Source organism: Lysinibacillus xylanilyticus, assembly GCF_001708185.1.
GTDB classification, from domain to species: domain Bacteria; phylum Bacillota; class Bacilli; order Bacillales_A; family Planococcaceae; genus Lysinibacillus; species Lysinibacillus xylanilyticus_A.
On the sequence record NZ_MDDN01000003.1, the window covers coordinates 230,685 to 288,355 of the forward strand.

Sequence of the window (57,671 nt, forward strand, 5' to 3'; positions counted from 1 at the left end):
AAGGTAGATCAATAATGGGTCAAACCCTATGGTTCACACTATTCGTCTCTACTTTGATAGCTGTATTAGGATTGATCTTTGAAAAAGAATTGATGCTATTATTTGGTGCGAGCAGTGAGTCTCTTCCTTATGCGATAGAATACAGCCGCCTATTATGGATTTCACTGCCATTAACGATATTAGCTGTTGTACTTAGTATTCTAACTACTATCGATGAAAAACCTATATTATCCATGAACAGTTGGTTAGTGGCTGCTGTTGTTGCCGTAGTTGTAGAATGGGTAATGGTTACGAAACTTGACATGGGAATGATGGGGTCATCGTGGGGCAACACAATTGCTCAATCAATTCCCGCCCTACTAATATTATATTTTTGGTTTGGTAAAACAAAACTAAAGCCAAAAATGAAAGATATTAAGATTCAACTAAAAAAAATCGGTGAAGTGGCTTGGACGGGATTTGCCTCTTTCTCGGGTCTAGTTATGATGTTTTTTGCCATAATATTCACGAATAATTTACTTCAAGAACACGGTGGTGGGTTGCACGTAGCCGCTTTCACTATTCAAAACGGCTATATTACAAACCTGCTTGCCTTAGCGGCGCTCGGTGGAATGACAGGACTTCAACCAATCATTAGTTATAATTACGGGGCTGGTAATTTTGATCGTGTTAAAGAGGCCATCAAGTTCGGACTCATTTTTACGACAATATTCTTTGTAATTTCTACTACTATGCTTATCATTTTTGCGGATCCAATCGTGGCGTTTTTCGCCAGCGGAGATCCAGAATTACATCAACTAGGTGTTTGGACAACTATCGTCTTTAATTTATTGTTTACATTTAATGCGATTAATACGCTTATTTCTGGCTATTACGAAGCACAGGAGCGAAACTGGACGGCAACATTTATTGTAGCAAGTAAAATGCTAGTGTTTATGATCCCGTTAATGTTTATACTTCCGAAATTCTGGGGTGTTGAAGGTGTTTGGTACTCAGCTCCTGTTGCAGAAATACCTGGTGTACTCATCGCCCTTTATTTTATTAGAAAAGAATTTAAATATTTAAATGGCATGAGTGCGAATAAAGAATTCAAATATTTAAATGAAATGAATACGAATAAGCTAAGTTTATAGAACCCTGCTAATCTATCAAACGAAAGAGGGATGTTAAAAATGTTTTTTGCGAAAGAAGTAACAGAGGAAGAAGCTAAACAACTACGTGTTGATACGTGGGAACCATGGGTAGGTGAAACGGATAAAGGAATGTGGCACCTAGAAGAACAAGAGGTTTTCTATGTAACAGATGGAGAAGTGTTCATTACCGTTGACGAAAAAAAATATCATCTTACGAAGGGATGGGTAGTTTCTTTAGCTAAAGATCTTGTCTGTGAATGGGATTGTCCTGTCCTTGTAAAAAAGAATTTTATATTAAACCAAGAAATTGATTTGAAATAAATATTGGAGGTGTACTATGGGTGAAACAAAAGTGGAAGCTGAAGTTGTATTTATTAATGGAGAAGTAATCACAGTAGATCAAAAGAATACAGTAACAGAGGCTGTAGCTGTTAAAGATAATCGCATTATCTTTGTAGGTTTAAATAGTGAGGTTAATCGTTTTATAGGAGACAAAACGAGTGTCATCGATTTGCAAGGAAAAACACTTCTTCCTGGATTTATAGATTCTCATATTCACTTAACATATTATGGATTGAATCAGTTGGCGATAAATTGCAAAGCTGAGCATATCGATTCCATTGAGGTTTTATTAGATGATTTGAAAAAGAAATCCTTAGAGACGCCTAAAGGTGAATGGATACGGGCTTTTGGATTCAATGAAACCGCTGTAAAGGAAATGAGGTATCCAACAATCGATGAACTGAATGCAATTTCAGTAGAACATCCCATTATGATATCGCGTACTTGTAACCATATCAGTGTTTTAAATAGTAAAGCACTTGAACTAGCGCAAATAAACGAAAATACACCAGATCCTGACGGGGGAGTTATTGAAAGAGATCTTGAAGGGAAATTGACAGGAAAATTAATTGAAGCAGCAAATATGGAAATGAACGATGTTGCAAGACATACAGAAGATGAACAAAGACAGGCTGTAAAAATTGCTTCAGATCATTTCATTGCTTCGGGCTTAACAAGTGTACATGATGCAGGAGGACAAGGACCTGATAGTTTCCGCATACTGCAACAGGCTGTGAAAAGCAGGGATATTCGTGTCAGAGTATACGCAATGATATGTCAGATAAATAACTCCCAAGAATTTGTCGATAAAATGATGGAATCTGGTGTAGTAACTGGTACGGGAGATGAAAGATTTAAAGTAGGGCCGGCAAAAATGTTTACAGATGGAAGTAGCACTGGGCCTACCATTGCGACCCGTAAGCCATACGACAGTGACCCAAACAATTATGGCATTCTATATCAAAGTGAGGAAGAAATTTACGAAGTTTTAGGAGAAGCACATAAAAAAGGATATCAACTCACTGTACATGCACAAGGTGATAAAGCCATTGAAATGTATTTAAATTGTGTGGAAAAGGCGATTGAGGAATCACCAAGAACAAACCATCGCCATCGAATTGAGCATGCAGGAATCTCATCGCCAGATTTACAAGAAAGAATGAAAAAACTTGGAATTATACCGATACCAAATCCTCCATTTCCGTATGAATTCGGAGAGATTTATGTAAGGCATTACGGTGATCGCGTTCAACATATGTACGCTGCCCGTGATTATATTGATCAGGGGATCATAGCAGCAGGTGGATCAGATGCGCCAGTTACTGATATTAACCCTTTATTAGGAATTCATGTTGCTGTTAATAGAAAAAGCCAGTCGGGTATGGATATTGGTTCCAGTCAATGCATAAGTGTTATGGAGGCTATAAAATTATATACATGGAATGGTGCTTATGCGAGTTTTGAAGAAGATATAAAAGGGAGCATCGAGGTTGGTAAGTTAGCCGATTTAGTAGTTCTTAATGAAAGCATTTTAAATGTCAGCCCAGACCAAATTAAAGATTTAAAAGTAGAAAAAACTATGATCGATGGTGAAATTATCTATTCCAAAGAAAATTTTGTGGAACTAAATCGAGTATAGATTATTAAATGATAGTATGCTGAATACGCCTATACGCCAGTTTGTAAGTATAAAAATCACGTGATTTATACCTATTAAATTATCAAGGTGAACCTTACTTTGAACGGAACCCCGAATAGTGGATCTATTCGGGGATTTTTGTGTTATTAAAAGGCAAAATCCTTTAGGTTCTTGCAACAAAACTGTGTATCCATGACTTTGTAATCATCAGAGTGAAAGTCGAACAATTGATTGCTGTCACTGTTTGTCAAACTAGTCTTCGGCTAAATCTACATACATTTAATGTAAAAAAAACATCAAAAACCTCATCAACCAAAGTTTGGAAGAAAAATGGTATCTTTTCAGATTGTTGGCGAAAAAGAACGGACGTTTCAGCAGGGAGTGTCGTAAATAAACATTGGGTGATGTGCTATTCCTCGTGTTTTTTTGGGCAGGGCTGTTCGGTATGTGTTACTATTTAGTTGTTCCATTAATAATTACTAAAATACGGTAAAATGTTTAGAAATGTAGGGACTAGCGATAAGCTTAGTATCAGAAAAAACTAATTTTACTGGTCAATGAAGGGGATCTGTATTCGATATGTTAAAAGATGATATTATTTCGGATAAGCTGCAGCAATTTGTTTCTGGGGACTCTATTCAACGTCAAAGTATGAAGACTAGCCTTGCTGATTTTATTCTGTCATCTGGTGAAACTTCGAAAGCTGCAAAATGGATAGTTAGCTATATCGAGAGCTTATGTCATTACAAGTATGATAAGGGTGTTTACACTCAAATGAACAACCCGGAATTAATTGCTGATTTATTAGAAGTGGCTTATGAAAGTCTGAGTAGGGACGCTGATTTGCAACCATACTTTACGCCAATCGCTAGATTATTGTATATTGACAAAGAGGAACGAGACACATTAGATTCTGAACAATATGTTCAGTACAGAACAGCTGCGATGTTGGATGAATTATTTTCCTTAAACGTTTCGTTGCCACCGGAGGTAGTAGAGCTGATGTTATCGGATTATTATAGAAAGGATATACCGACAAAAGAGTTCATTTGCAGTATATGGTGGAGATTGGCTGAAAGAGGCATTAATATATCTAATCATATAAGTTCACTTGTCATCAATGTTGATAACCACGAATCTTCTACTCTCACTAATAATAGTATACTAGCTTTATGGGCTTGCATTCGCAGGGGATTCTTTAATACACCTATCCCTGATAGTAATCTAACTTACCACGTTTGGCTTTGGCATATGACTACAAGCTGTGTTGGTAAACTGAAGAAAAGATACGAGGAACCTACCCGCTCAGTGGCGGTCGGCTGTCTTCTTGAAACTGCAAGGATATACCCGGAGGCTCAAGCTCTGATTCTAGAGTGCATGGATAAATGGGGAATTGCAGAACCAAAGCGTCCACGTAGTGATTTTCAACGAGATTTAAAAGAGCTTTTTTCACGTTGCGAAAATCATCCAGGCATAAATTGCTTACCAGAGAATTATGTTATTACTAAAAAAGGAATCATGTCGAGATCTAAATCGTAATTCAAATAATGTAAGGATCGTACAAATCAAGTTTGGTTATTTTGAAAAAGTAATTGATAATAAAATAATGATAAAAAGATGTGATTTTTTTGCTTAATAAATGTATCATACTTTAATTAATTCTTTAGGTTTTTATATATTAATATATATAGTTAGAGACGATTTTTTAAAAATCCAGATAAAAGATAATTAACGAACTATTTTATTTGAAATCTTTTATAACATTCGTGTTTAATTTGTGAAAGTGCTATTCGTTCACCGGCTGAACACTTAACCTTTTGATAAAACAGGAATAATAGATTTAAAAGTTATTTAAACGTTAATAATAAAGACGGTTTCACGAATGGAATTTTTATGACCTGTCCATAACCTCAATGAAACGGAGGGAATAGTAGTTTATGTCACCATTTTTTATAATTACACATTACTAACTGTGTTTCTCCCCGACGAATATAGACACTATTCTCTTTTGGTAGTCATTATATTTTGGTTGGTTTTCAAAATTGGAATTTCTACTCAAAAATTAATATCAATGCAAAAAAGGAGAAATCATCTAAAAAATAGGAACGTTCGAGTGCTTTTTTTATATTATTCAAACTGACCTGAGAGTAATTCATGTAAACAAGTACCCGTCTAAATGATTCTCGAATTATCTGAGCGTTGTTCTGTATTTAACTGGAAGGTCAGGAGACATGAGACAATAAACAATAGCTTATAATAACAATCAATGAGAAAATATCCATTTTTAATTGACAAATAATCCATATATGTTATGATTACAAAAATCTAATATAAACAAGGGAAACCCCCAAGATGTACAAATTAACGTTATTTCTAAATGTTAATTTGTATTTAACTTGGGGGTTTTTCGTGTAATTTTAAGGGAAGAGGGATTTATTATGAATAACACGATTACTGAAAAAAGCACATTAGAAGAAGCATATCTAGATCAAAAACTGGATAGTGTATGGTCACAAAATTCTAAGAATGTCTATCGAAGAAATATTAAAAAGATTTCGGAACATATGAAGGGCCTTGGATTATAACCTACAATCGAGAATGTAACAAGTCGATACTGTAACAAATGGTTAAAAGATCATTATGGAAACTACCAGCCAAGTACACTTAACCAACAAAAAGTACAATGACTTCTCTTTTTAGACATTTAAATAATGAGGGAATTGTAAATAATAATCCGTTTTTAAACGTAAGCATTGAAGTTTTTTCAGGGGATACGCATTTATCAGACTTAGATATTATGGAACTGTACTAAGTGTACAAAGCAGCGCATGAATTACAAGCAGTTGGAGTAAATATTCTCGCGCCAATGCTGCTGAATATTTATACTGGATTACGTTCAACTAATTTAATTAAATTAAAGGTCAATTCGCTAGAAAAGGAAGAATGTTCAATTAATATTATCCTTGATAAAGAAGATATCAAAGATAATCAAGAGGATAGAGAAACACCCATTATTAATTCAAAGAATAGGGAAGGCGTACTTCCATTACCACCAAAAGCATGACTATACTTTGTGAATATGCTAAAGATAAGTCACCAGAAGATTCATTGCTTTATGGGTTAAAAGGAAAAGCCTTTGCCAACAAACAGATGAATTACATTGTTAAAAAGATCTGCGAGCATCTAGGATGGATTGTAGAAATGCCGGTCTCTGATGGAAGTGACAAGAAAAAGAAAATTAAGACCAAAAAGTATTTCACACCACATGGATTACGTTATTCAATAGCAGGCATATTCCACGATATGGGCGTCGAAGATAATTCTATTCCGATGCTACTATTGCATTCAAAGAAACAGTCTTTAGATCCTTTGAGTCGCTATATTTTTAGATATTCTCGAGAATATAAACAACTTCGTGCAGCACAGATTTTACTGGAAACAGTTCTAGAGACTGCGTTAGAAATGGAAGATAGATTTGGTGTACCAATGGATTTAGAATCTATCTACGAACAACTACCAACTGCATATGAAAACCTATTAAAAAATTCATCCTATATTATTGTATTTAAAGATCAGCTAATTCGCCTTACTTTTTCGAAAATGGAACACGCAATGTTATCGAATCCAAGTACTTACTCTACTAATTATTTTACTAGTTCAAACGAAGGTAATATTGAAAAATCACCATTTCAGTTTGCTGAAGTAAACCCTAATTCTTATCATCAACAAGTCGGGTTTCAATCAGAAGGATTTTCAATACCCTCAACAAATATGAATTATCCATATCAACCGCAGTCGATGACTAATCATTATCAACCTAATTATCCAACGCATTTAAACGGTTACGAAATATTTAATAAAAGATAACTACCCAATTACGGGTGTTTTCTTTCCTAGCAAGGGATCAAAAAATTCGAAAAGAATCAATTGCTTTCTTCTTCTGCTCATATTCAACATGTGTATAGACTTGAGTTGATGTAATACTTTCATGGCCAAGTAATTCTTGCAGTGTTCGTAAATCAACGTTTTCTTTATTTTGCTGTAACATCAATGTTGCAAAAGTATGCCGTAAGTGATGTAGCGAGAAGCGGGTAGGCGGGAGGCCTGCCTTTTTCAATACATCTTTAAAGATGACATGTAAACCCCGCGGATCTAATGCTTTACGATTTTTATTTAGAAAAACAGGTTCTGTTGGATAAATTTGATATGATCTTAAAGAAGCTTTATAAGATGCCAGAAGCGGTATTAAGTGTGGATGAAGGGGCAATATCCGTTCTTTTTTTCCTTTTCCATCAATTCGAATCGTTTCATTTACCAGATCAACTTGTTCCCATGTTAATGAAACAAGTTCAGAACGTCTTATACCTGTTGTTGCTAATAATTTAAACATTAGCTCATTTCGCTTCGAAAAACGTGATTGGGCGCGTTCTAAATAGTCAAATAGCTGCTTTAGATCCGTTAATGTCATATACACAGGAAGTTTATCATCGGTCTTTGGCGATTCAATCCCGTGCGTAAAATCATTAGCAAGGTATCGTTCTATTAAACAATATTTGGCGAACGATTTTAAGGAAGAAATTTTTCGGTTCACCGAACGAGGTTTTTGTTTTAAAGATCCTAATAGATATTGGATAAAGCGACGTACTTGGGTCTTGGTAATCTCATTTAAACAAGTTGAACAGCCATGGTCCGTTAAAAAGGTTAAGAAGAGCTGTAAATCGTATTCATAACTCGTAACCGTATTTTCCGAGTAATTTTTTTCAATCTCAATATACAATACAAATTCGTCAATGGCAGCGTGTAGTTGCAAGTATAAAACCTCCAGATATCGTATTAAACAATAATTATTATCCGTACAAAATCATCCCATTATCGTAAAAAAGGAGAGTTATCGTTCACATGAAAATTATAAGGAACTTAAGAATTACAAGTCGAAAAGTACAGATATTATGGGTAGTTGAATCCAGGCCCTCCTCCACGCCAAATAATTTTAGTTTACATAATATAAATTATAGGAAGTTGTGTTTCAATGAAAAGTATACTAATAATATTGAGACAGAATGATAAAAATTGGTGGAATTTTAACAGTTTTGGATCTCGGATTTTAACAGCATGTCAATCGATGAATCGACTCCATTAAATATACTATATATATTGGTCCATCGATAAGTCCTCATTCGACTGCATATTTTCATGGCAATTCGTTGAAATATCAATGTTCATCTCAAGTTGAACTTTCGCTTTTTATTTTATTTAATCTCTGACTTATATAGATTGTTTCAAATCCATTAGCACACACCAAGTTTATCTTCCATGTCTAATGCAGTCTCAAGAACTGTTTCAGTAAAATCTTGGTGTCATACCAAGCTGTTTCAATTCTCTAGAAGATCTTAACATTTAGTGATTTAAAGCAGTTTTTATAATAAATTGTGTTTCATTATTCAGGCGTTACTTCCTTAATCAGTAAAGAAATTACTTTTATATATAATGTTCGTGTTTTATTCAATCAGTGAAGTCTCCAGCTGGTGGACAATTCGCATTTTCACGAACAAAATACGAATATTATTAATTATTTATCGCTAAATAATTCGTTAATTATCTTTTCAGGATTGATTACGAAGACTCGTCTCTAACAATTCATAGCTTCAATCTCCTTCTTTTCAATTGCCGCTTCCAGAATTTCCACATAGCTTCCATTACTGAAAGACGAGCATACGTTGATTATCCGTGGTTCCACCGAATCCTCTCATACAAATACATCAGTAGCTCATTTGAATGCAGATAACGCCTGTACACGTTGTTAATTTCCAAGCGCAGCTCATATGAAATGAAATGATTCGTGTTCGCTTCTTCGTTTTTAATATTTATTTCAAATACTTCATCTCTAACGTTCTGGCACCAAAAAAGCATCGGTTTTTACACCGATGCTTTATCCATTTAACAAATGTTTATAGTTTTTGTTGCAACTGTTTGTTGAAATGCCTGATCATGCTCAACAATAACCATTGTCGGATTAAATCTTTGAATAAGCTCTTCAATCTGCATGCGAGAATAAATATCAACGAAATTTAATGGTTCATCCCAAATATATAAATGAGCTTTTTCACATAAACTTTTGGCTATAAGCAGCTTTTTCTTTTGTCCACCAGAATAATGAGCTATATCTTTCTCAAATTGAATTCGGTCAAAATCCATCTTACGTAGGATGGATTTAAACAACGTTTCATCAATCTCATGTTCTTCAATAAAGTCCGATAACAGTCCCTTCAAATGAGAAGTATCTTGTTGGACATAGGAAATAATGAGGCCTGAACCTAAATGTATTGAGCCTGAATGCTGTATCGGATTTCCTAGAATTAGTTTGAGGATACTACTTTTACCGCTTCCATTCTTTCCATCCAGTACAATTCGATCACCTTGTTCAACTTTAAAGCTAATTGGCTTATTTACGATTTGATCATCGTACTTAACAGACACATCCGCCAAAACAATCAATTCATTTGAATGTAATTCCAATGGTTCTATTTTTAATGACTCCGATTTTTCCACATTTTTTAGCAATTGTGACTTTTCCTCAATAGCTTTTTGTTGCCTTGATTGAAGATTCTTTGCTCTTTTCATCATCTTTGCCGCTTTATGTCCTACAAAACCCTTATCCAACTTAGAACCCGAATTCGTCGTCCCATTCTTGGAAGCTTCCACTTGATTAGACCATCCTGCTGAACGCTTCGAAGACTGTGTTAATCTCCCAATGTCTTTTTGTAGACGCTGATTTGTTGCCGCTTCGTGTTCCTGCTGTCTATCAAAATTTAACTTCCAAGAAGAATAGTTACCACTTTGCACTTCAATATTTGCCCTATTGATAGATAAAATATGGTCAACGCATCCATCTAAAAAGATTCTGTCATGTGAAATTAAAATAAACCCTTTTTTCTTCCTTAGATAATCAGAGACCGTCTTTCGTGCATCCGTGTCTAGATGATTGGTTGGCTCATCAATTAATAGAAATTGACCCTCAGTCAAAAAAAGTGCAGCAAGTAACACCTTTGTTTGCTCTCCATTTGATAATGTTTTAAATGGTCTGTACATGATCTCAGCATCAACATTTAGATAGGATATTTCACGAAGATATTCCCAATCTTCTGCTTGAGGACAAATTTCTTCAAAGATTTCATAAGTATATTTGTTTTTATCCGAAACTGGATAAGGAAAATAATTAAATTCTACAGAAGAAATGATTTTCCCGCTATACTCATAATTCCCTAATAATAAATGAAAGAATGTTGTTTTACCTCGTCCGTTTCTACCAATAAATCCGAGTTTCCAATCCGTATCTATTTGAAAGTTTACTCCTTCAAAAATATTATCAAAGCTACCTGGATAAGAAAAAGTTAAATCTTGAACTTTAATCATTGACATGATAATTCCTCCTTTGTATATCAACACTTTTTACTCTTTATACAAAGTCGGCACATCCATCTATTCTAAATTTCTCCGTATAAGTTTGATGGATATTAACGACTTATACGGAGTATTACATGCGTAACAATCGTGTCTGATTCGCTCATTTCTCTAGCTCCTTTATTTATTAGATTTTAGTGACTATGAGAGAATAAAAAATCCCCCCAATTTGTCATTGGAAGGATTAGACTTTCACTTATATTAAATAAGTTTTTTTTGCCATTGGAATCATGACAAAAAAGTATAAACTGATTTATAAAAATGGATAGACTAATCCTATATTTTGTAGTTTGAAGTTATTCATTTCAATTAAAATATAGATTAGTTAATCATTGTCCATCCATCAGTCCTCTCATAAATTGTATTTTTATCTTACCAAATTTTTTTATGGAATACAATTGACCAAAAGCCTATCCATTCCAAATTGACTTAATTGTCACATTAGTATCTGATGTTTATGCCTCATTATCTAATTTTGCAAGTAAGTTGATTGCGGTGCATAAGCGTCCATAAAGATGTAGTCACCTTTATCAACACCGTTATATATACCTCGCCCTCTTAAAACGCAAGACCATGTTCTTGAACGTGTGTTTCAATGTAACCATGTGAGTACCTGGTTTGAATGAAAGAATACGAATGTTCATGTCACAATAAGTCTTGGATTAATACTTCTTTGATGTCTTTTTCATTACCTGTAACAACTACTGGTGTATGCCCTTAAATTAGAAAAGACACTTTAAGCAACTTTATTTATCTACATTCATTAATTTGCTCCTGATGGCCTTTGACTGTGTTATGTATGGTAGTAATAGAATGTTCAATTTTTGTTTTATCAATTACAGCAAAAAAAATAACTCAGAGGCCCTTCAAACCTCTGAGTTATCACTTTTTACTTAGTTAACGCCTTCATATCTGCCACAATCGTCTCAACTGGTACTTCTGTGTTACCGCTATAATCCTTCACAACAATCCCATCAGCATTGACTAAGTAATAACTTCCCATATGTATAACTTGGTCAGAATTCGGATCATTTTTTACGTGTGAATTAAACGATTTCATTGCAAACTGTTCAATGAACTTTTGATCATAGCCAGTTAAGAGCTGCCATTTACTTGCATCAGGCACTGAATATGATTTTAAGTAATTTGTTAACACATCTGGTTTATCAACCTCAGGATCCACACTAAAAGCTACGATTTGATAGTCTTCTACGCCTTCATCCTGAAGTGCCTTTTGTACCTCTGTCATGTTAAACGTCATTGGTGGACAAATCGTATTACAATTAGTAAAAATAAACATGGCTAACCATGGCTTACCTTTAAAAGTATCAAGACTAACCTGTTCATTTTTTTGATTTGTTACCGAAAAGTCTTGTACTTCTATATTCATTTCTGGTTCAAATTTATAACTACCACAAGCAGTTAACACGCTACTTAATGCTAGTATCAAAACAAGCATGACACTTTTCTTTTTCATTAATTTACTCACTTCCCTTCAATTTACCATCGTTGTTAATTGTATAAATTATAGTAATCAAATACAAGATTATGACCATATCCTTTCATTTATTTATGTCAAAACTTTGTTCATTGTATGATTTTGGCATAAGAATTTATGTTTTTTTAAAAATTTTTTCGAAGCTTTTTTTACTATTTCAATTATTTCCCGAGACATCACACCCTTTGTTATATAACAAAGTTTTTTACAATTTACTATCTTCCGTTATTTAATGACACAATAACAATTTCCACAAAATTCTCTTTTATGTACATTTTTTCTCCACCATTCGAAATTATCATTATTAAACTATTTTAATAATATTATTCTTATAGATAATTACGTTCTCTTTCATACGGATTATTTCTATTAAATCCTTAATATTTCTATATTATTTCCACATTCCAAAAGAGATTAAAAATTATAAAAACTCAAAATTTAGTATTGCATTATAAGAAACTACCCCATAAAATAAGTGAATATAACGACGACTTAAAAAGAAATATGTCGTTTAAAACAGAAATATAACACTTTAGGGGGAATAATAATGGCTAACGTTTCTGGGAACAAACATATAGAATCAGTTGATTATCATGCAATTGAAGCTATGGAATCGTTCAACAAGTTCGTGAAAAAGAAGAATACCTTCCTTTTCTCGATTACAGCAGGGTTTTTAATACTTTATATTTTGCTACCAATCCTTGCTTTCCAACCTGTACTACAACAAAAAGTCTTCGGAAATATTACGGGGGTTTGGATTTATTCAGCAGGATTATTCATTATGACAATTGTTCTTTGTACAGTCTATGTGAAAAAAGCTTCTTCATTCGATAAAGCTGCAGCGGCGGTGCTTGCAGAGTATCACGCGAAAGGTGGAAAATAAATGAACTTAGTATCCGTTGGTTTCTTTTTAGCAATCGTTAGTTTAACACTTGTTGTTACATATATCGCAGCAAAGCGTACGTCTTCTGCCGCTGATTTCTATACTGCTGGCGGAGGCCTTAAAGGTTGGCAAAACGGCTTTGCGATCGCTGGTGATTATTTATCCGCTGCCGCATTCCTTGGGGTGTCTGGCGCGATTGCTTTAACTGGTTTTGATGGTTTCTTCTTCTCTGTAGGCTATGTAGTAGCTAACTTAGTGCTTCTTTATGTAATTGCAGAGCCAATGCGTAATTTAGGCCGTTATACTTTAGCTGATATGCTTACATCACGATTCAACGAAAAACGTATTCGTGGTGTTGCTGCGTCAGGAACAATTATCATCGTTATCCTTTATATGATTGCGCAATTAGTAGGTGCAGGTGCCCTTATTAAACTATTATTTGGTATTGAATACTGGATTGCGGTTTTAATCGTAGGTGTTATGATGACTACTTATGTATTATTTGGTGGGATGACAGCTACTTCTTGGGTGCAAATTATTAAAGCTAGTCTTCTATTATTCGGAACAGGTTTATTAGCTGCATTAGTATTAGCTAAATTCGATTTCTCTCTTATGAAAATGTTTGATACGGTTGCTGTGGAACATGGTGAAGAATTCCTTGTACCCGGTATTAAATATACAAGTACAATTGACTCTGTTTCGATGATGATGGCGCTTGTTTTAGGAACATCTGGTTTACCACATATTTTAATGCGCTTCTTTACAGTGAAAGATGCCAAAACTGCTCGTTCTTCTATTTCATGGACAACTTGGATTACAGCTATTTTCTTCTCATTAACTATCTTCTTAGGTTTTGGAGCATTAAACTTTGTAGGATTAGATAAAATTCTTGCTGAAAGTAAGGCAGGTAACACGGCTGCCCCACTTCTTGCCCACTATTTGGGTGGTGATGTGCTAATGGCATTTATCGGTGCAGTAGCGTTCGCAACTATTCTAGCTGTTGTTTCAGGCTTAGTTTTAACAGGTGCTTCTGCCATTTCTCATGATATTTATGGTGAAATTATTAAAGGTGGTAAATTAACGGAAAAGCAACAGGTTGTAGCAGCACGTACTGGCTCTATCTCTATTGCCATTGTTTCTATTATCTTAGCGTTATTTGCGCAAAACTTGAATGTATCGTTTTTAGTATCCTTTGCATTTTGTATTGGCGCTTCTGCAAATTTACCAGTTATTCTTTACACAATTTATTGGAAGAAATTCAATTCAACTGGTGCTATTACAGCAATGGTAACTGGTTTAGTATCATGCTTAGTTTTAGGTGCTATGGGACCGAACGTATGGAGTCCTGTTGAAGGTGCAGCAATCTTTGTTGGTAACCCGATCGTGCCTTTAGCAGTACCAGCAGTCATTACGATTCCACTTGGCTTTATCGCGGGTTACTTAGGCTCTGTTCTATCTTCAAACAAAATACCACAGGAAGAAGCAGATCGCATTTATAAAGAAATTCGCGTTAAAGCAAATACAGGTGTATCTGTTTCTGACGTTTCTCACTAAAAACCATATTATTACAATTATAACTATCGTTTTTCTTATCCATTTAATAAAAATATCATATTAAAAAACTCGATTTTCGGTCGAGTTTTTTATTTTTTTATTACAAAAAATTTACCAATTAACTTATTGAACAATACTATTCACTTTTAAAAAAAACGAAGAAAAAACAATTCTCACAAAGTAAATAGTGTTTATTTTTTAAGAAAAAATCATTCTTTTTTTCAAAATGCAACCCTATTTTTTGCTTTAAAATCTAGAATTGACCTAACTTGTTTAGTTATCTGAATTTTCTATAACCCTTTAATTTCTAGGCTTTGTTGTATATTTTCTCTTTCAAGACTTTTTTTCTGAAAATTATTTTTTCATAATTTTTCTGAAATGTATTGCAATTTTGTGAACTCTCTCATAAAATGAAGATGTGAATTCACTAAACTAGCATATTTTAGTATTTAAGCAGTAAAAATAAACACAAAATGGGGAATGTTAATGGCGAACAATCAAACAAACAAGGCCGTCGTGATTGACTATGATGCAATTGCACATCAAGAATCATTTAAATCACTTGTACGAAAAAAGAATTCATTTCTTTGGTCAATAACTGTAATTTTTTTAGCAGCTTACATGTTACTTCCAATTCTTACTTCGTACACGACGATCCTACACCAAAAGGCATTTGGGGAAATTACTTGGGTGTGGGTATATTCAGCAGGATTATTCATCATGACTTGGAGTTTATGTCACTTATATGTAGCAAAAGCGAATAACTTTGATAAAGAGGCAAAGGCGATTATCGAAGAATATGAAAACGGAGGTGGCCGCCGATGACTAACGGAATGAGCTTTACAGCGATCTTCTTCTTCGTAGCTATTGTTGGTTTAACATTAGTTATTACATGGTGGGCATCTAAACGCACTTCTTCTGCAAGTGATTTCTACACTGCAGGTGGTGGATTAACAGGCTGGCAAAATGGACTAGCCATTGCTGGTGACTACTTATCAGCAGCTTCTTTCTTAGGGATTGCCGGAGCAGTTGCATTATTTGGATTTGATGGATTCTTCTTCTCTATTGGTTATTTAGTAGCTTACTTAGTGGTATTATACATCGTTGCTGAGCCATTACGTAACCTTGGTAAATTCACATTAGCTGACATGATCACTGCGCGTTTCGACAGCTCTAAAGTTCGTGGTACAGCAGCTTTAAGCACTATTACAATTGTTTTATTCTACATGATTGCACAACTAGTTGGTGCAGGAGCACTTATTCAATTACTTTTAGGAATCGACTATTGGATCGCAGTTTTAATCGTAGGTGTGATGATGACAACTTATGTATTATTCGGCGGTATGACGGCAACATCTTGGGTACAAATTATTAAAGCTTGTCTTTTAATGTTGGGTACTGTCATTATTTCATTCTTAGTATTAAAAGAGTTCGGCTTTAGTATTACGTCAATGTTCAAAGAAATGGGAACTGCTACTGATAGCGGTGCAGCTTATTTGAATCCTGGTCTTAAATACACAAATGGTATTGATACTATTTCAATGTTAGTCGCTTTAGTATTAGGTACAGCTGGTCTTCCACATATCCTAATGCGCTTCTTTACAGTAAAAGATGCGAAAACAGCTCGTTCATCAGTTATCTGGGCTACTTGGATTGTAGGTATCTTCTACATTCTTACAATCTTCTTAGGCTTCGGTGCAGCTTATTTCGTTGGTAAAGAAGATATCATTGCTGCAAACGCTGCTGGTAACATGGCGGCTCCACTTCTTGCGGAAGCACTTGGTGGCGACATTCTATTCTCATTCGTATGTGCGGTAGCATTCGCAACAATCTTAGCGGTAGTAGCTGGTCTTGTACTTTCTGGCGCATCTGCCCTATCGCATGATATTTATGGTCAAATCATTAAAAAAGGCAAAGTTACAGAAAAAGAGCAAGTACTTGCAGCACGTATTGGTTCTATTACAATCGCTATTGTTTCTATCTTATTAGCGCTTGGTGCACAAACATTAAACGTAGCGTTCTTAGTATCACTTGCATTCTGTATTGCTGGTTCAGCTAACCTACCTGTAATCATCTATACAATTTACTGGAAACGCTTTAATACAGCTGGTGCTGTAACGGCAATGTTAACAGGTTTAATCTCTGCATTAGTACTTGTGGCAGTTTCACCAAACATCTGGAATCCAGTTGAAGGAAAAGCCATTTTCGTAGGTGAACCGTTAATTATGTTAACGAACCCAGCTTTAATCTCTGTACCACTTGGTTTCCTTGGAGGTTTCATCGGAACATTACTTTCTAAAGAAACAGATGCCAAAAAATATCGTGAAGTGGAAGTTAAAGCAAACACAGGTATTTCTGTACAGGACGTATCTCACTAATCATATGACAACTGCCTCGTAAGTTATATACTTACGAGGTTTTACTTTTTCTTCCGTATTAGGTACTATATTTACAAAACCAGTTGGAGGTAACGATCATGACACAATCAAAAGCAAAAAAGAAACGCATGCATGTAAAACGGACGAAAGGTAAGGACGTTGAAAAAAATCGTCAGTTCTCTCCTTTCAGCACACATGAACGACTAACAAAAACGAAAAAAGAAAGCATCGACCAAAATTATACAAAGCATAGAAAACCCAACCACTCTGAAGATTATTAGTGGTTGGGTTTTGCTTTAAAAGAGCTATCCTGATGTGGCTGATCATAATGATAAAGTCATCCCTAAATAAATTAATAGCTGAAGAAGGTTCTAGAATTTTAATATGAAATTACTTTTTGCATCTGATCATTAGTTGAGTTAATAAATAGATCCCTTTTTAAACTTTCGCTTAATAGTGAACGTTCCTTTAAACACCTTCGTTACCGTATACAGACTATCGTGAATCTAATATTTTTATCAGCGATGTTTGATGCTTTATCATCGATTCTGGCACTTTTATCAGCGATGTTAGAGATTTATCAGCGATTCTAGCACTTTTATCAGCGATGTTTGAGATTTATCAGCGATGCTGGCACTTTTATCAGCGATTCTATTACTTTTAAAAAAACACAGCTACTCTTTAAAAGAGAACAGCTGTGTTTTTTGCTATAAATTATAAAATATTGTCGTATTATTTGTTACGATGTGTGCCGCTTCCCGCGTTGTAATCCCTTTGATAGAAGCAATAACCTCAATAGAATGATCCATCATCCAAGGAGACGTTCGTTTATTGTTAAAAGGGCCTTCAAACGGCCATGGTCCATCGGTTTCTACCATCATCAGCTCAATTGGGTATTTTTTGATAAGCTGTTGAATCTCCGCTTCATACGTACAATCAGGCGTGACAGAAATAAAATACCCATTAGAAATCATCCGTTCAATCACTTTGTCATCGCCTTTAAACCAATGAAAATGTGCTTTCGTTACATGATGCTTTTCCAGCAAATCACAAGCAATAGCCTCATGCTCATAAACAGCATGTAAAACAACTGGTTTATGTAAGTCCTTTGCCAGCATAATAAAACGTTCTAACAATGCCACATAAGGACGATCATCAATAGCCTTCTCTTGTTTCAAATAATAAGGTAACCCGACCTCACCAATCGCAACCATATCTTTAGCATGCTGGCGTATCCAAGTAAATAATGCCTCTTCCTCCTCAGCACTTGGTAACGCTTGTTCAGGATGAAAACCAAATGCAGCCTTGATCTTCGCATAGGTTTTCGACAACTTCAACGTTCTTTCACACGATGGAAGGTTCATACTCACGGCAATCACATAGTCAGCTTCCTCTAGCAAAGCCAGTATAGCACTTTCCTTATACTGCTCTAAATGAATATGCGCATCAATCAACATTTACGTCATCCTTTTCTTCTTTTAAATACATAAATAACTGTTGCTTTAAAGCAGTAAACGTCGCTGAATGGCGAATTTCCTCTGTTCGCGGTCTAGCAAAAGGAACGAGTATCTCATTTTTAACCGTAGCTGGTCGTTTCGTTAAGACAATGATGCGATCGGCTAAAAAAAGCGCTTCCTCGATACTATGCGTCACAAATAGAATTGATTTTCGGTATTCCTCCCATATCGATAAAAGCCACGCCTGCATTTCAAGCCTTGTAAATTCATCAAGTGCAGAGAACGGCTCATCTAGGCATAATATGGGCTTATCACTGATGATGGCACGAATAAATGATACCCGTTGTTGCATACCGCCAGATAGCTCATTTGGATACGCATTTTCAAACGATGCAAGTCCCACTTTCTCTAACCATTCCTTGGCACGTTCAATATTCGGTTTTTGCTGGAGCTCCTCAACAATCGTGACATTTTCTACTATCGTACGCCACGGCAGTAAGCATGGTTGCTGAGGCATATAGCCAATCGTTCCTCTTTTTTGCTGGATATCTGTACCGTTTAATAAGATAGCTCCTTTATCAATAGAAGACACACCACCAATTAGTTGAAAGAGTGTGCTTTTTCCACTCCCTGACGGACCAATAATCGCAACAAATTCCCCATCCTTCACTTCAAAAGATAAATTACGAATAACTTGAAGAGAATCAAATGATTTATCAATGTTTTGAATACTGAGCATGTAATCCTCTCCCCTTCACAACAAGCTTTTCTATTAATCGAATAACACTAAATAATAGTAAACTTAAAAAAACAATGGCAAAAATCGCAACAAATACGCGGTCTGTTCGAAATGAAGACTGTGCCAATGTCATATAGACACCAATCCCCTTTTTCGCCCCTAGCCATTCGGCAATAACAGCTCCCATAACGCTATAGGTTGCCGCAATCTTAATGCCTGAAAAAATCGCTGGATACGCGTACGGCCATTCAAGCTTCCAAAAGGTTTGTGCTTTCGTCGCACCAATCATCTCAAAATAATACTTCAGCTCTGGCGAGGTTTGACGGAAGCCATCCATTGCCGAGATCACAATGGGGAAAAAGCACACGAGACAAATAATAATAAGCTTTGGCAATAAACCAAACCCAAACCAAATGATTAATAACGGTGCTAGGACGAGCACAGGAACATTCTGCGACATAATGAGAATAGGATAAAATAGCTCCCGAATAAACGTAAAACGATGTAATATCACAGCAACCGTTAGCCCGCACAATATCCCGATGGCAAGACCTAGAATTGCTAATTGAACAGTTGCTAATACATGCGGCAAGAACGTATCATACGATTGAAAGCCTTCTTTCAAAATGGCACTCGGTGCTGGCAATAACCAATGCGGAACGTCTGCAAAACGGACAATTAGTTCCCATATAGATAAGAGGAAGGCGATAAAAATTATCGTCCTTCCTTGTTTTATTGCCGACTTCATCAATGGTATTTCTCCGTTAACTTCTCCATTGTAATACCTGATGGCTGATATAAAATTTTCACTTGTGTAATAACATTGATCGCACCAAGTTCAATCATTTTAACATTCATTTTTTCAATGATTTGTAGCAACGACGATAGCTCACCCTCCATCGTCGTTTCGAGCGGGTGTACTTCATATTTCACTCCTGATGCGTCAATAATAGCAATTGCCGCATCGACATAAGGAATCACATCTTCATATTTTTCAGTTTTCGGGATAATTTGTACGCTTACTAATGAATTCGCCATACTATTTTGTCTCCTTTTTCGGTAAAAAGTCGTTTGTAAATGCTTGTTCTGCGTTAAATTCGCCCTCTAAAACTTTGTTGCTAGCCATCCATTTTGCGTAGTTTTCCCAAACAGTCAGCTTTTGCTCACCCCATTGAGTGGCATCGTCTTGATATTTATCTGCTAGCCATTCCTGACTTTTATGCACAAGCTCTTTATCTAAGTCAGGTACCGCTTCTAATAAAATATCAGCTGCCTCACTTGGATGACTTATCGCATATTCATAGCCCTTTGTAGTAGCAGCGACAAAGGCTTTTACCGTATCTGGATCATCCTTAATCATTTTTTCATTCGTAGCAAGTACAGGCGTATAATAATCAAGCTGATCGCTATAATCTGTTAAATAAAGCATGTTCAGCTTTTCACCACGAAGTTCTGCTTCAATGCCTGTCCATGCATAATAAATCCACGCAAAATCAATATCCTTTTGCATCATTGTGAAGAAATCTAAATCGCCTGCATTAACAATATCTAGCTTATTAATATCCGCATTTTCTGTTTGCATAAGTGATTGTAGGACAGCCTGTTCAACCGGTGCACCCCAACCACCATATGTTTTCCCTTCAAAATCTTTAGGTGACTTAATCCCTTTAGATGCAATTGACGCAAAGCCAGAAGTATTATGTTGAATAATCGCTGCAATTGATACTAAAGGTACATCCTGCACACGTGCCTGTGTAATTCCTTCCTGATAGCTTACACCAAACTGTGCCTTACCAGACGCCACTAGCTGATCAGCACCCGTTTCGCCAGGTAATAAAATCTCAACATCTAAGCCCTGTTCCTTAAAGTAACCAAGTTTCTCTGCTACATATAACCCCGTGTGATTTGTGTTCGGTGTCCAATCTAGCACGACCGATACTTTTTTTAATGCATTCGCATCGTTTTTATCCTTAGTATCTTTTGTCTCCTCTTTTTCGCTACAGCCCACAAGTGTTAAAAGCGCAGCCATTAGGATCAATAACCATTTTTTCATGCTGAATCCTCCTAGAAAGTAATTTGAAAGTGTTCATGAACGAATGTTTTAACCAGAAGAAAGCGTATCCACAGTCAGTATGCACCCAAGGTTATCGCGTATAACAAAAACATAAAAAAAACGCCTAGGATTCCCCCAGACGTTTTACAATCAGTATCAAAAACTTTCTTTTTTTGAATAGATGTTCCCTACGCTGGTACGAGCCAAATCAGGTTCAAAGGGTCAGCATCTATCGGACACAATCTCAGCTGGCAACTACCAGCCCCCCTACATTCTTTCCATATGAACTTTTCGTGATTATTATAACCATACCTATCTTTAAAAGACAAGGCTCTATTTCATATTTAATGTAAGGTCATTTCAGAAGGCAATGTGAAACACAGCATTTATTCTATAATAACTTTATATGTAAGTGTATACATTTGTGAGTACTCATTCGTTGTATAAGTGTAAGGAGGACCAACAATGAGAAAAGAAAACGAACTGACCTCCTATCTAATCCATTTAGGAGAGGAAGTGTTCAAACTATTACGAATGAAAGGAGCTAACAAAGAAGATGCAGAAGATATCATTCAAAACACCTTTTACAAAGTTTACACACTATTGGATGACCTAACTGAGACTAATCTGCGTCCATGGTTTTTTAGAGTAGCACTCAATCAGTATATTGACTTGAAAAGGAAAAAGGAGCATAAGAACATTTACATCACCAAGGAAATATATTCAAAGCTCCAACACATCGATGATCACTTTGATACGTTGCTAAATAAGGATGAAATTTTCTATTTATTAAAAGACATAAAAAAAGAATATAAAGAAATATTCTTTTTAAAGTATTACTATGATTTTTCATATGAAGAAATTGCTAATTTGTTAGATATTCAAGTAGATAGCGTCAAGCAAAAATTATATCGCGCACGTAAATGCATTCACTCAAAAATAGGAGGTACCTATTAATGAAAACTTCGTTAAATGTCGCTTTAAAAAAAGCTAAGCGAAAACAATTATTAAAAATTATCATCACTTCAATTATTGTAGTACTACTTCTCTGCCCTATCTTTTATAAAACCGGTAACTACTTTGCAGCAAAAAGTTCTAACACACTGCACGAACAGCTTTTTTTACATAATGCTATTGCTGAACCTAATATACAAATCGACTCTCAAGTAACTAGTAATTCTTCCATGTTTGGTGGAAACATTATCACAAACCGTTCGAAGAATATTAATGGTTATGTCGTTCCATGGAGCACGCTTACAAGTTCATACGGTTGGCTTCGCCTCAATATTGATACGAACGAGTTAGTACCAGGGTTTTATTGGTCTGATACAGAATACTATGAGTACGATAAACAGACAAAAACTAAATCAGCGACATTTTATCATCCATCCATTCAAAAATACTTTAACGATGTACCAAACGAACTAGGCGAAATTTCGCAACTGGAGAATCACGTTGCAGAAGTTGCCGTTTCTTTCAACAAACCTTATACATTACAAGAAATACAAGAGAAAATTCCTAGCAATTTAAACATCGTATGGTTATATATGACTTCCCGAATTACGGATGAAAGTAATGGACCTGCTGGTTTAGAGGTTTATGGCTTTGATCCAGCCGATTCACCGAAAGAGGCCTACGATGACTTTATTGATACACTTCAAGAATATGATGCGAATAAAAATGACGAAACCATCCAAGAGTTTTTAAATTCAAATAAAGATAAACGGTTTGAGGAAGTGAAAATTTTAGGGGTCATGCTCACTGGCAAAACAAATAATTTTAAAGCCTTAGAGAATCAAGATTTTATCCGTGGTGCTTCAGTAGGCGCCACTGCACCAATCGTTCCTTATATTAAGCCAGAAAAATAAAGTAAAAAGACCAGATATCAAAGGTCTGATCGATCCCTAGATTATTCTAAAATAAATCTAGAGTGAAAATTTTACTGTTATAGTATGATAACGTTAAAGTTTATTCAGCATTTAGAAGATGATATTGAACTACGGAAAGAGGAAAGTATCTTTTTCTTTTATCTGGCGTCTTATAATGCTAACGTATATGTTATTTCTGTAGGAATGTGATGAAACACTTCCCTTCATTTCTTAAAAATATTTTGTACAACATCATCAAACTGACATAGTAGATTTTTTGAAAACAACTATAAAATAGAGACCTTTCTGATTTTGGGAAAGGTCTCTATTGTTCTCCAAAAGTGTCGCAACTTACTATTAACAGGTTCGATACAGGGAGAAAACTTATATTACTTAGCATATTAATCAGTATTTGTTCACCTGTTGATTACTTGGTAGAGTAGCTTCTTTTAGAATATTTACTTTCCAAGAAATTATGGTAGTACTATCTCTGACATTATTTTCTTGGATGTTTGTCAACATTGATTTAATGCTTTCTTCATCTTTAGAATGAAAGAAAGCATGATCAATTGTTGTTGGGTTTGAATATGGTTCATTAGGGCATTCAATTAGGCCATCTGTGGTCAGAAATAAGCGGTTTTCCCCTTGTCTCAATTCTTTTATTCCCACACTGTAACAAGGTACCTCTTGTTCAAAAGTATTAACTTGTCCTATCCATTCATAGAATTGTCTTTGATTGATTTGATATTGACCTAGTGCAGATAGTTCTGGGTGAAATACATAAAGGACACAATCCCCAACAGAAAACCACCAAATATATTTATCTTTTCTAACAACAATCAAACAAGCGGTTTCTCCTTTAACATTTCGACAAGTAGATAAGAATTCCTTAGATTGAAACATACTTAATACCTTTTCTTCTACCATCTTAAAAGTTTTTTGAGTTGTCGACATAGACAATAAATGCCTTATTTGAGGTTTTTCATTTTCGAACAATGCTACTACTCTTTCGGCACTCTCGGCTGTGTTATGTGCATCTAAAACAATAACGAATTCCCAATCTTCTCTTTCGTTAAACCATACTAGGCATCCATCTTCGTTCTTATATTGTCCTGCATTCGAATTGCCGCCATATCGACCCACAATTATATGTTCTATATGCTGAATGTTTACTTGATCTACAAAGTTTTCTTGACTTCCAACCCAACTAAAATCTTTGAAGTGATCATTCATATTGATTGTTCTCTAAATATGTTTTAATTCGATTACAAAGTTCAATAACATCATTGTTGTCACCCATAGGTGCATCTTCCCAATCGTAAACTTCTATCGGTCCCCAATGTTCTTTTGGTGTATTAGGATAACGAGCAACTAGGTGCATATGAAGATGCGGAACAGAATTTCCTGAAACAAGTGAGTAAATATGCTCTGCGTTTTCGGCTTCCTTTAGAGCTTTGCTGACTCTAGCCATTATGACACCGAATGCTTTTGCTTCTTCTACTGTCATTTCAGCAAGTGTCGGTACGTGTCTTTTTAGGTCAATCATAATATGACCTAAATAGTTAGGTTTTCCATTTCGATCAATGTGTCCTACATATACATATTCGTCTTCATAAATCATAACTCCAGAAGTTTCAATATTTCCAACGTGTTTATTGCAAATAAAACAGTCATTCATATGAATAATCCCCCTTTTTTTGGTAGTTATAGAATTATAATATAAAAAACGTTGCATTTGCACAATTTTCTAAATATTTTTCCCTCCATGAAAAAACACCACCAAGTATGGTGATGTTATCTCAAATTAAAATCAATTGGTATTATTTCTCTTCTTTTTTTACTGTTAACACATGTGAAATGGCACCGTCTGTAGCAATATCTACTTTAAAGGAGCCGTTTGAATGACGATCTGCTCGAGTCAATGCTTGAACATCGAGAATCTCTTGCACACCTTTTTCTGTTTCAATTATTACTTGTTCCTCTTCAGTCGCCTTTACAACAGAGACGATACGGTGAGGATTCGCTTTTAATTCTGTTAACACTTTTAAGCCGCGTTTCGCACGACTTGTCATCTCTACTTCAGCTACATTCATTTTCTTCACAGCACCACGTTGCGTCACAATGACAACATATTCAGTGTTATTTGGCTGCAAGATATTGACCCCGATTAAAGCTTCTCCCTCTTTTAGCGTAATCCCTTTTACACCGCCTGTTTTGACGCCTGTTACTGGTAACTCCTCAATTGGGAAGCGAATCGCATAAGCTGTATCTGTCGTTAATAATAATTCCGCTTCATCTGTGACGAAATCCGCAAAAATCATTTCATCTCCTGCTTTGACATTCATCGTTTTAATCGGCTTCGAATAACGAGTTACAGCATAATCTGCTAGAGGTGAGCGTTTAATTTGTCCATCTTTCGTAGCTGTTAAAATATACGTATTGGCTTGTTCGAATGTCTCAAAACCGTATACAGCAAGAATAGATTCGTCTTCGCCAGTCGGCACAATACTTGAAATATGCTGACCAAGATCCTTCCAACGAATATCTGGTAGCTCATGGACAGGCTGATAAATGTAATTCCCTCGATTTGTGAACAGCAGTAAATGATGCTGCGTATTTAAGTTTTCCTCATATAATAAATAATCGGAATCTTTCATCGCAAAATCCTGGCCATTCGATGCTGCGTGTGAGCGTGTAGATGTACGTTTAATATAGCCATCCTTTGTAACTGTAACAACGACTTCCTCACTTGGTACAAGAACATCTAATGTAATTTTGATTTCTTCAATTTCTCGTTCAATTTTCGAACGACGTGGCTCTGTAAAACGTTTTTTAATATCAAGCAATTCTTGTTTAATGACACGTACAAGTTTTGCTTCGCTATTCAGAATGCCTTCAAGCTTGGCAATGAGTTTATTTAACTCATCTTGTTCATGGCGAAGCTCTGTAATATCCGTATTCGTTAAACGGTATAGTTGTAAGCTTACAATTGCCTCTGATTGCACTTCTGTAAAGTCAAACTTCACCTGTAAATTCGTTTTCGCATCTCGTTTATCGTTGGAAGAACGAATCGTTGCAATGACTTCATCTAAAATAGATAGCGCCTTAATTAATCCATCAACAATATGTGAGCGATCTTTAGCTCTTTGCAAATCATAAATGGAGCGGTTTGTCACGACTTCCTTTTGATGGGCAATATACGCGTCCAGTAACAATGGCAATGTCATCATTGTCGGACGACGATTATGGATAGCAATCATATTAAAATTATAAGCTACTTGTAAGTCAGTTGTTTTGAATAAGTAATTTAAAATACCTTGTCCAGGTACATCTTTTTTCAGCTCAATCACAACGCGTAAGCCTGTACGATCTGATTCATCACGAATTTCCGCAATTCCTTCAAGTCGCTTATCCACACGCTGTTCATCAATTTTCTTCACAAGGTTTGCTTTATTAACATCATACGGCAATTCTGTAATAACGATTTGCTCTTTGCCACCCTTGATTGGTTCAACAGCTGCTTGAGCACGCACAATAATTTTGCCGCGGCCTGTCTCATACGCTTTCTTAATGCCATCGACACCTTGGATGATACCACCTGTTGGGAAATCAGGCCCTTTGATGACGGTCATTAATTCATCAATCGTAGCATTCGGGTTATCCAAGCGCATTAGAACGCCGTCTAGCACTTCATCTAACGCGTGAGGCGGGATATCTGTCGCATAGCCGGCAGAAATACCTGTCGAGCCGTTAACCAGTAAATTAGGGAAACGCGCTGGTAAAACAGTTGGCTCCATATCTTGATCATCAAAGTTCGGCACAAATTCAACGGTTTTCTTGCCAATATCACGTAGCATCTCGGCTGCAATGGCAGAAAGTCTTGCCTCTGTATAACGCATCGCTGCAGGTGGGTCACCATCAACAGAACCATTATTACCATGCATTTCAATGAGCATATGACGTGCCTTCCAATCCTGACTCATACGTACCATCGCTTCGTATACGGAGCTATCACCGTGTGGATGGTAGTTACCAATAACATTACCGACTGTTTTGGCTGATTTACGGAATGGTTTATCATTCGTATTCCCCTCTGTAAACATCGCATATAAAATACGACGTTGTACAGGCTTAAGACCGTCACGTGCATCAGGCAACGCGCGGTCTTGAATAATATATTTACTATAGCGACCAAAGCGGTCACCCATTACTTCTTCTAAAGGTAAATCTTGAAACTTTTCCGTACTACTCATGCTTGGCCCTCCTCTTGTTGGATGAATTCATTGTCTAAAATATTAGAATCATCCTCCATACCGAAGTTGACATTGGCTTCGATCCATTTTCGGCGTGGTTCAACTTTGTCGCCCATTAATGTTGTGACACGTCTTTCAGCACGTGCACCATCTTCAATTGTTACGCGAATTAATGTCCGCGTTTCAGGGTTCATCGTCGTATCCCATAGCTGGTCAGCATTCATCTCTCCAAGACCTTTATAACGCTGTAATATGTAACCCTTTCCAACTTTTTTAATGGCTGTTTGTAAATCACTTTCGGTCCAAGCATATTCAATCACTTCTTTTTTACCAGTACCTTTTGACACTTTATAAAGCGGCGGTAATGCGATAAATACCTTTCCTGCTTCAATTAATGGTCGCATATAACGATAGAAGAACGTAAGTAGCAGCACTTGAATATGCGCTCCATCAGTATCCGCATCGGTCATAATCACGACTTTATCATAGGATGAGTCCTCAACTGAGAAATCTGTTCCAACGCCTGCACCAATGGCATGAATGATCGTTGAAATTTCTTCATTTTTCATAATGTCCTGAAGCTTCGCCTTTTCCGTATTAATAACTTTACCACGCAATGGTAAAATCGCTTGGAACGTACGATCTCGCCCTTGTTTAGCAGAACCTCCTGCAGAATCACCTTCGACTAAATACAGCTCGTTTTTTGCAGCATTTCGAGATTGTGCAGGTGTTAGTTTTCCAGAAAGAATCGTACTGCCTTTTTTGCTTTTCTTGCCATTTCGTGCATCTTCACGCGCTTTACGAGCCGCTTCACGTACTTGTTGCGCACGAATAGCTTTTCGTACAAGCGATGCAGACAATTCAGCGTTTTCTTCAAGTACATATAAAATTTGCTCTGAGACAACACTATCTACCGCCGAACGGGCCTCACTCGTCCCAAGCTTACCCTTTGTTTGGCCCTCGAATTGTAGTAAGTGCTCGGGAATGCGAACAGAAACAATCGCTGCTAAGCCCTCTCGAATGTCTGTCCCTTCAAGATTCTTATCCTTATCTTTTAACAGACCAATTTTTCGTGCATATTCATTAAAAACACGCGTCAACGCTGCTTTGGCACCCGTTTCATGTGTCCCGCCATCTCGCGTACGAACATTGTTAACGAATGAAAGAATTGTTTCTGAATAGCCGTCGTTGTACTGGAAGGCGAACTCTACTTCAATTTCATCTTGAATCCCTTCCACATACTTTACAGGATGAAGTACATCTTTCTCCTCATTCAAATACGCAACGAAAGCTTCAATGCCGTTCTCATAAAAGAAAACATCACCTTTGCCTTCCTCGCGTTCATCGATTAACTCAATTTTTAAGCCTTTTAATAAAAATGCTGACTCGCGTAAACGTTCTGCAAGCGTATCATAATTATATTTTGTCACCGAGAAAATCGTGTCATCCGGTAGAAAATGGACCTGTGTTCCTGTCTGTTTTGTTTGTCCGATTTCTTCAAGTGTCGTCACAGGATGTCCACCGTTTTCAAAACGTTGTCGATACTTTTTACCGTCGCGGTGAATCGTCACTACTAAAAAGGAAGATAAAGCATTAACAACTGAAGAACCTACACCATGTAAGCCACCGCTCGTTTTATAGCCGCCTTGTCCGAATTTACCACCAGCGTGTAGGACGGTAAAGATAATTTCAGGAGTTGGTTTACCCATCTTATGCATCCCAGTGGGCATTCCACGGCCGAAGTCTCGAACGCTAATACTTTGGTCTTTATGAATAGTGACGATGATATGAGAACCAAAGCCAGCCAGTGCTTCATCCACCGCATTATCTACGATTTCATATACAAGGTGATGAAGTCCACGGCCATCTGTAGAACCGATATACATGCCAGGTCGCTTTCGTACCGCTTCTAATCCTTCTAATACTTGAATGGCGTCATCATTATAGACGCTTGGTGACTGTTTATTCGCCAAATATTTCCCCTCCAAAAAACAAACGCATGTTCTATTTATGTTCTCTTCCTAATAATAATAGCATTTCTTGTCAATAGCTAGTGGCAGGTCCAAAAAATTTTTAAAAATCCTTCACAACTTTTACTTTTTTATAGAATCATTTGCCATTATTGCTTCAGCTGTCCAATTTCCTTGACGCAGGCAATAAGTTTTAGTTGCATAAATACTGATGACTAATTGCTAACTGTCAACCGCATAATGGTTTTAATATCTTCATACAGAAGCTTTTCAATACCCACTGTAAAATATTCAGGTATGTTAATAACAATGTACTTCTTCCATTCCGCGAAATTAAAGATAGACTTCTATTCTACCAAAGGAACGGGTGAATGACAAAATTGCCATTTTACCTATATTTTAGACGCTCGGCCTACTGGAAATACTCATGTCAAAAAACCTAACTTATGTTCGAATAAACAGATAGAAATCTTTAAAATACATTTATCTTTTGTATTGAATTCAAGATACACTAGGAAATCTCCTTCATTGCATTGTAGATTAGAGAGAAAAAGTGTAAAATACTTGTTACATATTATTAGTACCAAGTTATAAATGAAAGGAGTCCAGCTATGCTTAATGGACTTATTATTTTATGTGCTTATCTAATCGGCTCTATACCTTCGGGATTATGGATAGGCAAAATTTTTTATAAAACAGATATTCGTGAACATGGTAGTGGGAATTTAGGGGCGACGAATACATTCCGTATTTTAGGAAAAAAAGCAGGAATAGTTGTCACAATTATGGATGTTTTAAAAGGAACAGCTGCAGTATTACTCGTATCTCTTCCTGTTTTTTCTGAAGTATCCATTCACGCATTAATTCTTGGACTTATAGCGGTTGTTGGTCATATGTTCCCTGTCTTTGCGAGTTTCCGCGGAGGGAAAGCTGTGGCAACATCAGCAGGAGTTCTCTTAGGCTATTCATGGCCTCTATTTGTTTTACTATTTATTACTTTTTTCGTTACATTAAAACTAACGAAAATTGTCAGCTTAACTTCTATGATTGCCGCTTTAGTAGCACTAATTTATTCAATCGTTTATTATTTTGTTACAGGTGATATTGCTTTAGGTTTTTTAGTAGCATGTTTATTTAGCTTTATCATTTATCGTCACCGAGCAAATATTGTCCGCATTAAAAATGGGACAGAGCCAAAGGTGAAATGGCTGTAACGAAGAAAGGAGCATTCTATTGAATATTGCACTAACAGATGAAGCCCTACAATGGTTTAAACGAGAGATGGAAGTAGAATCCGGAGATACGATTCGTTTTTATGCAAGATATGGTGGTTCCAGTCCCTTTCACGAAGGCTTTTCACTTGGAATGACTCGTGAAGAACCAATCGAAATTGGTGTTAAGACAGTTTTTGACGATGTCACCTACTACATCGATGAAAAAGATTTATGGTTTTTCAATGATCACAATTTACATGTAGATGTAGATGCTACAATAGATGAATTAAAGTATGATTATCGCAAATAAAGCAGTGTTTCCTTCGTTTATACGAGGGAAATACTGCTTTTCTTTTTCCTATGATTTATGTTTATTCCATCCCATACTTAGTTTATCTCTTCTGAAAGTTGTACATTCTATAGGTAGTGAACGCAAACTTGAGGAGGCAAGAAAAATGTCCATTTCTAAAGTTACGAATACCTCCCAATCAAATTCAAACAATGACCTACTGTATAGCTCATTATCTCAAAATATGAAGGTGATTAAACATACACTTGGGAATAGTAATGATATTATCATACGAGAAATTTCGATTGGTAAAGCTGAAAAAAATACAGTAACAAGTGAAATTACAATTGGTAAAGCTGAAAAACATGCGATGGTGATGATCAGTATTGATGGTTTATCCGATAAAACAACCATTTCTGATTCTGTGATTGATAAACTGATACAAGAAGTTGAAGAAGCTCAAAACCCAGACGTAGAGACTATAAAACAATATGTAAAAGAAACTTGTTTAACAGTCGGCGATGTCAATGAAATTTCGAATTTCTCAACACTTTACAATTCTATTTTGAATGGAGATACAGTCATCTTATTAGATGGTGTTTCGGCAGGCATCGTGACAAGTACAAAAAGCGCAAAAGATAGAGCTATTACTGATCCATCAACTGAATCGGTTATTAGAGGTCCGCGCGAGTCCTTTACAGAAACATTACGTACCAACACCGCCCTCATCCGTCGAAAAATTAAAAGTCCAAATCTTTGGATAAAGTCTCGTGTTATCGGTGAGGTTACTAAAACGGATGTTGCGGTTATGTATTTAAACGGCATTGCCAATGACAAAATAGTAGCAGAGGTTCTTGCGCGATTAGATCGTATTAATATTGACGGAATTTTGGAAGGTGGCTATATCGAAGATTTTATTCAAGATTCTAAATTCACTATATTCCCAACTGTCTATAATTCTGAACGACCTGATGTCATTGCGGGAGAACTATTAGATGGTAAAATTGCTATTTTAGTGGACGGTACACCCTTTGTGTTAATTGTACCTGCTCTTTTTACGTCCTTTTTACACTCTGCTGAAGATTACTATCAGCATTGGATCATTAGTTCTTTAGTACGCATATTAAGATTTTTTGGTATTAGTCTTGCATTAGTGGCACCTTCACTCTATGTGGCCATCACAACTTTCCATCAAGAAATGCTACCAACACCGATGCTCATCAGTATCGCATCTCAACGAGAAGGAGTCCCCTTCCCTGCAGTTGTCGAAGCACTCATGATGGAGCTTGCCTTTGAAATACTACGAGAAGCGGGTCTTCGAATGCCAAGAACTATTGGTCCAGCGGTATCTATTGTAGGAACTTTAGTCATCGGTCAAGCCGCTGTAGAAGCAGGGATTGTCTCAGCTGTAATGGTCATTATTGTTGCATTAACAGCGATTTGTAGTTTCTTGTTCCCTGCTTATGGCTTATCGAATACCATTCGTCTTTTACGTTTCCCATTAATGATATTAGCAGCGATGTTAGGTTTATTCGGCGTGATGTTTGGGATGATGATGATCATTATTCACTTATGTAGCATTCGAACTTTTGGTGTTCCTTATTTAAGTCCATTTGGGCCATTAATCTTAAAGGATCAAAAAGATGCTTTAGTATTGTTTCCTCGTAGAGCCCTATTAACTCGACCTAGTTTAATCAGTCAAAAAAACAATGTTAGAGGGCATAAATTTTTTAGTGTTAAAAAAAGGAATTAACAATGATATACAAGCGAGGAATGGACCATGTCAAAATATAAAACGATATGCTTACTTTTGATGGTTACCTTATTTTTAAGTGGTTGCTGGAGTAAACGTGAACTCAATGAATTAGCAATTGTCTCTGCACTAGGAATAGATAAAGTAGACGATGAATTTGAAGTCACTGTTCAAATTGTGGTTCCTGGTGAAATTTCATCAAAAGCCCCTACTAGCGGTCGATCACCTGTTATTACCAATTACGCAAAGGGCAAAACGATCTTCGAAGCTATTCGAAAAATGACAACATTATCGACTAGGAAGATTTATTTCGCCCATACACAAGTAGTTATTCTTGGAGAAGAATTAGCGAAAGAAGGCATTAGTGAGGCATTAGATTTAATCTCTAGAGATCATGAATTCAGAAATGATTTCAATGTTATTATCGCTCACGAGACAACTGCAAAAGAAGTCTTAAATATATTAACACCTATTGAAAAAGTGCCTGCCAATAAATTGATCAATTCACTTAATACATCTGAAAAAGCTTGGGGTTCAACGATTGCCATTAATATTGATGAATTAGTAAGTACTTTAAGTAGTTCTGAAACAAGTCCAATCCTTTCTGCCATTGAAATAAAAGGAGATGCGACATTAGGAATGGGTGCAACCAATGTTGATAAAGTAAAAACGCCAGTGGTATTAAAGTATGCCGGATTAGCAGTATTCAAAAAAGATAAATACATTGGGCTTTTAACAGAAGAAGAAAGTAAAAGCGTAAGTTTTTTAAGTGACAAAATAAAAAGTACGATTGAAATTATTGCTTGTCCTAAGGGAGGTACATTAGCAACAGAAATTACAAAATCCAAGACAAAAATAAAGGGAAAGTTTGAAAAAGGTACGCCAAAAATTAATGTTCATATAGATGTTGAGCAAAATGTCGGAGAAGTTGAATGTACTATTAACCTTACTTCCCAAAAATCGATTGATTACGTAAATAAAAAAACTGAAGAACTTATCAAAAAACAAATCGAAAAATCCATCAGTACAATTCAGCAAACTTATCGATCCGATATTTTGGGATTTGGTGAGGAACTACATCGCGCAGACCCTAAAAAATGGAAAAAAATCAAAAATGATTGGCCAACCATGTTCCAAGATCTAGCGGTTAACGTTGAAGTACATGTCAAAACAAAAGGACTAGGAACAATGCAAAATTCAATATTGAACAAAAAAAAGAAGGAATAAGCTATGTTAATAACAATTTTCATACTCATTATTTCAATTGTTATTGCCTTTGCTTTTATTCCTAAACTTCAAAAAAATAACGAAACGAAAACGCTTGTTATTTTTTCGATTTTTTTATTCATCGGTACTGCATTAAATATTGGCATTGCTTTAAATCTCAAAATTCCAAGCCCAACAGACTTGATTACCTTTATCTTTACTCCAATTAGAGAGTTCATCGTTTCACTGTCAAAATAAATGAAGTAACTTTAAAAAGAAGGGGTAGTTCATGATGGAAAAAGAAATCATTAATTCAAGACAATTTACAATCATTACCCTTCTTTTTACAGTTGGTACAGCCATATTAATTATCCCTTCAAGTGTAACAAGTGCAGCAAAGCAAGATGCATGGATCGCAACAATCATCGGTGTCGGTTTAAGTTTCCTCTTAGTGAAGCTACTCGTTACTTTAGGAAATCAGACTCCCACACTTACATTTACAGAGGCGAATGAAAAAATACTAGGTCGTTTTTTTGGAAAACTGACCGCAATTGGCTTTATCCTTCTTAGTTTTTTTGCTGCAGGCGAATTATTATATTTTATTGGGACTTTTATGTCTACAGAAGTGATGCCAGAGACGCCTTCTATGGCTTTTTCATTGCTATTTGGCATTATCATCATTTATGCTGCATACCAAGGAATCGAAGTCTTTGCGCGTTTAGCAGAAATACTTTTTCCGGTGTTTATCTTGGTTTTTATAATTTTTGTAGTTTGTATATCACCATTAATCAATTTTGAAAATGTACAGCCCATTTTGGAAACTTCAAAAAAATCATTATTTATAAGTGTTATTCGATTTATGAGTATTTGTTCATTCCCCCTTGTCGTGCTATTAATACTGTTCCCTTCCGCTGTCAATGTTCATAAATCAGCACAAAAAGGATTTTATATTGGCACAGCTATTGGAGGCATTGTTTTAATTATCATCGTCACACTATGTATCCTTGTCCTAGGTCCAGAACTTACCTCTAATCGGACATTTCCTAGCTATGCATTAGCGCAAAGAGTTTCAATTGGGAATTTTTTACAGCGTGTTGAAGTGATTATGGCAGCCATGTGGATCTTATCTATTTTTATTAAAACGTTTATGTATTTTTATGCCTCCGTTATCGGCATAGCGCAAATATGTGAAATCAAAGATCATCGTCCGCTCATTGTGCCAATCGGAATGACTATTATTGGCCTTTCGCAAATTATTCATCCTAATATCGTTCATTCAAATATTTATAATAAAGAAATTTTTCCTTTGTTTTCTGGTACTATTGCAATTTTGTTACCGATTATTCTACTAATCGCCGCGAAAATTCGCAATATTAATGGTAGTCAAGGGAATGAAAATGTTACAAACTGTAATTGTTGTCCACAGAATGCAAGTGGTAGTAATAACGGTAATACTTCTAATAACGCTAGTAATAACAACTGCCAAAATGCTGTACAGAATGGAAGTAATTGCAATTGCGGTAATGCTTCTAATAATGCTAGTAATAGCAACAGCCAAAATGCTACACAGAATGAAACTAATAGCAATAGTGGAAGTGCTACTAATAATCCAAACGATAGCAACGGTCAAAACGCTGTACAGAGTGGAAGTAATTGCAATAGCGGTAATGCTACTAATAATGCAAATGATAACAACAGCCAAAATGCTCCTGATAATGCTAGCAATAGCAACAGCCAAAACGCTGCTACTAATACAAACAAGAGCAACAGCCAAAACGCTACTACTAATGCAAACAATAACAACAGCCAAAATGCGGCTACAAATACAAGCAATAACAACAGTCAAAATGCGGCTACTAATTCAAGCAATAGCAACAGCCAAAATGCGGCTACTAATGCAAACAATAACAACAATCAAAACGCTGCTACTAATGCAAACAATAACAACAGCCAAAATGCTGCTACTAATACAAACAATAACAACAGCCAAAATGCTTCTAATAATGCAAGTAATAGCAACAGCCAAAATACTTCTACTAATGCAAGTAATAGCAACAGCCAAGATACTTCTACTAATGCAAGCAATAGCAACAGCCAAAATGCTGTACAGAATGGAAGTAATTGCAATTGCGGTAATGTTTCTAATAACGCTAGCAATAGCAGCATCCAAAATGCTTCTACTAATGCTAGCAATAGCAACAGCCATAATGCTTCTACTAATGCAAACAATAACAACAGCCAAAATGCTTCTAATAACGAAAGCAATAGCAACAGCCATAATGCTTCTAATAACGAAAGCAATAGCAACAGCCAAAATGCTGTACAGAATGGAAGTAATTGCAATTGCGGTAATGTTTCTAATAACGCTAGCAATAGCAGCATCCAAAATGCTTCTAATAACGCAAGTAATAGCAACAGCCAAAATGCTTCTAATAACGCTAGCAATAGCAACAGCCAAAATGCTTCTAATAACGCTAGCAATAGCAACAGCCAAAATGCTTCTAATAACGCTAGCAATAGCAACAGCCAAAATGCTTCTACTAATGCTAGTAATAGTAACAGCCAAAATACTGCAAAGAACAAAAGTAATACAAACAGTCTAAATGATTCAATCAATGAAAATCCGTCAGAAAATTAACAACATATTAGGATAAAAAAAGATGACCATGAAATGATCAAGGTCATCTTTTTACTTTACTTGCCATCGAGAGTTTACAGAACCCATGAACTAAATATGATATTCAAGTTCATCAACGAAATCCCATTCATATGGTGTTTCTTGGTAAACGTAATAGTTCAACCAGTTTGAAAATAATAAATGAGTATGAGCACGCCACGTATTAATCGGTTCATTTAATGGATCATCACTTGGGAAGTAATTCACTGGAACCTCAATATCCAATCCTTTTGCGACATCACGACTATATTCATCTGCTAATGTAGTCGCATCATATTCAAGATGTCCTGTAATCATAATGTTTTTATTATCCTTTGATTGCACAATAAAGACACCAGCATCTTCTGAGTAAGATAGTAATCGTAAATCAGGATGGTTGCGTACTTCGTCAATAGAAACAGAAGTATATCGTGAATGTGGAGCCGTAAATAAATCACTGAAGCCACGTACTAAGTCCACTGTTAAATCCGTAATGACATGGGAATAAACTCCTGAACATTTAGCGGGAAGCTCAATTTTGCCGATACCGTAATGATGGTATAACGCTGCTTGTGCACCCCAACATATATGAAGGACCGATGTCACGTTTTCCTTGGACCAATCCATAATTTCTGCAATTTCCTGCCAATAGTTCACGTCCTCAAAAGCCATTTTTTCAACTGGCGCACCCGTAATAATCATGCCATCATAGCGACGATGGCGAATTTGATGAAAGGTCGTGTAAAATAGCTGTAAATGTGATTTGCTCACATTTTTCGATTCATGTGTGGCTGTGTTTAAAAATGTAATATTAACTTGTAGCGGTGTATTACCGAGTAATCGCAGTAATTGTAGCTCCGTTTTTTCTTTTTCTGGCATCAAATTTAAAATTAATATATTTAACGGACGGATTTGTTGAGTTTTCGCTCTATCCTCTTCCATGACGAAGATTTTTTCCTCACGTAAATGTTCTCCAGCTGGTAAATTTTTTGGAATATTAATTGGCATCTTGCATTCCCCTCTCTTGAATTTCTCTACATATAAAAAATTTTAGTAGTCGATCTAAATTAAAAAAATCCCCCTCATTCCATTTGAGATAGAATGAGAGGGATTTTAACCACGTTCACTCTTATCTCTCAAAGGACAAATCCTTTGCTGGAATTAGCACCTTTCTAACATTTGTTAGAGGTTGCTGAAGCGTCATCGGGCCAAATCCCTCAGCTTCTCTTGATAAGATTATTTAATTAAAAAGAATTGTAACATGAACAATTAAGAATATCAATAATACATAGAATATTTTGTTATTAGCATGCATGTTCTTCTCTAAATTGATGAACACTAATCTTGATGTAAATCATGTTGACGCTATGAAATATTATGGTAAACAAGCCGTAATTATGTTACCATATATCTTTAGTAATAGAGAGGAACGTGAAAAGTTTGATTAAAATTGAATTTCCAAAACCAGATTTAGTGATTCGCCAACGCGAACAAGATTTAAAGCCAGGTGATGTACCAATCACACCGTACCATGGTTTTATTGATTTCCATAAAATCACACGTGAAAAAGGTGGCATTTTCTTATTCTACAACGAAGAAAACGAGCTATTATTTGTAGGTAAAGCACGTAAAATTCGTCAACGAATTAAAAAGCATTTTGAGGACAATGTGTCACCGATGAAAAATCATCGTAATGAAATTTTCAAAATTGAAGTGTACGAAGTGGAAGATCCAATGGAACGTGAAATTTACGAGACATACGCGATTAATTCATTCCGTGCTAAATACAATGTCGATAAAGTATTTTATTAATCTTTAGCAAAAAAACCGAAATCTCCTTTAAGGGGTTTCGGTTTTTCTTTAGGTGTATTCTTCCTATAAACCTGTTATTACATGATTAAAATGTGTGGACTTACCGTTTATGTACACCTCGATAATTTCCTGTTCAGGGTCTTTTATAATTTTATAAACATATTGTTCAGCAACATCATCGGATGGATTCGTTTCTTCTATTTTTATTTTTAATGTGTCTCCCTGTACCTCCAAATCAGCATGTGCCATTCCTTTCAAATAAAAATCAATGTAAAAAGTATCTTTTCCATCACTGATTAATTGGAGCTTATCATCGGAAATTATTTTCTTTCGCACTTCATCTGGAACAACAGCAATTTCACTAATACTTAATGTGGAAGTATTACATGCCCCTAAAATAGTTAAGGTAAACATGAATAAAATGATGATTTTTTTCACTATGTATCCCCGCCTTCTTATAACATCCATAATTATACTTATTTATTATATTTCAGGCTCATACCATAACGTATGGTTGATTGCTGTTCCGACTTATATACAAAACATACGTCTTTACAAATGAGGTAGTTTTATAAAAAAGATTGATCATTTGAGTTGTATCTATATAGTAAAATTTAAGCGGGTTATGAAGAAATTCAAAAAAATATATTGACAAAATAATTTTTTTCTGTAAAATGAAAAACAATTCAAAAATATTTGTATAGAACAAAGGCTATGAAAAGAAATAGTATCAATTATTTTTACGAACAGAAAGTTACCGGTTGATGAGAGGTGCATGTAAAACGATTGAGAATTCATCTTGGAGCTGTGTACCGAAAGGATCATTCTAAGTAGGCTACGCCGGCAAGCACCCGTAATCATGTGCGAGAGTATCGTCAAATGACCGTACTTCTTAAGGTAAGTAATGTGAATTGCTTATAAATTAAAGGTGGTAACACGAGTTGAATCGTCCTTTTGGTAAATCCAAAAGGGCGTTTTTTTTATTCCTTTTTTGAGCAAAGTATTTGAAAATCTAAACGTATGAGGAGTAAGACATTATGAAAGACAATCATCAAGATTCACAGCTAAAGCGCGGATTAAGTACTCGTCACATGCAATTAATTGCACTTGGCGGATCCATTGGGGTCGGTTTATTTTATGGTTCTAGTTCAACGATTCAAATGGCTGGGCCATCTATTTTACTTGCTTATTTAATTGGCGGATTAGTTATTTTCACAATTATGCGTGCATTAGGCGAAATGGCAGTAGAGGAACCTGTATCAGGCTCGTTCAGTACGTACGCGAATAAATATTTAGGACGCTTTGCTGGGTTCTTATCTGGTTGGACGTATTGGTTCATGTGGATTGTCGTTGGCATGGCAGAATTAACAGTAGTCGGTGTATACATTAACTACTGGTTCCCTGATATTCCACAATGGGTATCTGCCCTTGTAGTACTTATTATTATGACGCTTGTAAACTTAGCAAATGTAAAAGCTTACGGAGAATTCGAATTCTGGTTTGCGATGATTAAAGTTGTTGCGATTATCGGTATGATCGTTCTAGGATTAGCCATTATTTTCTTCGGTGTGGGCAACCACGGTGAAGCAATTGGCTTCGATAATTTATGGGCACACGGTGGCTTCATGCCAAACGGTTTCCATGGTATTTTAATGTCACTAGTATTAGTTATGTTCTCGTTCGGTGGGGTTGAATTAGTTGGTATTTCTGCAGGAGAAGCAAAAAACCCTAGCAAGTCAATTCCTTCAGCTATTAACAACATCGTTTGGCGTATTTTAATTTTCTACATTGGTGCATTAGGCGTTATGATGGTTATTTATCCTTGGAACGAAGTTGGTTCAGAAGGTAGCCCGTTCGTTCAAATTTTCGATTACGTCGGCATCCCTGCTGCGGCTCACATTATTAACTTTGTTGTAATTACAGCAGCAATGTCTGCGTTTAATAGTGGTTTATACGGTTCAGGACGTATGCTACACAACTTATCGGTACAAAAAAATGCTCCAAAATATTTTAAAACAGTAAGCAAAAATGGTAGTCCGCGCAGAGGGATTTTATTTTCTTCAGCGGTGTTATTAATTGCGGTTGTCTTAAACTATGTAGTACCTGAAAAAGTGTTCATCTATATTTCTGCTGTTGCGACTGTTGCAGTCATTACAAGCTGGATGATTATTTTATTAGCACAATTAAAATTTAGAAAGTCAAAAACGAAAGAGGAAGTAGCCGAACTGAAATTCAAAATTCCGCTTTATCCACTTTCTACGTATATTGCCATTGCATTCTTATTAATGGTTATTGTGTTAATGGCGTTTATTCCAGATATGCGTGTTGCTCTAACCGTCGCACCTGTTTGGTTTTTAATCTTATTTGTAGGATACAAAGTAATGAATGTTAAAAAGTAGTTTAATCATTTCATTTAACTGATACTTCTTTAACGAAGACATATATTAAAAAATCCTTTTGGTTAACTCGATTGGTTACATCTATCTCAAGATTAATAATTTTTATACACTAGTAAACGTTAATACGTTCCCAAATGAAAGTTTGGACATACACCAAAATGCCACGAATGTTGTGATATCAACGTTTCGTGGCTTTTCCTATGAACATTATTTATACAGCTTTTTATGCAAGAAGAGCAAACACTGGATACATCAATATTTACACGTTTAGGGCTTACACGTTATTTCTAAACATTGTAAGTCTGTATTTTTCTGGCGCTACCCTTTTTGTAGTATTTTTTTGAAGACTTCTAATGTGGAAATGAATTTCCACGAGGAGAATGTAAAGTGCTTGTTAAGCAATCGGGCGCGATTGTTGAGCAACACCATGACGAAATGATCAAACTTTTAAAAAAACGAAACTAATATTTGCTGATAAGGAATCCATTTTGATCAAACTTTATTTCAAAGCAACAAATGTCATCCACAACTTTTGGTGATTAGCCATTTTTCACATAAAAATAAAAGAATCTGCGCACCATCTAAATAAATATCTCAGATGTCTTACAGATTCTTTTTTAATACCATTTTATTTACTCTACGAAAAAGGCTTTACGTTCTTTTGTAATCCATTCCTCAAGCCCCTTATCATCACGCTTTAACAAACGATTGACAAGGACGTCATGCCATATATAATCCTCTAATAAATAAATATGAACTGGATCATTTGTAATAAATGCCATTTCTTGATTGGACGGTGAATGGCCGTAAATCATTTCCTGACCATCTACAGATAAAATAAACCAATGGGGCGTGGAAGCTTTCCTCGTATATTGCGTAATACGGTGCTGGTCAATGGAAGCTTCATTATCCTCCACATATAAGGTAATCCCATGAACAGGAATATGCTTTGCCACCTGATGAATGTCTTCCCGTAACGCATCGTACATATCTTCCCACATCGATAAAATAACCTTTTTTTTCGCTTTTTTGATTAATGATTGACAGTAATTGACGATTGCCTGTTTCCCTTTTAGCATGACAACCTTATGTTCCACTTCTTGCTCTTTCGTTTCTAATTTTTCTAATTGAGTACTAATCGACGTAAAACTCGATTGCCAACGTTGCTGAATTTGCTGTAAAAACACAGCGACAGGAATGGAAGAGTAAGTCGTTTGATCTGTCGTTTCTTCTTTCAGTACTAGCCCTTTTTCAACAAGTACACCAAGTATGTCATATATTCTAGCCCGTGGAATACCTGAGTTTTTGCTCACTTGATAGGCACTTACATGACTATTTTGTACGAGTGCTGTATAGGCCTTTGCTTCATATTCTGTAAATCCCAGTTCTTTTAATTGGGCGATTAATGCATCCATCCAATTCCTCCATAACTATATTTCGGGCTCCTCACCATAAGTGTGGTTGATTTCCATTCCCACTGGGCGCTTTCATAGGGGCGTCCGATGAGCCACTTGGGCCTACACAATGTAGGTCAAGAAAGCATTATCACGGGATGTGATGCTCTTAACCTTCGTTCCTCTATCGATGATCCCTAAGAAGTCACCCAGTCTCCACACCAATCAACCTATATCAATTTCGCTTTGGCGTAATTGCGTCCAGATTATGAAAAAAACGCTTATTTTCGGGTGTACAAATAGTTCCTGTAATAAGCTCTATAATAATTACCAGACAGGTCTTATTTTCGTTGGTAATTCACCTTCATTTATTTCATAAACTAATTTACTTAAATCTTCTTTGAGCATTTGTAGTCGTTCCACACCTATTTTTTTAATCCACTGTTGCTCAATCTCATCCAGTATCTTCTTTTTTGCATTAACTACTAACCAACCTCGTTCGGTCAAAACAATAATTTTCCCTCTCTTATCAGTGGGATGAGCTTTGCGCATTACATAATCACGTTGCTCAAGATAATCCACCATTTTGCTCACAGCTTGCTTAGTAATGCCTAAATATTCGGCTATTTCTATACCTGTAGCTCCATTGGGAATGATGCTTTTAAACATAAAGCCATGTACAGGTCTAATATCCTCAAATCCCAATACACTCAATCTGTCATGCAGTTCATTAATTGATGTGCTAAAGGATAATGATAAAAGTGATGTAAGATCCAACTCATTAAATCCTTCATGATTCATACTTAAACCCTCCTCAAACAAAGTCAATTAGGTTGACTTTATTTGAAACACATTGTACTATACACAATGTAGTCAATCAAGTTGACTATAATTCGATTACAAAAGAAATAGGATACACCCAAACAAATTTAGCAAATTAATCAAATAAATTATGGAGGTTTCCATGAATACTATCGTTAAAGTTAGAGCAAGTGTATTTATACCAATGTCTTGGACTGAACCTAAGAAGGATACTCAAACAGGAAACGTGATTCAATTTGAAGGTGACTCACGTGAATTTACACCATATGCTGTAAACGCAATGCGTTCCAGAATTGAACAAGAAGTGGTTGTAGATTTTTATAAAAAAGACATATTCACATATGCAAATACAGGCATAACAACGGAAAGAATTATAACTCCCGATGGATCCGTTATTAAAAAAACTGGAAAAGCTAGTACTGACGGTATTTTGTGTACTGATATTAAATGGGGATCAGATGACGTCAAATTTCAAATGAGTGCTAGTGCCAGCAACCCATTAAATGTATATGCACCTCCCGTTGATTATCTATTAACTGTACATGTCAAAAAAGATGGTACTGTCGATATTCACGGTGAACATGACGGATTCCCTTGTTTTGAATTTTATAAGCAAGTAAATTTTGGTCCGTTTGAGAAAATTCATACACATGACTTCAGAGAAACTGGTGATACTGCTGAAGCTCTAGGTGGAGACATGGAGTATAGTTTCACAAAGAAATTGTAAAGATATATGGTTCCCTATTTAAAACAACATAAGAGTAGCACCAGGAGGAAAAGAAAATGACAACAGTTTTATTTGTAAAAGCGAACAATCGTCCCGCAGACCAAGCGGTGAGTGTGAAATTATATGAAACATTTTTAGCAAGCTATAAAGAATCACATCCAAATGATACAGTGGTAGAACTTGATTTATACAATGAAGAATTGCCATATGTAGGAGTAGATATGATTAATGGTACATTCAAGGCTAGTAGAGGATTAGATTTAACAGTACTAGAAGCAAAAGCTGTTGCTGTCGCTGATAAATATTTAGATCAATTCCTTGCAGCTGATAAAGTTGTGTTTGGTTTCCCATTATGGAACTTAACAATTCCAGCTGTATTACACACTTATATTGATTATTTAAACCGCGCGGGCAAAACATTTAAATATACACCAGACGGTCCAGTAGGTCTAATTGGAGATACGAAAATTGTATTATTAAACGCGAGTGGCGGTGTCTATTCTGAAGGACCAAAAGCAGAGTTAGAAATGGCTGTTAAATATGTAGCAAGCATGATGAACTTTTTCGGTGTAAAAAATCTAGAGAAAATAGTGATTGAAGGTCACAATCAATTCCCTGATAAAGCGGAAGAAATTATTGCAACAGGACTTGAAAAGGCTGTTAAAGTTGCAAGTATTTTTTAATTAGTCAAAACTATCACTCTTTATGGCAGTATCAACACTATTATTTTTATATAAAGTATGGAGCGAAATCTAATTTCACTCCATATTTTTTATTCTTCCTTTTATTCAAAGGCTACTTCACAATATATGCCTTTTTAACCCTATCCTCTTTTCCCTTTACTTCAAGTGATGGGAATCTCTTTAATTCAACTTAGATACAAATACAGTCTAGACTTAATTTAATAGTATCGTTTTTAAAATAATAATACCCTCAATCTGTTTACATGAATCTAAATTTTGTAGATCATTTACTTACGAAAAAGTCTTTACAGCGACTTGAAATTTAGTTACTATTTCAGTAGTAACTAAATATAGAGGTGCAAACATGGCATTTGAATTAGATTTAAATTTAGTAATCTTATTAATATCTTTCGGATTTCTAGCTGCATTTGTAGACGCAGTTGTTGGAGGGGGTGGCTTAATTGCCTTGCCTGCCCTCATGTTTGCTGGTTTAAATCCGGCTGCAGCAGTTGCGACCAATAAACTTGCCGGTACAATGGGCGCTTTAACATCAACTATTTCCTTTTATCGTTCTGGACAGCTAGAAATCCGTCCCGTACTCAAATACTTTCCACTAGCTTTTGTCGGATCGCTACTTGGGGCATGGACAGTTCATTTAATCAATCCTGAATTATTAAAACCACTCATGCTCATCATGCTTGCTGCTGTTGCAATCTATACAATCTTTAAAAAAGATTGGGGCTCTGTATCTGCAGTTAAACATTTATCACATACTCATTTATTTTTATTTATGATTTTGTTATTTAGCATTGGATTTTATGATGGGTTTCTTGGTCCTGGAACTGGCTCTTTTTTAATCTTTAGCTTTTTACTCATCGGGTTTGATTTTTTAAAAGCGGCGGGAAATGCAAAGTTTTTAAATTTAGCAAGTAATGTTGCAGGTCTTTTGATGTTCGCCTACTTAGGGCACATTCATTATGTTTATGGATTATTGATGGGCGTAGCTCAAATTGGTGGTGCAATGGTAGGCTCGCGCGTAGCGATAAAAAAAGGGAGCGGCTTTGTACGTGTGCTGTTTATTATCGTAACGATTACATTGCTAACTAAAAATGCTTATGATTACATAATAGTTCATTAAAAAAACGCTGTAGATATGTTATCTACGGCGTTTTTGCATGTCAACAAACTTTCGGGGCGTTCTCCCCTTCATTTCGAAGGTTCTTTCCGTCGCTCCAGTGGTTCTTTCCGTCAGTTCGGAGATTCTTTCCGTCGCTCCAGGGGCTATCCGTCATTTCAGAGGTTCTATCCATCATTTCAAAGGTTCTATCCACAACTTTGGACGGTCTATCCATCATTTCGAAGGTTCTATCCGTCACTTCAATGATTCTTTCCGTCAGTTCGGAGATTCTTTCCCTCGCTTCAGGGGCTATCCGTCATTTCAGAGGTTCTATCCATCATTTCAAAGGTTCTATCCACAACTTTGGACGGTCTATCCATCATTTCGAAGGTTCTATCCGTCACTTCAATGATTCTTTCCGTCACTTCAATGGTTCTTTCCGTCACTTGAAAGGTTTCATCCGTCGCTCCAGTGGTTCTTTCCGTCATTCCGGAGATTCTTTCCGTCGCTCCAGGGGCTATCCATCATTTCAAAGGTTCTATCCACAACTTTGGACGGTCTATCCATCATTTCGAAGGTTCTATCCACGACTTTGAACGTTCTATTCATCTCCAATAGAAAACGCCGTAGATATTCTATCTCTACGACGTTTTCTTAGTTAAATAAATAGCTTTTCATCTTTAAATTTATGACTAGTTAATAAGCTAACTAAAACAAATATGAATAAAGAAGCGACAATTGGAATTGTTACGGTATGCATACCAAAGACGGATGGGTAAAAACGATCAATAATAATATATAAGGTCATACCCGAAATCATCGACGCAATTGCACCATATTTATTGGCCTTTTTCCAGTATAGTCCTAATACAACGGACCAAATAAAGACAGCCTCAAGTCCACCGAAAGCAAATAAATTCAGCCATACTAATAAATCTGGTGGATTTAGTGCAAAAACGACAACGGCTAAACCAATAACTGTTGTGACAATAAAACTTGCACGCTTAATTTCCGTATCGTTTGCTGTCGGCTTAATATAATTTAAGTAAATATCTTTTACTACAGTGGAGCTTACAAGCATCAGTAGCGCGTTGACGGTAGACATTGTAGCTGCCATCGGTGCTGCTAAGACAATGCCCGCTAAAAACGGCGGTAAAACCTCCAATGTCAGCAGTGGCATAACTTTATCACCAATTTCTATGCCCGGTAAAACTGGTCGCGCAAATACACCAATTAAATGCATCCCAAACATAATTGTCCCTATGGCAATAGTGCCAATGATAATGGCTAAATGCATACTTTTTGAATCTTTATAGCTCATGGCACGAACTGCAATTTGTGGAAGGCCTACAACGCCAACCCCTATTAAAATCCAAAATGTAGAAACGTATAATGGCGTTAATTCACCTTCTGCTCCAAAAGGAGACACAAGATTTGGATTTTCCGCAACAAGGGAGGCCATAATATTATCGATTCCCCCACCAGCAATGATTGTCCCAATTAATAAAATAATTGTTCCAATGACCATAATCGAGCCTTGTACTGTATCCGTTAATGCAACAGCACGGAAGCCCCCAATGATAACATAAACTAATACGGAAATGGCAAAAATAAAGAGTGCAGTTGTGTAGTTTAAGCCAGTTAATGATTCGATTAGACGAGCACCACCTACCCATTGTGCCATCATCGCTGAAAATAAAAAGATGATAATACTAATGGCTGATAGAATAACAATGACATGACTCTTATAACGTTCTCGTAAAAAATCAATTAATGTGATGGCTTGATAACGTCTTGCGATAATAGCAAATTTCTTCCCTAAAATCATTAAAACAAAATAACCTGCAGGAAGCTGCGCCATCGCCAACAATACCCAGCCAAGCCCTTTCGTGTAAGCAACACCTGGACCACCAATAAAGCTACTTGCACTACCGTACGTGGCAATCATGGTCATGGCCAAAATGAAGCCACCCATTTCACGACCACCTAGAAAGTACTCCTGTAAAAATGAATTGGAAGCGCGTATATGCTTATTTGACCAGATACCAATACCAAAGATGATGACTAAAAATAATAACAGTGGAAAAATAACTTGCCAATGCATTATTGATCCACCTCCTCATCGTCAAATGGTACCTCTTTGAAAAAGAGTTTCATGACAACCCAGATTAAAATAATCATGAAGCCTGTCCCTGCGATACAGCTATAGAAAAACCATGCAGGGAAACCGAATACATACGTATAGTTTGTCGGATCACCAGAGCCTAGTCCGTAAGCAAAGCCAAACCAAATGGCAAAGTTGACAATGACAAGTCCGATGCCGATAAGCGCCTCTCGATGCGCAATTTTAAAGCGTTGATCTTTCAAAATAAAATCCCCCTAACCTACACTATTTTACTTGTATGTTCGTATTATGGGAACCTTTATGAAAAAAATAAATGACAGTTAGCAAATAAATATCTCTCCTTATCCTACTACGCATCTTAAATATAAAAAACGCCTGGAAATCCAAGCGTTTTTTAGACATTTTTAATATTGGAATTTTTTTAGTAAGCCTTGAAGCTCGTGTGCTTGTTGTGCCATCTCTTTGGCTGAAGACGCCATATTATCTATGAAAGCTAATTGCTCCTTCGCTGTTAACGTAACATGCTCCGTATTTTCAGTTGCCTTGCTTGCAATGCGTGCCATTGCTTCTGTTGAGGCAGTTACTTCTTCAACACCCGCGGACATTTGCTCTGTTACAGTAGAGACGTCATGTAACTGTGTACTAACTCTCTTAATCGACTGCATGATTTTGTGGAAGACCTGCTTTGTCTCATCAACAATATTCCTACCTGCTGCTGTTTCTTTCGAGTTACTCGAAATGGCCGTAATAACATTCGCCGTATTATGTTGAATAGAATGAATAAGTGATGCTATTTGATCTGCAGATTCCTTTGATTGTTCTGCTAATTTACGAACCTCATTTGCAACGACAGCAAAGCCTTTTCCTTGTTCACCAGCACGAGCCGCTTCTATAGCAGCGTTTAAAGCAAGTAAATTCGTTTGATCGGCGATACTTGTAAACTACCTGATATAGCAATAATAGCTCCTATGAATAACACTATGAGCAACTTGCCAATAAATGCAAAAATAATAGCATTCATCTCGTCTATAGGTTCACCGACAAACCACATCCCAATAATGTCTCCATTTGCATCTTTAATTGGTGCATAGAGTGTTAAGTATTTTGTTCCTACTACATCGGCTTCACCTATGAAAGTTTCCCCTTTATTCATCACATTTTCAACGACATTTGAATCTGCCTCTTTACCAACTAAACGTTCCCCATTTAGCTGTAAATTGGTAATAAGCCCTTTCGACCTTGGAAAATAGTTACACCACCTTCGATGCTTTCTCCTACCTCATCAACAAAGGCCTTCTGGTCAACTATTTTCGTATTCCCTTTGTATAGTTCCCCGTCTTTTATCGCCCAATCTCCCTTAAATCGTTCCTCTAGTAACATATAACCAACCTTCGAAACATAGGTTATACTCTGCTCGAAATTGTTATGCATAATTTGTTTCACTTGCATATAAGAGACAATTCCAATCATCATGCTTAAAAATATGATGACTCCCACTAAAAGCAAATTAAATTTTGTACTAATTTTAAAAGTGCGCAAAAAACCCCTCTCTCCTTTTTCATATTTTCCAGGAATATTATGTATAAAATGTAAACCAATTTTATTAAACATGATTCTGACTATAGTTTCAACACTTTATCAATAAATTACTATTATTAATCGATATGGACTGTTAGTGGTAAAAATGCAGCAATAAGGGAGAGGGTTTTTTCAATATTTGAAGCAATGAGGAAAATGACTCTTGGTCAGGAAATAGCTAAAATAACCGGTTTAAAACTTTTCCGTAGCCTTCGACGATATATTTAGTTCTTCATTTGTATGTTCTTCAACTTTAAAAGAAGTAATATGTTTTCTTATGAAAGCTCCCGATACTCTATTTAGTTAGATAAATAACGTTCATCAATCGCTTGAACAGCTAGTTTCAACGCTTTCATTCTTCTTTCTAAAAGCGTTTTTTGGGGACTACCAACCTTTGACTTACTATATATGTTCTCAATTGATGGAAATAAACCAGTAAGAACTTGGCGAGCTTCTACTAAATCTTCCTGGGTATAATGATGGGGGCTTTGATTCCAAACGTATTCTAACATTGCTAAGCCAATGCAAACAGCTTTAAGTCGCTTCTTTACCAAGGTAGTATTTGCACCTTTCTGAGTCATTTGGGACAAAGCGTTTTCGAGTTTTCTAATTGTCGATTGTAAAGATTTTATTGATTCCAATTTTTCTACATTTGATACGTTTTCCATAGTAGCACTACCTTTTCTTCGTTTCCGAATTTTATTCCTTGATACTAGATAAAAACATTAAGAACCTGATTTCACTCGCAATATTTTAACATAAATACAAAAAGGATTCTCAAAGGATGAATCTAGGAAGAAGTTGCCTTGAGCATTAAGGAAGCATTTCATTTATAAAAGCGAAAAACGCCTGGAGACCCAAGCGTTTTTACTCAAGAAGATGCTTTCGCATACATTTGTAATGCTTTTTTATCAATTTTCCCGACACTTGTTTTTGGCAATTCGTCGATGAAAATAATCTTTTTTGGAATTTTGTAGCGACCTAGATGCTTACCACAGATTTCTTTAATTTCCTCTATTATCGAATCTCCCTGATCCTTGCAAGCAATAATTGCCGTCACGATTTCTCCCCAATAATCATCAGCCACTCCAATCACTGCAACTTCTTGCACTTGCTGATGGCGCAAAATACATTGTTCTACTTCTTGAGGATAAACGTTCTCACCACCAGAAATAATCATCTCCTTACTGCGACCGACAATATAAAAATCGCCATCCTCATCCATCATGGCTAAATCACCCGTTTTTAACCAACCATCATGCATGATTTTTTCAGTTTCCTGCTGATTATTCCAGTAAAAGCGAAACATATGCTTTCCTCTGACCAATAGCTCTCCCACTTCATTTGGCGCACAGCTTTCTCCTGCACTATTGATAATTTTAGCTTCATTGAATTGCATGCTCTTCCCCACAGCACCTTTTTTCAAATAAGCATCTTCCCGAGAAATATAAAAATTATTTGGACCTGCTTCCGTTAAGCCGTAGCCCTCTTTAAAAAATAGCCCTTTTTTATAAAATTCATCATAAATCGGATACGGACATGGTGCCCCTCCTGATAAAAATACTTTCACGGAAGGAAAATTACTCTCCTTAAAGTAATCCGTCGCAATCATCGCTTGGTACATCGTTGGCACAAAAAGCGAAATCGTCGCCTTATACTGATTAGTTGCTTTAAGTGCGGTTTCTGCGTCGAACTTATCACCAATAACAACCGTACCTCCAGCCATTAGCAGCGGAATACATAGGGCATTCAAACCTCCAGTATGAAACAACGGCATATAATTTAACGTGCAATCAGTATCATTTAAGCCCCAGCTAATAATTGTATTGATGGCATTCCAATTAATAGAATTAAAGGAAAGGACAACTCCCTTTGCCTTGCCAGTTGTGCCCCCTGTATAAATCATAAACCAAGGATCATTAAGGTCTACTTCTTTAATGTTGAGCGCACCTACTTCATTAGCTAAACGAAGGGGATGCATGTTTTCTAAAAATAAAGGGCAATTCATTTCATCATCGTAAAGCAGTAAGGAAGGCGTAGCATCCGTTAAAATATCATTTAATTCCTTCGTACTCATACGCCAATTTAATGGTACGTAGATAAGACCTCGTAATCCGCAGGCGAATACGATCGCTAAAAGCTGGATGTGATTTTTCGAAAATACAGTTACACGACTCCCTGCCTGTAAATTTTGACGCTCAAAAAAACAACTCCATTTTGTAATTTCCTCTGTTAATTGCTGATAAGTCCACTGTTCCTGTGTTTCTAAATTCACCAATGCTATACGCTTAGGTGTTAACGATGCTCGTTTTAAAATCCAGGCTTGCTCTACAAACATCTTGAAAGCCTCCTTATCACATCATAATTGCTCCATCCACATGAAGCGTGTGACCGTGGACATAGGATGCCTCATCAGATGCTAAAAATAAATAAGCGTTGGCAATATCTCTAGGTGTGCCTAATCTTTGCAGTGGCACGATAGAGCGCATTTGTGCCAGCACATTTTCTGGCATTTTTTTCACCATGTCTGTTTCTGTAAAGCCAGGTGCCACTGCATTAACGTTGATGCCCTTACGCCCTAATTCCTTCGCCCATGTTTTGGTCATGCCGACGATAGCAGCCTTTGTGGCAGCGTAATTCGTTTGACCAACATTTCCATAGACACCACTGACAGAAGAAGTATTAATAATTTTGCCCCCGCCGGCAGCCACCATATGTGGAATTACCTCTTGTGTACAATGAAACACGCCAGTCAAATTAACATCAAGCACTTGTTGAAACTGATCTTCTGTCATTTTTGTTAGCATCGCGTCACGTGTAATACCTGCATTGTTTATTAAAATATCGATTCGGCCTTCTCGCTCTATAACCGTTGCCACTAGCTTCTTGACGCTCTCTCTATCCGCAACGTTTACTTGCACAAATAATGCCTGATCCCCTAATTGCTGTGTCGCTGAAACGCCAGCTTCTTCATTAAAATCTGCAATGACAACGAATGCCCCCTCTTCTATAAATCGTTCAGCAGCAGCATAACCAATCCCATTCGCAGCTCCTGTAATAATGGCAACCTTATTGTTTAAACGCATAATTCTTTCCTCCAATTTCTAAAAAAGCTTCGATTTCAGATGTAAGCTGTGGTAAATCATCTATTAATGGGGAGTGACCGCAGCCTTTTAAGCTGACAAACTGTACATTAGTACCTAAATCGAGCATTGTTTCATCATTCATTTCTTCCGTTATGACATAATCGCGATCCCCTCTTAACACTAAGACCGGAATGGTAATCTGTTGTACCTCTTGAGTTCCTTTTGCGACCTCATTATCAACTGCACTAATATTAAAGCCGTTTAATGCATGATAAACTTCAGCTAAATTTCTTTGCGTCAGCATATCCTCCACATATTCCTGATAGTGTTCCGCGCTAGGTTGCTGATGTGTGTAAATAAGTGCGTTCCAAATCGACTGTAAGCCTTGCACATTTTTCGAATCATAGAAACCTTGTACTAATTTTGTTTTAGATGTATCAACGAGCACCTCTTCATAGGTAAATGCTCTCTTCAATGATGTTTGATGGCCAGTACCTGAATCTGTGTAAAATGGATAGCCTCTCGTAGATGCAGTTGCTAGTAAAATAAGCTGCTGACAATAGCCTGGATAATTTGCGACAAACTGCATACATACTGCTCCGCCCGTTGACCAGCCAATCATGTCAAAGTGTTGCAATTCAATGGCATCCACAAATAGCTTTACATCATCGCTAAAATCTTTTATCGCAGAAATTGGTTTATGATAAGATGAACTACCAAATCCTCGTAAATCCATCGCGTAAATTGTATATTTCTCATCCAATGAATCTATTAAAACATCCCAATGCTTAGAGGATGTCATATTGCCATGAATAAGTAATAAAACATGTTCGCCCCCTTGACGTTTACGATATGCAATCGTTTCTCCATTTGATAGTTGAACCGTTTTTAACATCGCATTGCCCCCTTATCCCCATCGAATTGTCATAGCTCCCCATACATAACCAATACCAGCACTCACAAGTGTGATGATGTCCCCAGCGTGAATACGACCTTCTTCTAGCGCCAGCTGCAATGATAATATTTGATCAATCTGTCCGATATGACCATACTCCTGTAAATAGATGGACTGCTCCTGCTTTAGACCAAGTTCAGATAAAATATAATCATGAGCAGATCTTTTCATATGAAGCATCGCTAAATAGCTTATATTTCCCTCGTTCAATCCACTTTTCGCTAAAGATGTTCGAATGACCTTCAAAAAATTGCTTAAAGATTTTTGTTCTAAACGTTCCTTCATCCCTATTGGGTCAATGACATCAAGTTGATATAAATTATTCTCTAAATCAAAAGACGTCAACGGTTTCTTAGTACCACCAACGGGCACGACAACATCTTCCGAGAACGAGCCATCCGTCATAATAGCTGCCTCTAATAAATGATTTTTGTCATAGTTCTTTTGTAAAAGGATGGCGCCTCCACCAGCCGCTAAATTATACATAAACCGTGTTCTCGGATTGCTATAGTCGATAAAATCAACATTTCGATAGCCACCTGCTAATAGAATGGTTTGAATAGAATCGTCTGATGCCATTAAACTTTTTGCTAGTTTAAGAGCCATAATCGTCGTGCCACATCTTAATTGCACATCAAATGCCCAAGCATTGACGGCCCCAAGCTCCTCCTGCATCTTGATAGAGGCCGTCCACAGAGGATACTCCTTATGCTCCTCTCCCATATAAATAACAACATCAATGTCCTTCGGCTCGATATTAGCCTTGCGTATTGCCTCCTGAGCTGCCCACACACCCATTTGCACTGTATGATCATGCTCACCCGGAATAGGCTTTTCATGGATGCCCATTTTTTGTCGAATAATATCTTCTGGAATAGTAGAACGGGCTGCTATTTCTTTAGATGTCATTTTTGTTTGTGGAATATAAATTCCGGTACTTACAATACCTACAGTCATTCAAATCGCTCCTTTTCCTGCGGCTGGGCAACTGATGTTTTGTCTTTTTCCTTTAGCTTTAATCGCCATTTCCAATACATCATGCGCAGTGACCCAATAATTCCTTTCGGGAAAAAGATAACAGCTAAAATATATAGAATCCCAAAGAAAATAATCCAACGCTCAAATATTGGATAATCACGGGCTAACCCTGAGAGTGTATGTTGTGCATATTCAATTACAGCCGCTCCGAGCAATGGTCCAACCAATGTGCCAACACCACCAATAATTGTCATTAGCAATGCATCTAATGTGATATCCATTGTCATCACACTCGTATTAACGAAGCGAAGTGATATAGCATATAAGGCGCCCGCTAAGCTGGCAACGGTACCTGCAACAACGGATGCAATCACTTTATAATGCAAGGTGTTGTAGCCTAATGATTTTGTGCGTTGTTCGTTTTCTCGAACAGCGATTAAAATCCGCCCTGTTGGTGAGTTAACGAAGCGATATAGTGCGATAAAAATAAAGACTAAGCATGCTAATACAAAGAAATAAAACGTTATTCTGTCTCTAAATATGTCTGGTGCTCTAAATGTAAAGCCATCATTTCCGTATGTGATAGAGCGCCATTTTTCCGCCACTACTAAAAATAGTCCCGAAAAGGCTAGCGTCAACATTGCAAAGAAATGACTTTTTAACCGAAGTGTTAGTAACCCCACTAAGAAGCTAATGAACCCTGCGATCAATATGCCGACAACGATTGACAATAGAAAGATCGACAGCGTGTTATCCATTTGTTTCAGCATGACAGATGTTGTGTACGCTCCTATACCAAAAAACATGGCGTGACCAAATGACACAATGCCTGTGTAGCCTAATAGAATGTCATAACTCATCGCTAAAATGCCGAAAATAAAAATCTGTGTTAATAAAATCATGAGTGTTCTTGAATCATTGACGAAAGGAAGGAGCACTAAAATGGCCAGCATGAGGAAAAAGCCTACATACTTTAATGACAGCTTATTTTTCATGTGGATCGCTCCTTTCGCATTGCAAATAAGCCTTGTGGTCGGAAAATTAAGACGATAGCCATTAAAATCATATTGACCGCAAGCGATAATACGGGAACATAATAAGCCATAAAGCTACCTGCTAAACCGACTAATATTGCCGCAAGTAGAGAGCCCGAAAAGCTACCCATTCCTCCAATAACGACAACGATAAAGCCCAAAATCGCATATTCCATGCCCATTTCTGCATAGATAACACCAGAATACGGAGCCATTAACATGCCGCTAAGTGCCGCTAATGATGCACCAACCATGAAGACATATAAAAATACTCTTTTTATATGAATCCCGAGTGCCTGTGCCATTTCTTTATCCTGTACACCGGCCCGAACGATTAGCCCAATCTTTGTGCGCTTCAACATGTACTGGAAAATACCGAAAATCACAAAACCTACAACAATAATAAATAATCGATATTTAATGATAATAACGTCTCCAATTTCCCAACTACCTGCTAAATAACTTGGCGTTTTCACTGCCACACCATTAGGTCCAAAGACAACTTTAATCATCTCCTGTAACACAAGCATGAGCCCTAAAGTAATTAAAATTTGTTGAATATGATTGCCATAAACAGGGGTAATAATTAATTTCTCTGTAATAAGTCCTAAAAGTGCACCTGTGACAACGGCCCCTATAATGCCGATTAAAAAGCTCTCTGTGAACATATACGTAAATATTCCAGCATAAGCCCCCCAGACAAATAATCCACCATGTGCAAAGTTCAAAACATCCATTAATCCAAAAATTAACGTAAGACCGGCTGCCAATAAAAAAATTAACATGCCCGTCGCTAGGCCATTAACGACTAAATTTACGAATAGCTCCAATGAAGTACACCACCCTTATCCTATTCCTAGGTATTTTCTTTTTAGTTCTTCATTATGGATAAGATCCTGCATTTTACCTGAGTGAACCGTTCTCCCATCATCAATCAATGTGTACGTATCGCCAATTCGACTCGCCATAATAAAGTTTTGCTCAACAAGGACAATGGACGTTTGTTTCTTCATTTCAACAATAGCCTCCATTACTTTCTCCACCACTATTGGCGCCAGTCCTTTTGAAGGCTCATCAATCAAAATTAACTTACTATCATTTATAAATGCTCTTGCCATGGACAGCATTTGCTTTTGACCACCTGAAAGATGTCCACCAGCCTTTTTCCAAAATTTCTTTAAATCTGGAAACAGCTCTAGCACATAATTTTGTCGCTCTAAGGTAACCGCATCCTCTTTACGCATCGCCACTTTCATATTTTCCTCAACGGTTAAATCTGCAAAGATTCCTTGGTTTTCAGGCACATAACCTATACCTAATTTTGCCACTTTATAAGTCGGGCTTTTTTTAATAGAGTGTGAGTGGAAGTTTACCTCTCCCTTTGAGGCAGGCGTTAATCCCATAATCGTTTTTAAAGTAGTCGTTTTCCCTGCGCCATTCCTTCCAAGAAGTACGCTTACCTGCCCCTCCTTTGCCTCAAAATTGACTCCCTGCAAAATATGGTATTGGCCGATATATGTGTGGACATCATTTAATTTCAGTAAGGTGTTCATCGTAAAGACCCCCTAAATATGCATTTTGTACGGTTTCGTTTTTCATGATGTCCTCCAGGGTTCCATCCGCAAGAAGCTGGCCATTAAACAACACCATAATCGAATCCGACAAATCTAGAATCATATCCATCTTGTGTTCAATAAGGAGAATGGTTTTATCCCCCTGTTTTTTTATCGTGCGAATGATCTCTAAAATCGTTGGTACTTCCTCTAAGGACATGCCGGCCGTTGGTTCATCAAGCAATAGGATTTCTGTATCCAGTGCTAATAACATCGCAATTTCAAGCTTTCTCTTTTCTCCATGAGACAGCATGGTTGTTAGGGCATCTCTTTTATTGTCGAGTAATACAAGCGTTAATAGCTCCTCTGCTTTTTCTGTAATCGCCTTATAGCTTTTATAATGGCGAAATAATTGGTAACGCACTTTCTCCTTAGATTGCACAGCCAAACGGACATTTTCTAAAACCGTCAAGTTCGGAAAAACATTGGTGATTTGAAACGATCGCCCTAGCCCCATACGAGTTCTTTCTATAGCCGATTTTTGCGCAAGTGATTGTCCTTTAAAATAGACATCCCCAGCAGACGGCATTAATTCCCCACTGATTAAATTAAAAAAGGTTGTTTTACCAGCACCATTCGGTCCGATAATTGATTTCAAATGCTTTTCTGGCATATTAAAATTCACATGGTCGACAGCTGTGTGTCCGCCAAAACGAATCGTTAAATTTTCTGTTCGTAAAATAGGCTCCATCATATTCTCCTTTCTAGCACTTCTATCACTCTTCATCCATTCTCATTGAGATTAGATGAAGAGAGACAGAATTTTCTCTGTCTCCACCTTCACTAATTCATAACTGGAGGTGCCGTTTCTTCAGGACTCAGCTCGCGAATTAGAACTGGTACCGGATAATCTACCCCCTCTTGCTTTTCAAGACGGATCGAATACATCGACTGTAATGCTTGGTGGTCTTCTTCTCGGAAAGTCATCTTGCCTTTTGGCGTTTCAAATGACATTCCTTCCATAATGCCAATCAGTTTTTTCGCATCTGCATCCCCCTCTGA

56 protein-coding genes, 2 pseudogenes, 2 riboswitches and 1 other annotated feature (2 of these 61 cut by a window edge) are annotated in these 57,671 nt (G+C 36.6%); of the genes and pseudogenes, 25 read left to right on the plus strand and 33 right to left on the minus strand.

Features of this window, described 5'->3' with window-relative positions:
* The 7 genes from BFJ97_RS08915 to BFJ97_RS08940 form a co-directional block, all read left to right on the plus strand.
* A protein-coding gene (locus BFJ97_RS08915; protein ID WP_083226969.1) for an MATE family efflux transporter crosses the window boundary here: on the plus strand, nt 1-1,133 show its 3' portion. The gene continues 322 nt to the left of window position 1, outside the view; the window shows 1,133 of its 1,455 coding nt (coding positions 323-1,455); the start codon falls outside the window, past its left edge; its stop codon occupies nt 1,131-1,133.
* Between the two features lie 39 nt (nt 1,134-1,172).
* The gene (locus BFJ97_RS08920) at nt 1,173-1,454 is read left to right on the plus strand and encodes a cupin domain-containing protein (RefSeq protein WP_068984293.1); all 282 of its coding nucleotides are present in this window, start codon (nt 1,173-1,175) and stop codon (nt 1,452-1,454) included.
* 31 nt (nt 1,455-1,485) lie between these two features.
* The gene (locus BFJ97_RS08925) at nt 1,486-3,114 is read left to right on the plus strand and encodes an amidohydrolase (protein WP_068984482.1); all 1,629 of its coding nucleotides are present in this window, start codon (nt 1,486-1,488) and stop codon (nt 3,112-3,114) included.
* A gap of 579 nt (nt 3,115-3,693) precedes the next feature.
* Nucleotides 3,694-4,653: a hypothetical protein gene (locus tag BFJ97_RS08930; protein ID WP_068984294.1), complete on the plus strand. Its 960-nt coding sequence runs from the start codon at nt 3,694-3,696 to the stop codon at nt 4,651-4,653.
* Nucleotides 4,654-5,552: 899 nt separating this feature from the next.
* A complete protein-coding gene (locus BFJ97_RS24640) occupies nt 5,553-5,699 on the plus strand; it encodes a hypothetical protein (RefSeq protein ID WP_175401721.1) in 147 nt (48 codons plus the stop codon).
* A gap of 227 nt (nt 5,700-5,926) precedes the next feature.
* The gene (locus tag BFJ97_RS08935; protein WP_068984295.1) at nt 5,927-6,178 is read left to right on the plus strand and encodes a hypothetical protein; all 252 of its coding nucleotides are present in this window, start codon (nt 5,927-5,929) and stop codon (nt 6,176-6,178) included.
* Complete coding sequence (locus BFJ97_RS08940) at nt 6,175-6,981, plus strand: hypothetical protein (RefSeq protein WP_068984296.1); 807 nt, start codon at nt 6,175-6,177, stop codon at nt 6,979-6,981. Before BFJ97_RS08935 ends, BFJ97_RS08940 begins: the two co-directional genes overlap by 4 nt.
* A 37-nt stretch (nt 6,982-7,018) precedes the next feature.
* On the opposite strand, the gene BFJ97_RS08945 is transcribed toward BFJ97_RS08940, so the two are convergent.
* From BFJ97_RS08945 to BFJ97_RS08955, 4 genes and pseudogenes are all read right to left on the minus strand, one after another.
* Nucleotides 7,019-7,924, minus strand: a complete 906-nt coding sequence (locus BFJ97_RS08945) for a tyrosine-type recombinase/integrase (RefSeq protein WP_068984297.1) — start codon at nt 7,922-7,924, stop codon at nt 7,019-7,021.
* A 1,127-nt stretch (nt 7,925-9,051) separates the two neighbouring features.
* Nucleotides 9,052-10,533 (minus strand): Lsa family ABC-F type ribosomal protection protein, encoded by a 1,482-nt coding sequence (locus BFJ97_RS08950; RefSeq protein WP_068984298.1) that lies wholly within the window; start codon nt 10,531-10,533, stop codon nt 9,052-9,054.
* Between the two features lie 523 nt (nt 10,534-11,056).
* Nucleotides 11,057-11,292: pseudogene (locus BFJ97_RS25095) on the minus strand ((S)-ureidoglycine aminohydrolase); the annotation flags it as partial.
* A 172-nt stretch (nt 11,293-11,464) separates the two neighbouring features.
* Entirely contained in the window at nt 11,465-12,052 is a 588-nt protein-coding gene (locus tag BFJ97_RS08955) for an SCO family protein (protein WP_068984299.1), read from the minus strand.
* A 568-nt stretch (nt 12,053-12,620) separates the two neighbouring features.
* On the opposite strand from BFJ97_RS08955, the gene BFJ97_RS08960 reads away from it, so the two are divergent.
* The 5 genes from BFJ97_RS08960 to BFJ97_RS08980 all read left to right on the plus strand — a co-directional run bounded on the left by BFJ97_RS08960 (nt 12,621) and on the right by BFJ97_RS08980 (nt 17,169).
* Entirely contained in the window at nt 12,621-12,956 is a 336-nt protein-coding gene (locus BFJ97_RS08960; protein WP_068984300.1) for a DUF485 domain-containing protein, read from the plus strand.
* Entirely contained in the window at nt 12,957-14,510 is a 1,554-nt protein-coding gene (locus BFJ97_RS08965) for a solute symporter family protein (RefSeq protein ID WP_068984301.1), read from the plus strand.
* A 486-nt stretch (nt 14,511-14,996) separates the two neighbouring features.
* Nucleotides 14,997-15,335 (plus strand): DUF485 domain-containing protein, encoded by a 339-nt coding sequence (locus BFJ97_RS08970; RefSeq protein WP_068984302.1) that lies wholly within the window; start codon nt 14,997-14,999, stop codon nt 15,333-15,335.
* Nucleotides 15,336-15,343: 8 nt separating this feature from the next.
* Complete coding sequence (locus tag BFJ97_RS08975; protein WP_068984483.1) at nt 15,344-16,888, plus strand: solute symporter family protein; 1,545 nt, start codon at nt 15,344-15,346, stop codon at nt 16,886-16,888.
* Between the two features lie 98 nt (nt 16,889-16,986).
* Nucleotides 16,987-17,169, plus strand: a complete 183-nt coding sequence (locus BFJ97_RS08980) for a hypothetical protein (RefSeq protein ID WP_068984303.1) — start codon at nt 16,987-16,989, stop codon at nt 17,167-17,169.
* A 426-nt stretch (nt 17,170-17,595) separates the two neighbouring features.
* Here BFJ97_RS08980 and BFJ97_RS08985 read toward each other — a convergent pair whose 3' ends face one another.
* Genes BFJ97_RS08985 through BFJ97_RS09005 form a run of 5 tightly spaced genes read right to left on the minus strand, consistent with a single transcriptional unit; the run spans nt 17,596 to nt 21,137 of the window.
* Nucleotides 17,596-18,345, minus strand: coding sequence for a TatD family hydrolase (locus tag BFJ97_RS08985; protein WP_068984304.1), 750 nt, complete (start codon nt 18,343-18,345; stop codon nt 17,596-17,598).
* Nucleotides 18,335-19,084: an ABC transporter ATP-binding protein gene (locus BFJ97_RS08990; protein ID WP_068984305.1), complete on the minus strand. Its 750-nt coding sequence runs from the start codon at nt 19,082-19,084 to the stop codon at nt 18,335-18,337. Before BFJ97_RS08990 ends, BFJ97_RS08985 begins: the two co-directional genes overlap by 11 nt.
* Entirely contained in the window at nt 19,062-19,832 is a 771-nt protein-coding gene (locus BFJ97_RS08995) for an ABC transporter permease (protein ID WP_068984306.1), read from the minus strand. The genes BFJ97_RS08990 and BFJ97_RS08995 overlap by 23 nt, the downstream gene beginning before the upstream one ends.
* The gene (locus BFJ97_RS09000; protein WP_068984307.1) at nt 19,832-20,122 is read right to left on the minus strand and encodes a thiamine-binding protein; all 291 of its coding nucleotides are present in this window, start codon (nt 20,120-20,122) and stop codon (nt 19,832-19,834) included. The genes BFJ97_RS08995 and BFJ97_RS09000 overlap by 1 nt, the downstream gene beginning before the upstream one ends.
* A 1-nt stretch (nt 20,123) precedes the next feature.
* Nucleotides 20,124-21,137 carry an ABC transporter substrate-binding protein gene (locus BFJ97_RS09005; RefSeq protein ID WP_068984308.1) on the minus strand — a complete coding sequence of 338 codons (1,014 nt, stop codon included), beginning with the start codon at nt 21,135-21,137 and terminating at the stop codon, nt 20,124-20,126.
* Nucleotides 21,138-21,305: 168 nt separating this feature from the next.
* Nucleotides 21,306-21,416: riboswitch (TPP riboswitch) on the minus strand.
* 186 nt (nt 21,417-21,602) lie between these two features.
* Here BFJ97_RS09005 and BFJ97_RS09010 point away from each other — a divergent pair.
* Nucleotides 21,603-22,094 carry an RNA polymerase sigma factor gene (locus BFJ97_RS09010; protein WP_068984309.1) on the plus strand — a complete coding sequence of 164 codons (492 nt, stop codon included), beginning with the start codon at nt 21,603-21,605 and terminating at the stop codon, nt 22,092-22,094.
* Nucleotides 22,094-23,005, plus strand: coding sequence for a sigma factor regulator N-terminal domain-containing protein (locus BFJ97_RS09015; RefSeq protein ID WP_068984310.1), 912 nt, complete (start codon nt 22,094-22,096; stop codon nt 23,003-23,005). The genes BFJ97_RS09010 and BFJ97_RS09015 overlap by 1 nt, the downstream gene beginning before the upstream one ends.
* 405 nt (nt 23,006-23,410) lie before the next feature.
* Here the strand turns inward: BFJ97_RS09015 and BFJ97_RS09020 are convergent, their stop codons facing one another.
* The 4 genes from BFJ97_RS09020 to parE all read right to left on the minus strand — a co-directional run bounded on the left by BFJ97_RS09020 (nt 23,411) and on the right by parE (nt 29,231).
* Nucleotides 23,411-24,238 (minus strand): protein phosphatase 2C domain-containing protein, encoded by an 828-nt coding sequence (locus BFJ97_RS09020; protein WP_083226970.1) that lies wholly within the window; start codon nt 24,236-24,238, stop codon nt 23,411-23,413.
* Nucleotides 24,231-24,683, minus strand: coding sequence for an HIT family protein (locus tag BFJ97_RS09025; protein WP_083226971.1), 453 nt, complete (start codon nt 24,681-24,683; stop codon nt 24,231-24,233). The genes BFJ97_RS09020 and BFJ97_RS09025 overlap by 8 nt, the downstream gene beginning before the upstream one ends.
* A gap of 142 nt (nt 24,684-24,825) precedes the next feature.
* On the minus strand, nt 24,826-27,258 hold the full coding sequence (gene parC, locus BFJ97_RS09030) for a DNA topoisomerase IV subunit A (RefSeq protein ID WP_068984312.1): 2,433 nt from the start codon (nt 27,256-27,258) through the stop codon (nt 24,826-24,828).
* Entirely contained in the window at nt 27,255-29,231 is a 1,977-nt protein-coding gene (parE, locus tag BFJ97_RS09035; protein WP_068984313.1) for a DNA topoisomerase IV subunit B, read from the minus strand. Before parE ends, parC begins: the two co-directional genes overlap by 4 nt.
* A gap of 608 nt (nt 29,232-29,839) precedes the next feature.
* Between parE and plsY the strand changes: the two genes are divergently transcribed.
* The 6 genes from plsY to BFJ97_RS23545 all read left to right on the plus strand — a co-directional run bounded on the left by plsY (nt 29,840) and on the right by BFJ97_RS23545 (nt 36,328).
* Nucleotides 29,840-30,442, plus strand: coding sequence for a glycerol-3-phosphate 1-O-acyltransferase PlsY (plsY, locus tag BFJ97_RS09040; protein ID WP_068984314.1), 603 nt, complete (start codon nt 29,840-29,842; stop codon nt 30,440-30,442).
* Nucleotides 30,443-30,461: 19 nt separating this feature from the next.
* Nucleotides 30,462-30,752, plus strand: a complete 291-nt coding sequence (locus BFJ97_RS09045) for a HesB/YadR/YfhF family protein (protein ID WP_068984315.1) — start codon at nt 30,462-30,464, stop codon at nt 30,750-30,752.
* Between the two features lie 145 nt (nt 30,753-30,897).
* On the plus strand, nt 30,898-32,484 hold the full coding sequence (locus tag BFJ97_RS09050; protein WP_068984316.1) for a spore germination protein: 1,587 nt from the start codon (nt 30,898-30,900) through the stop codon (nt 32,482-32,484).
* Between the two features lie 27 nt (nt 32,485-32,511).
* Entirely contained in the window at nt 32,512-33,711 is a 1,200-nt protein-coding gene (locus BFJ97_RS09055) for a Ger(x)C family spore germination protein (protein WP_068984317.1), read from the plus strand.
* 3 nt (nt 33,712-33,714) lie between these two features.
* Nucleotides 33,715-33,948, plus strand: coding sequence for a hypothetical protein (locus BFJ97_RS09060; protein WP_068984318.1), 234 nt, complete (start codon nt 33,715-33,717; stop codon nt 33,946-33,948).
* A 31-nt stretch (nt 33,949-33,979) separates the two neighbouring features.
* On the plus strand, nt 33,980-36,328 hold the full coding sequence (locus tag BFJ97_RS23545) for a GerAB/ArcD/ProY family transporter (RefSeq protein ID WP_254660142.1): 2,349 nt from the start codon (nt 33,980-33,982) through the stop codon (nt 36,326-36,328).
* 90 nt (nt 36,329-36,418) lie between these two features.
* Here the strand turns inward: BFJ97_RS23545 and metA are convergent, their stop codons facing one another.
* Nucleotides 36,419-37,354, minus strand: a complete 936-nt coding sequence (metA, locus tag BFJ97_RS09075) for a homoserine O-acetyltransferase MetA (RefSeq protein WP_068984321.1) — start codon at nt 37,352-37,354, stop codon at nt 36,419-36,421.
* A gap of 118 nt (nt 37,355-37,472) precedes the next feature.
* Nucleotides 37,473-37,583: riboswitch (SAM riboswitch) on the minus strand.
* 203 nt (nt 37,584-37,786) lie between these two features.
* On the opposite strand from metA, the gene BFJ97_RS09080 reads away from it, so the two are divergent.
* Complete coding sequence (locus BFJ97_RS09080) at nt 37,787-38,158, plus strand: nucleotide excision repair endonuclease (protein ID WP_068984322.1); 372 nt, start codon at nt 37,787-37,789, stop codon at nt 38,156-38,158.
* Nucleotides 38,159-38,221: 63 nt separating this feature from the next.
* On the opposite strand, the gene BFJ97_RS09085 is transcribed toward BFJ97_RS09080, so the two are convergent.
* Nucleotides 38,222-38,596 (minus strand): hypothetical protein, encoded by a 375-nt coding sequence (locus BFJ97_RS09085; protein ID WP_068984323.1) that lies wholly within the window; start codon nt 38,594-38,596, stop codon nt 38,222-38,224.
* Nucleotides 38,597-38,863: 267 nt separating this feature from the next.
* Nucleotides 38,864-39,115: a binding site (T-box leader), on the plus strand.
* An 80-nt stretch (nt 39,116-39,195) separates the two neighbouring features.
* Here BFJ97_RS09085 and BFJ97_RS09090 point away from each other — a divergent pair.
* Entirely contained in the window at nt 39,196-40,557 is a 1,362-nt protein-coding gene (locus tag BFJ97_RS09090; protein ID WP_068984324.1) for an amino acid permease, read from the plus strand.
* A 632-nt stretch (nt 40,558-41,189) separates the two neighbouring features.
* On the opposite strand, the gene BFJ97_RS09095 is transcribed toward BFJ97_RS09090, so the two are convergent.
* Nucleotides 41,190-41,972, minus strand: a complete 783-nt coding sequence (locus tag BFJ97_RS09095) for a TrmB family transcriptional regulator (RefSeq protein ID WP_068984325.1) — start codon at nt 41,970-41,972, stop codon at nt 41,190-41,192.
* Nucleotides 41,973-42,278: 306 nt separating this feature from the next.
* Nucleotides 42,279-42,752: a MarR family winged helix-turn-helix transcriptional regulator gene (locus tag BFJ97_RS09100; RefSeq protein WP_068984326.1), complete on the minus strand. Its 474-nt coding sequence runs from the start codon at nt 42,750-42,752 to the stop codon at nt 42,279-42,281.
* A 163-nt stretch (nt 42,753-42,915) separates the two neighbouring features.
* Here BFJ97_RS09100 and BFJ97_RS09105 point away from each other — a divergent pair, with 163 nt between their 5' ends.
* From BFJ97_RS09105 to BFJ97_RS09115, 3 genes are all read left to right on the plus strand, one after another.
* A complete protein-coding gene (locus BFJ97_RS09105) occupies nt 42,916-43,500 on the plus strand; it encodes a DUF3238 domain-containing protein (protein ID WP_068984327.1) in 585 nt (194 codons plus the stop codon).
* Nucleotides 43,501-43,556: 56 nt separating this feature from the next.
* Nucleotides 43,557-44,183 carry an FMN-dependent NADH-azoreductase gene (locus BFJ97_RS09110; protein ID WP_068984328.1) on the plus strand — a complete coding sequence of 209 codons (627 nt, stop codon included), beginning with the start codon at nt 43,557-43,559 and terminating at the stop codon, nt 44,181-44,183.
* 364 nt (nt 44,184-44,547) lie between these two features.
* Nucleotides 44,548-45,321, plus strand: coding sequence for a sulfite exporter TauE/SafE family protein (locus BFJ97_RS09115; RefSeq protein WP_068984329.1), 774 nt, complete (start codon nt 44,548-44,550; stop codon nt 45,319-45,321).
* A gap of 281 nt (nt 45,322-45,602) precedes the next feature.
* Here the strand turns inward: BFJ97_RS09115 and BFJ97_RS09125 are convergent, their stop codons facing one another.
* The 16 genes and pseudogenes from BFJ97_RS09125 to BFJ97_RS09200 form a co-directional block, all read right to left on the minus strand.
* A complete protein-coding gene (locus BFJ97_RS09125; protein ID WP_068984331.1) occupies nt 45,603-45,788 on the minus strand; it encodes a hypothetical protein in 186 nt (61 codons plus the stop codon).
* 170 nt (nt 45,789-45,958) lie between these two features.
* Nucleotides 45,959-47,404: a sodium/pantothenate symporter gene (gene panF / locus BFJ97_RS09130; RefSeq protein ID WP_068984332.1), complete on the minus strand. Its 1,446-nt coding sequence runs from the start codon at nt 47,402-47,404 to the stop codon at nt 45,959-45,961.
* Nucleotides 47,404-47,667, minus strand: coding sequence for a YhdT family protein (locus tag BFJ97_RS09135; protein ID WP_068984333.1), 264 nt, complete (start codon nt 47,665-47,667; stop codon nt 47,404-47,406). Before BFJ97_RS09135 ends, panF begins: the two co-directional genes overlap by 1 nt.
* 306 nt (nt 47,668-47,973) lie before the next feature.
* Nucleotides 47,974-48,363: pseudogene (locus BFJ97_RS23550) on the minus strand (methyl-accepting chemotaxis protein); the annotation flags it as partial.
* Nucleotides 48,327-48,650: a cache domain-containing protein gene (locus BFJ97_RS09145; protein WP_083226973.1), complete on the minus strand. Its 324-nt coding sequence runs from the start codon at nt 48,648-48,650 to the stop codon at nt 48,327-48,329. The gene BFJ97_RS09145 and the pseudogene BFJ97_RS23550, both read right to left, overlap by 37 nt.
* The gene (locus BFJ97_RS09150) at nt 48,632-48,964 is read right to left on the minus strand and encodes a hypothetical protein (protein WP_068984336.1); all 333 of its coding nucleotides are present in this window, start codon (nt 48,962-48,964) and stop codon (nt 48,632-48,634) included. The genes BFJ97_RS09145 and BFJ97_RS09150 overlap by 19 nt, the downstream gene beginning before the upstream one ends.
* Before the next feature lie 338 nt (nt 48,965-49,302).
* Complete coding sequence (locus tag BFJ97_RS09155; RefSeq protein ID WP_068984337.1) at nt 49,303-49,671, minus strand: hypothetical protein; 369 nt, start codon at nt 49,669-49,671, stop codon at nt 49,303-49,305.
* A gap of 203 nt (nt 49,672-49,874) precedes the next feature.
* Complete coding sequence (locus BFJ97_RS09160) at nt 49,875-51,341, minus strand: class I adenylate-forming enzyme family protein (protein ID WP_068984338.1); 1,467 nt, start codon at nt 51,339-51,341, stop codon at nt 49,875-49,877.
* A gap of 16 nt (nt 51,342-51,357) precedes the next feature.
* Nucleotides 51,358-52,089: a 3-oxoacyl-ACP reductase FabG gene (gene fabG, locus BFJ97_RS09165; RefSeq protein WP_068984339.1), complete on the minus strand. Its 732-nt coding sequence runs from the start codon at nt 52,087-52,089 to the stop codon at nt 51,358-51,360.
* Nucleotides 52,073-52,984 carry an intracellular short-chain-length polyhydroxyalkanoate depolymerase gene (gene phaZ, locus BFJ97_RS09170; RefSeq protein ID WP_068984340.1) on the minus strand — a complete coding sequence of 304 codons (912 nt, stop codon included), beginning with the start codon at nt 52,982-52,984 and terminating at the stop codon, nt 52,073-52,075. The genes fabG and phaZ overlap by 17 nt, the downstream gene beginning before the upstream one ends.
* A 12-nt stretch (nt 52,985-52,996) precedes the next feature.
* On the minus strand, nt 52,997-54,001 hold the full coding sequence (locus tag BFJ97_RS09175) for a 3-oxoacyl-ACP synthase (RefSeq protein WP_068984341.1): 1,005 nt from the start codon (nt 53,999-54,001) through the stop codon (nt 52,997-52,999).
* Nucleotides 53,998-55,017 carry a branched-chain amino acid ABC transporter permease gene (locus BFJ97_RS09180; protein ID WP_068984342.1) on the minus strand — a complete coding sequence of 340 codons (1,020 nt, stop codon included), beginning with the start codon at nt 55,015-55,017 and terminating at the stop codon, nt 53,998-54,000. The genes BFJ97_RS09175 and BFJ97_RS09180 overlap by 4 nt, the downstream gene beginning before the upstream one ends.
* Nucleotides 55,014-55,886, minus strand: coding sequence for a branched-chain amino acid ABC transporter permease (locus tag BFJ97_RS09185; RefSeq protein WP_068984343.1), 873 nt, complete (start codon nt 55,884-55,886; stop codon nt 55,014-55,016). Before BFJ97_RS09185 ends, BFJ97_RS09180 begins: the two co-directional genes overlap by 4 nt.
* Before the next feature lie 15 nt (nt 55,887-55,901).
* A complete protein-coding gene (locus BFJ97_RS09190) occupies nt 55,902-56,609 on the minus strand; it encodes an ABC transporter ATP-binding protein (RefSeq protein ID WP_068984344.1) in 708 nt (235 codons plus the stop codon).
* Nucleotides 56,584-57,360 carry an ABC transporter ATP-binding protein gene (locus tag BFJ97_RS09195; RefSeq protein ID WP_068984345.1) on the minus strand — a complete coding sequence of 259 codons (777 nt, stop codon included), beginning with the start codon at nt 57,358-57,360 and terminating at the stop codon, nt 56,584-56,586. The genes BFJ97_RS09190 and BFJ97_RS09195 overlap by 26 nt, the downstream gene beginning before the upstream one ends.
* 92 nt (nt 57,361-57,452) lie before the next feature.
* Nucleotides 57,453-57,671, minus strand: partial view of a substrate-binding domain-containing protein gene (locus tag BFJ97_RS09200; protein WP_068984346.1) — the end only. Its footprint extends 1,020 nt past the window's final position; the window shows 219 of its 1,239 coding nt (coding positions 1,021-1,239); the start codon falls outside the window, past its right edge; the stop codon is at nt 57,453-57,455.

Coding starts and splice junctions, on each gene's coding strand:
- fabG (WP_068984339.1), bottom strand. CDS start 52,089: ATGCGTTTAAACAATAAGGTTGCCATTATTACAGGAGCTGCGAATGGG.
- parC (WP_068984312.1), bottom strand. CDS start 27,258: ATGAGTAGTACGGAAAAGTTTCAAGATTTACCTTTAGAAGAAGTAATG.
- BFJ97_RS08960 (WP_068984300.1), top strand. CDS start 12,621: ATGGCTAACGTTTCTGGGAACAAACATATAGAATCAGTTGATTATCAT.
- BFJ97_RS09000 (WP_068984307.1), bottom strand. CDS start 20,122: ATGGCGAATTCATTAGTAAGCGTACAAATTATCCCGAAAACTGAAAAA.
- BFJ97_RS09160 (WP_068984338.1), bottom strand. CDS start 51,341: ATGTTTGTAGAGCAAGCCTGGATTTTAAAACGAGCATCGTTAACACCT.
- BFJ97_RS08995 (WP_068984306.1), bottom strand. CDS start 19,832: ATGAAGTCGGCAATAAAACAAGGAAGGACGATAATTTTTATCGCCTTC.
- BFJ97_RS09055 (WP_068984317.1), top strand. CDS start 32,512: ATGTCAAAATATAAAACGATATGCTTACTTTTGATGGTTACCTTATTT.
- BFJ97_RS09050 (WP_068984316.1), top strand. CDS start 30,898: ATGTCCATTTCTAAAGTTACGAATACCTCCCAATCAAATTCAAACAAT.
- BFJ97_RS08980 (WP_068984303.1), top strand. CDS start 16,987: ATGACACAATCAAAAGCAAAAAAGAAACGCATGCATGTAAAACGGACG.
- BFJ97_RS08930 (WP_068984294.1), top strand. CDS start 3,694: ATGTTAAAAGATGATATTATTTCGGATAAGCTGCAGCAATTTGTTTCT.
- BFJ97_RS09105 (WP_068984327.1), top strand. CDS start 42,916: ATGAATACTATCGTTAAAGTTAGAGCAAGTGTATTTATACCAATGTCT.
- BFJ97_RS08990 (WP_068984305.1), bottom strand. CDS start 19,084: ATGCTCAGTATTCAAAACATTGATAAATCATTTGATTCTCTTCAAGTT.
- BFJ97_RS08985 (WP_068984304.1), bottom strand. CDS start 18,345: ATGTTGATTGATGCGCATATTCATTTAGAGCAGTATAAGGAAAGTGCT.
- BFJ97_RS09115 (WP_068984329.1), top strand. CDS start 44,548: ATGGCATTTGAATTAGATTTAAATTTAGTAATCTTATTAATATCTTTC.
- BFJ97_RS09015 (WP_068984310.1), top strand. CDS start 22,094: ATGAAAACTTCGTTAAATGTCGCTTTAAAAAAAGCTAAGCGAAAACAA.
- BFJ97_RS09020 (WP_083226970.1), bottom strand. CDS start 24,238: ATGAATGATCACTTCAAAGATTTTAGTTGGGTTGGAAGTCAAGAAAAC.
- BFJ97_RS09090 (WP_068984324.1), top strand. CDS start 39,196: ATGAAAGACAATCATCAAGATTCACAGCTAAAGCGCGGATTAAGTACT.
- BFJ97_RS08940 (WP_068984296.1), top strand. CDS start 6,175: ATGACTATACTTTGTGAATATGCTAAAGATAAGTCACCAGAAGATTCA.
- BFJ97_RS23545 (WP_254660142.1), top strand. CDS start 33,980: ATGATGGAAAAAGAAATCATTAATTCAAGACAATTTACAATCATTACC.
- BFJ97_RS09010 (WP_068984309.1), top strand. CDS start 21,603: ATGAGAAAAGAAAACGAACTGACCTCCTATCTAATCCATTTAGGAGAG.
- BFJ97_RS08920 (WP_068984293.1), top strand. CDS start 1,173: ATGTTTTTTGCGAAAGAAGTAACAGAGGAAGAAGCTAAACAACTACGT.
- BFJ97_RS09155 (WP_068984337.1), bottom strand. CDS start 49,671: ATGGAAAACGTATCAAATGTAGAAAAATTGGAATCAATAAAATCTTTA.
- plsY (WP_068984314.1), top strand. CDS start 29,840: ATGCTTAATGGACTTATTATTTTATGTGCTTATCTAATCGGCTCTATA.
- BFJ97_RS08950 (WP_068984298.1), bottom strand. CDS start 10,533: ATGTCAATGATTAAAGTTCAAGATTTAACTTTTTCTTATCCAGGTAGC.
- BFJ97_RS08955 (WP_068984299.1), bottom strand. CDS start 12,052: ATGAAAAAGAAAAGTGTCATGCTTGTTTTGATACTAGCATTAAGTAGC.
- BFJ97_RS24640 (WP_175401721.1), top strand. CDS start 5,553: ATGAATAACACGATTACTGAAAAAAGCACATTAGAAGAAGCATATCTA.
- BFJ97_RS09190 (WP_068984344.1), bottom strand. CDS start 56,609: ATGAACACCTTACTGAAATTAAATGATGTCCACACATATATCGGCCAA.
- BFJ97_RS09025 (WP_083226971.1), bottom strand. CDS start 24,683: ATGAATGACTGTTTTATTTGCAATAAACACGTTGGAAATATTGAAACT.
- BFJ97_RS09195 (WP_068984345.1), bottom strand. CDS start 57,360: ATGGAGCCTATTTTACGAACAGAAAATTTAACGATTCGTTTTGGCGGA.
- BFJ97_RS09005 (WP_068984308.1), bottom strand. CDS start 21,137: ATGAAAAAATGGTTATTGATCCTAATGGCTGCGCTTTTAACACTTGTG.
- BFJ97_RS09175 (WP_068984341.1), bottom strand. CDS start 54,001: ATGACTGTAGGTATTGTAAGTACCGGAATTTATATTCCACAAACAAAA.
- panF (WP_068984332.1), bottom strand. CDS start 47,404: ATGCATTGGCAAGTTATTTTTCCACTGTTATTATTTTTAGTCATCATC.
- BFJ97_RS08975 (WP_068984483.1), top strand. CDS start 15,344: ATGAGCTTTACAGCGATCTTCTTCTTCGTAGCTATTGTTGGTTTAACA.
- BFJ97_RS09180 (WP_068984342.1), bottom strand. CDS start 55,017: ATGAAAAATAAGCTGTCATTAAAGTATGTAGGCTTTTTCCTCATGCTG.
- BFJ97_RS09100 (WP_068984326.1), bottom strand. CDS start 42,752: ATGAATCATGAAGGATTTAATGAGTTGGATCTTACATCACTTTTATCA.
- BFJ97_RS09060 (WP_068984318.1), top strand. CDS start 33,715: ATGTTAATAACAATTTTCATACTCATTATTTCAATTGTTATTGCCTTT.
- BFJ97_RS09095 (WP_068984325.1), bottom strand. CDS start 41,972: ATGGATGCATTAATCGCCCAATTAAAAGAACTGGGATTTACAGAATAT.
- phaZ (WP_068984340.1), bottom strand. CDS start 52,984: ATGTTAAAAACGGTTCAACTATCAAATGGAGAAACGATTGCATATCGT.
- BFJ97_RS08970 (WP_068984302.1), top strand. CDS start 14,997: ATGGCGAACAATCAAACAAACAAGGCCGTCGTGATTGACTATGATGCA.
- BFJ97_RS09110 (WP_068984328.1), top strand. CDS start 43,557: ATGACAACAGTTTTATTTGTAAAAGCGAACAATCGTCCCGCAGACCAA.
- BFJ97_RS08965 (WP_068984301.1), top strand. CDS start 12,957: ATGAACTTAGTATCCGTTGGTTTCTTTTTAGCAATCGTTAGTTTAACA.
- metA (WP_068984321.1), bottom strand. CDS start 37,354: ATGCCAATTAATATTCCAAAAAATTTACCAGCTGGAGAACATTTACGT.
- BFJ97_RS09125 (WP_068984331.1), bottom strand. CDS start 45,788: ATGACGGAAAGAACCACTGGAGCGACGGATGAAACCTTTCAAGTGACG.